This window comes from Bacteroides faecis MAJ27, from assembly GCF_900106755.1.
Lineage (GTDB): Bacteria > Bacteroidota > Bacteroidia > Bacteroidales > Bacteroidaceae > Bacteroides > Bacteroides faecis.
Map to the genome: position 1 here is coordinate 1 of NZ_FNNN01000022.1, position 57,671 is coordinate 57,671.

General features: G+C 41.3%; 35 protein-coding genes and 1 pseudogene (1 of these 36 running past the window's edge). 26 read left to right on the forward strand and 10 right to left on the reverse strand.

From position 1 onward, the window contains the following. Positions 1 to 239: 239 nt before the first annotated feature. From BLW31_RS17435 to BLW31_RS17465, 7 genes and pseudogenes are all read right to left on the reverse strand, one after another. A complete protein-coding gene (locus BLW31_RS17435; protein ID WP_010535745.1) occupies positions 240 to 1,442 on the reverse strand; it encodes a glycosyltransferase family 4 protein in 1,203 nt (400 codons plus the stop codon). Continuing rightward, positions 1,439 to 2,572, reverse strand: coding sequence for a glycosyltransferase (locus BLW31_RS17440; RefSeq protein ID WP_010535744.1), 1,134 nt, complete (start codon positions 2,570 to 2,572; stop codon positions 1,439 to 1,441). Before BLW31_RS17440 ends, BLW31_RS17435 begins: the two co-directional genes overlap by 4 nt. Next, entirely contained in the window at positions 2,569 to 3,741 is a 1,173-nt protein-coding gene (locus BLW31_RS17445) for a glycosyltransferase family 4 protein (protein ID WP_010535743.1), read from the reverse strand. Before BLW31_RS17445 ends, BLW31_RS17440 begins: the two co-directional genes overlap by 4 nt. Continuing rightward, a complete protein-coding gene (locus BLW31_RS17450; RefSeq protein WP_010535742.1) occupies positions 3,729 to 4,757 on the reverse strand; it encodes a hypothetical protein in 1,029 nt (342 codons plus the stop codon). The genes BLW31_RS17445 and BLW31_RS17450 overlap by 13 nt, the downstream gene beginning before the upstream one ends. Then, complete coding sequence (wzx, locus tag BLW31_RS17455) at positions 4,754 to 6,202, reverse strand: O-glycosylation flippase (protein WP_029425103.1); 1,449 nt, start codon at positions 6,200 to 6,202, stop codon at positions 4,754 to 4,756. Before wzx ends, BLW31_RS17450 begins: the two co-directional genes overlap by 4 nt. A 93-nt stretch (positions 6,203 to 6,295) precedes the next feature. Further along, entirely contained in the window at positions 6,296 to 8,335 is a 2,040-nt protein-coding gene (metG, locus tag BLW31_RS17460) for a methionine--tRNA ligase (protein WP_010535740.1), read from the reverse strand. Positions 8,336 to 8,477: 142 nt separating this feature from the next. After that, positions 8,478 to 8,741, reverse strand: a pseudogene (locus BLW31_RS17465) (S24 family peptidase); the annotation flags it as partial. On the opposite strand from BLW31_RS17465, the gene BLW31_RS17470 reads away from it, so the two are divergent. From BLW31_RS17470 to BLW31_RS17525, 12 genes are all read left to right on the forward strand, one after another. Beyond that, the gene (locus BLW31_RS17470) at positions 8,739 to 9,149 is read left to right on the forward strand and encodes a hypothetical protein (RefSeq protein WP_010535738.1); all 411 of its coding nucleotides are present in this window, start codon (positions 8,739 to 8,741) and stop codon (positions 9,147 to 9,149) included. The pseudogene BLW31_RS17465 and the gene BLW31_RS17470 sit on opposite strands and share 3 nt — an antisense overlap. Before the next feature lie 346 nt (positions 9,150 to 9,495). Beyond that, a complete protein-coding gene (locus tag BLW31_RS17475; protein WP_010535737.1) occupies positions 9,496 to 11,556 on the forward strand; it encodes an acetate--CoA ligase family protein in 2,061 nt (686 codons plus the stop codon). A gap of 98 nt (positions 11,557 to 11,654) precedes the next feature. Further along, positions 11,655 to 15,677: a hybrid sensor histidine kinase/response regulator transcription factor gene (locus tag BLW31_RS17480; protein WP_010535736.1), complete on the forward strand. Its 4,023-nt coding sequence runs from the start codon at positions 11,655 to 11,657 to the stop codon at positions 15,675 to 15,677. Between the two features lie 59 nt (positions 15,678 to 15,736). Beyond that, positions 15,737 to 17,029 carry a Gfo/Idh/MocA family protein gene (locus BLW31_RS17485; RefSeq protein ID WP_029425102.1) on the forward strand — a complete coding sequence of 431 codons (1,293 nt, stop codon included), beginning with the start codon at positions 15,737 to 15,739 and terminating at the stop codon, positions 17,027 to 17,029. Next, a complete protein-coding gene (locus BLW31_RS17490; RefSeq protein WP_010535734.1) occupies positions 17,026 to 17,274 on the forward strand; it encodes a hypothetical protein in 249 nt (82 codons plus the stop codon). The genes BLW31_RS17485 and BLW31_RS17490 overlap by 4 nt, the downstream gene beginning before the upstream one ends. A 46-nt stretch (positions 17,275 to 17,320) precedes the next feature. Next, complete coding sequence (locus tag BLW31_RS17495; protein WP_022300823.1) at positions 17,321 to 18,739, forward strand: Gfo/Idh/MocA family oxidoreductase; 1,419 nt, start codon at positions 17,321 to 17,323, stop codon at positions 18,737 to 18,739. A gap of 56 nt (positions 18,740 to 18,795) precedes the next feature. Continuing rightward, a complete protein-coding gene (locus tag BLW31_RS17500) occupies positions 18,796 to 20,145 on the forward strand; it encodes a 3-keto-disaccharide hydrolase (RefSeq protein WP_022300824.1) in 1,350 nt (449 codons plus the stop codon). A 92-nt stretch (positions 20,146 to 20,237) separates the two neighbouring features. Then, entirely contained in the window at positions 20,238 to 21,098 is an 861-nt protein-coding gene (locus BLW31_RS17505) for an FAD:protein FMN transferase (protein WP_022300825.1), read from the forward strand. Positions 21,099 to 21,244: 146 nt separating this feature from the next. Further along, positions 21,245 to 24,193, forward strand: coding sequence for a glycosyl hydrolase 115 family protein (locus BLW31_RS17510; RefSeq protein ID WP_010535730.1), 2,949 nt, complete (start codon positions 21,245 to 21,247; stop codon positions 24,191 to 24,193). Positions 24,194 to 24,339: 146 nt separating this feature from the next. After that, entirely contained in the window at positions 24,340 to 26,469 is a 2,130-nt protein-coding gene (locus BLW31_RS17515; RefSeq protein ID WP_010535729.1) for an alpha-N-acetylglucosaminidase, read from the forward strand. Between the two features lie 21 nt (positions 26,470 to 26,490). Beyond that, positions 26,491 to 28,299: a hypothetical protein gene (locus BLW31_RS17520; RefSeq protein WP_010535728.1), complete on the forward strand. Its 1,809-nt coding sequence runs from the start codon at positions 26,491 to 26,493 to the stop codon at positions 28,297 to 28,299. 45 nt (positions 28,300 to 28,344) lie between these two features. After that, positions 28,345 to 29,463, forward strand: coding sequence for a glycoside hydrolase family 88/105 protein (locus tag BLW31_RS17525; RefSeq protein ID WP_022300829.1), 1,119 nt, complete (start codon positions 28,345 to 28,347; stop codon positions 29,461 to 29,463). 86 nt (positions 29,464 to 29,549) lie between these two features. Here the strand turns inward: BLW31_RS17525 and BLW31_RS17530 are convergent, their stop codons facing one another. Together BLW31_RS17530 and BLW31_RS17535 are read right to left on the reverse strand one after the other, a co-directional pair. Continuing rightward, complete coding sequence (locus tag BLW31_RS17530) at positions 29,550 to 30,035, reverse strand: HU family DNA-binding protein (RefSeq protein WP_010535726.1); 486 nt, start codon at positions 30,033 to 30,035, stop codon at positions 29,550 to 29,552. Positions 30,036 to 30,233: 198 nt separating this feature from the next. Continuing rightward, entirely contained in the window at positions 30,234 to 30,833 is a 600-nt protein-coding gene (locus BLW31_RS17535) for an HU family DNA-binding protein (protein ID WP_029425101.1), read from the reverse strand. A 647-nt stretch (positions 30,834 to 31,480) separates the two neighbouring features. Between BLW31_RS17535 and BLW31_RS17540 the strand changes: the two genes are divergently transcribed. Then, the gene (locus BLW31_RS17540) at positions 31,481 to 32,509 is read left to right on the forward strand and encodes a hypothetical protein (RefSeq protein ID WP_010535724.1); all 1,029 of its coding nucleotides are present in this window, start codon (positions 31,481 to 31,483) and stop codon (positions 32,507 to 32,509) included. Positions 32,510 to 32,665: 156 nt separating this feature from the next. Here the strand turns inward: BLW31_RS17540 and BLW31_RS17545 are convergent, their stop codons facing one another. Beyond that, positions 32,666 to 35,389, reverse strand: coding sequence for an MGH1-like glycoside hydrolase domain-containing protein (locus BLW31_RS17545; protein WP_010535723.1), 2,724 nt, complete (start codon positions 35,387 to 35,389; stop codon positions 32,666 to 32,668). A gap of 439 nt (positions 35,390 to 35,828) precedes the next feature. On the opposite strand from BLW31_RS17545, the gene BLW31_RS17550 reads away from it, so the two are divergent. From BLW31_RS17550 to BLW31_RS17610, 13 genes are all read left to right on the forward strand, one after another. Beyond that, entirely contained in the window at positions 35,829 to 37,718 is a 1,890-nt protein-coding gene (locus BLW31_RS17550) for a family 43 glycosylhydrolase (RefSeq protein WP_029425100.1), read from the forward strand. A gap of 40 nt (positions 37,719 to 37,758) precedes the next feature. Beyond that, a complete protein-coding gene (locus BLW31_RS17555) occupies positions 37,759 to 39,156 on the forward strand; it encodes an IPT/TIG domain-containing protein (protein ID WP_010535721.1) in 1,398 nt (465 codons plus the stop codon). A gap of 20 nt (positions 39,157 to 39,176) precedes the next feature. Then, positions 39,177 to 42,320, forward strand: a complete 3,144-nt coding sequence (locus BLW31_RS17560) for a SusC/RagA family TonB-linked outer membrane protein (protein ID WP_074759633.1) — start codon at positions 39,177 to 39,179, stop codon at positions 42,318 to 42,320. Between the two features lie 14 nt (positions 42,321 to 42,334). Then, entirely contained in the window at positions 42,335 to 44,431 is a 2,097-nt protein-coding gene (locus BLW31_RS17565; protein WP_010535719.1) for a RagB/SusD family nutrient uptake outer membrane protein, read from the forward strand. A 21-nt stretch (positions 44,432 to 44,452) separates the two neighbouring features. Next, the gene (locus tag BLW31_RS17570) at positions 44,453 to 45,451 is read left to right on the forward strand and encodes a DUF4973 domain-containing protein (RefSeq protein ID WP_010535718.1); all 999 of its coding nucleotides are present in this window, start codon (positions 44,453 to 44,455) and stop codon (positions 45,449 to 45,451) included. A gap of 563 nt (positions 45,452 to 46,014) precedes the next feature. Beyond that, on the forward strand, positions 46,015 to 46,938 hold the full coding sequence (locus tag BLW31_RS17575) for a glycoside hydrolase family 43 protein (protein WP_048692907.1): 924 nt from the start codon (positions 46,015 to 46,017) through the stop codon (positions 46,936 to 46,938). A 20-nt stretch (positions 46,939 to 46,958) separates the two neighbouring features. After that, entirely contained in the window at positions 46,959 to 48,506 is a 1,548-nt protein-coding gene (locus BLW31_RS17580) for a glycoside hydrolase family 76 protein (protein ID WP_074759631.1), read from the forward strand. Positions 48,507 to 49,108: 602 nt separating this feature from the next. After that, positions 49,109 to 50,170 (forward strand): glycoside hydrolase family 88/105 protein, encoded by a 1,062-nt coding sequence (locus BLW31_RS17585; RefSeq protein WP_029425096.1) that lies wholly within the window; start codon positions 49,109 to 49,111, stop codon positions 50,168 to 50,170. 33 nt (positions 50,171 to 50,203) lie between these two features. After that, entirely contained in the window at positions 50,204 to 51,301 is a 1,098-nt protein-coding gene (locus BLW31_RS17590) for a glycoside hydrolase family 88/105 protein (RefSeq protein WP_022301661.1), read from the forward strand. A 142-nt stretch (positions 51,302 to 51,443) separates the two neighbouring features. Further along, positions 51,444 to 54,155 (forward strand): glycoside hydrolase family 2 protein, encoded by a 2,712-nt coding sequence (locus tag BLW31_RS17595; protein WP_029425094.1) that lies wholly within the window; start codon positions 51,444 to 51,446, stop codon positions 54,153 to 54,155. Between the two features lie 104 nt (positions 54,156 to 54,259). Next, entirely contained in the window at positions 54,260 to 55,651 is a 1,392-nt protein-coding gene (locus BLW31_RS17600; RefSeq protein WP_010535712.1) for an FAD-dependent oxidoreductase, read from the forward strand. A gap of 38 nt (positions 55,652 to 55,689) precedes the next feature. Continuing rightward, positions 55,690 to 56,838, forward strand: coding sequence for a beta-1,2-mannosidase (locus BLW31_RS17605; protein WP_010535711.1), 1,149 nt, complete (start codon positions 55,690 to 55,692; stop codon positions 56,836 to 56,838). A 48-nt stretch (positions 56,839 to 56,886) separates the two neighbouring features. Next, positions 56,887 to 57,671 carry the 5' portion of a glycoside hydrolase family 88/105 protein gene (locus tag BLW31_RS17610; RefSeq protein WP_022301658.1) on the forward strand. It continues 319 nt past the right edge of the window, so 785 of the gene's 1,104 nt are visible here — the first part of the coding sequence; the start codon lies at positions 56,887 to 56,889; its stop codon lies off the right edge, out of view.

The window sequence follows — 57,671 nt, forward strand, 5'->3', positions numbered from 1 at the left end:
TCAGTTTTGGTTATAATCCAAGTGGATCAGTTTCGGTTATAAAGGTGGGTCAGGTGACTTTTATAATAATGGGTCAAGTGACTTTATATTTTCCACCAGTCCTTTTTCGGTAAATATGTAAAGACGCATCTGGGAACCTCTCCGGCTCATTACCGGAATGCGAAAGAGGAATGAGGCAGCTCAATTGTACGGATGAAGCCCGATTGTACGGATACAGCCAAGACCGGGAAATGAGTCTGTTATTGGGAAATGATCTCCTGAAAAGCTTTCAGGTAGCGTTTGCTGACCGTTTCCATATTAATCTTTTCCCGGATGATCCGTTCCGATTCTTTTCCCATTTCTCTGCAACGTTCGGGAGATTCGAACATCTCTCTGATTCTTTCTGCCAGGCTGTCGGCATCTCCGTCCTTAAAGAAGTATCCGTTTCTGCCTTCCATGACCAGGTCGCGTTCCGTGCTGTCGCATACGGCACAAAGAACAGGCATCCCGTACGTCATGGCGTCATTGATCGAAAGTCCTCCCATACCCGCCAGCACATAGATACTCGATTCGTTCATATAAGCTCCCAGCATCTTCGGATCGTAGACGGCTCCGATAAAGCGGATACGGTCTGCCAATTGCAAGTCGCTTGCCTGTTGCTTGAGGCGGTCCAGCTCCGGTCCGTCGCCTACGATCACCAGTTCCGCTTCCGGATAGTCGGCGGCTACTTTCCGGAAAGCCTCTATCAGTAAATCCACCCGTTTCCATTTTACCAGCCGTCCGATGTGCAGCAGGCGGCGGTCGCACGGCGGAAGGATGGAGGGAGAAGCCAGTACGGATTCTTTTTCTTTGAGAAGCGCATCCGTATCGGTCGAATTGTAGGTGACGTGTATCTGTTCTTTCTTTACTCCGTAAGAAGGAAGGATATCGTAGGCGGCTGTCGAGTAGTTCAGCGTTCCGGCAGCCTTGGCGTAGCAGTACTTACGTATCTGGGTCGTTACCCATTGTCTCAGATAAAATCCGGTACCCTTGCTGAGCAGACGCATACCTTCGTCGTGCATCGGGTTGGCCTTGAAATATTCCCTGATCTTTCCGTAAGGCGGAGTCTGGAAGGGGATTTCGCGAATCACCAGTCTGGCGTTGCAAGACTTGATCGCTTTTCTCAGTGCAGGCTGGAAGAAAACTTGCAGGAAGTAGGGCCATCCTACCACTACTATATCCGGTTTTTCTTCCGCAATGATTTCGGGGAGTGCGGGAAAAGCGCTTTTTCCGTAGAACATCTTCTTTTCCGGCGTTGTCAGATGCTTGTAGGCGCCTCCTTCTACCATTTTCACCCCTTTGCCAATCGTTGTGTTTCCTTTTTGGGGGCTGACGACGGTTATTTCGATTCCTTTTGCCTGTAGTCTGTTGAGCATGGCATTCAGGTAGTGGGGGATTCCTCCGAATGTAAAAAGTACTTTCATTGTATATGCTTGCTGATTTGATTAAAACATGTGATTAGTTTCTCCACAGTGTGTTCGTGGGCGTATCGGTCGAAAGCGTGGAGGGGTGTCTTTGCTTCGGTACACAGCGAACGGATAGCTGCGCTGCATTCTCCGGCATTGTCTTCTCCGGTGGTCTGGCCTGTGCCGTACTGTTCCACTCTTTGTCCCATGCAGAAGCCACGGCTGACGATGACCGGTTTGCGGAAGGCGGCTGCTTTGGTCAGCAGGTTACTGCTGCCGGTGAACTGCTTGTATGCGGCAAAGATAAGATCGCTCTCCGCTATCAGGGCATTGAAGCAGCTTTCATCGGGAATCTTCTCTAAAGAAAACAGACAATTACTTCTTGACTTTTCAAAAGTCTGCAGATCGTTTTCCTGTTGTGCGGTGAGAGAAGATTTTCCGGCAATCAGGAAGAAGTAGTCTTCTTCGGGCAGTAAAGGGATGCTTTCCAGCAACAGTTTTATTCCCTTGCGGAAATTGATTGAACCGAGCAATGATACGACTTTCCTTCCTTGAGCCTTCTCTTTCAGTTCCTGTAGCAACGGGTAAGTGGTGGCGGGAGCCGAAAGATCGGCAAAGTCAGGAAACAGCAGAATGTTGCCCTGAAATGCTTTCAGGTCTTTTGCCGAGTATTCGTTCAGTATACCTGTCCCCACGCAATTCTTGCTGCGCAGGAAAGGCCGTGTATCGGGCATCCCCGGCTGGTAGGGCGGCAGGGCTGACTGAACAAGCAGCCCGCTCCACTGATAAGGCAACAGAAGATTGAACAGCCATAATGGAGCCAGGGTAGGCAACATATCGTCGAGGCAGGCGAAGAATACCAGATCGGGATGCTGCCGTTTAAGGCTCCGGCGCAGCCTGTATAAGTTTTGCAAACGAATCATTGCATTACGCAATACAACCAGCTTCTTCTGCAACGGTTTCCCGGCAGGAAGCGGCAGCAGCGGATGCGCCGAAATGGGCTGAAAGGTGACCGTAGCCTGTATATGTTTCCCGTCGGGAGCGATGAGCGACGTTTCGTTACCCATGCCGGCCCAAGTGTGGGCAAACTGTTTATAGTACGTCTCCCGATGGCCTGATACTGAACAATCAATGACGGTAACTTTCATGATTTCAATGCTTCTGAATAAACTTGCAGTAACTTCTGTCCCGCCAACTGAAAATCGAAACGGTTGACAATGGACTGACGGATTTTCTTTTTGTCGAACTGCTCATAGGTATCGTACAATGCTTTCATTTTCCCGGCGAGGGCCTCCACATCTCCCGGCTGAATGAGAAAGCCGCTTTCGGGAGTGATGATATTTTCCGGTCCTCCGCATTCGGTGCCGATAGCTGGCAGACCTGTTGCCATCGCTTCGATAAAGACAATGCCGAACGTCTCTGCATAGGAGGCCAGTACAAAAGCGTCGCAAGTGCCCAGCAGTTCGGACAGTTCTTCCCGTGACAGGCGACCGGTCAGCTTTACCTGCCCTTGCAACTGAAGAGACTGAATCTGCTCCGTGAGTGACTGCATTTCTTCTCCGTCTCCGGCAATAAGCAAAGAGACATGCGGCATATCCTTGAAGGTCCGGTGAAAGGCAATCAGCAAATCCCGGAATCCTTTCCGTTTATTCAGGTTTCCGGTACTGATGAAGGTGAAATGCTTCTCTTTCTCCGTCTGATGGAGGCTGAACTTGAAGGTGCTCGTATCTACAAAGTTAGGTATAACCGTCACTTTATCTAGGTCGTTGATATAAGGGTAGAGGCTTCGTTTCAGTTTTGTGCCGACGCAGATAATCTTTCGTGCTTCGCTGTATGACTTCTTTAAGATCACTTCCTGCGACGGAGTTGTCTGATTACCATTAATGGAAGATGCGTGCTCCGTGATGACGTAGGGAATCTTGTACCATTTGTAAATCAGCCGGGCGGTATACCCCGCCCACGTGGCAAAATGTGCGTGAATCAGGTCGGGACGCCCCTGTGTGCGGATGTACTTCCGTACTAGCAGGACGGTCAGTAATGACCAGATGATTCCTCCTGTACGGGTGCTTAGCTTCGGGTTCCAGGCATGCATGCGCATGGTGACGAAACTGCCGTTATCTTCCGCCGAAATCTGAAAATGGCTTTCTTTGCGGAACCGTTTCCATGTGAAGTTTTTCAGGGGTCTTTGCTCTGTAAAGGCAAGCCCTGTCTTGCAGCCCGATTTAACCAGTTGCATAGCCTGCTCGAAGAACATATATCCCCGGTGTGGAGAGGAATCCTTCTCAGGATAGTACATAGGAAGTATCAGTATATGCATTTGTCTTTTATTTTTAGAAGAAGAATGGTGTAGAAGTCACGGATACGTTTCCCCAGAGTAACGGTGGGCACGCCGGTGTAAGCGGAAGCTTTCTTGCGGAATGCCTCTTCATCGTCGAAAGCGGGGTGGTTCACAAAGTGTTTGTACAGCAGATACAATCCCCTTTTCTTCTCATAGGGAAGGTGCCACACTGCCAGTTGCTCGTCTCCTTTTTCTACCGTATTGTATTTGGGATAGGTCCAGAGACGTTTGACGTATTGATTGGCGATATTATTGTGGATGTGGAGCTTTGTCGCCACTACGCTCAGGAAGTGGGCTTCCTCGTTCAGCTTGGGTCGGTTGGCGGCAAAGCGTTCGAGGTTGTAATTCCACAGGGCGGGATATGCTTCATTGATTTGTGCCACTACATCTCCCCGCAGCGAGATAAATTCTCCCCCGTAGTAATGGACAAGTTCCTCTTTTATTTCTGGATTCTTCGCTTCTCCGTAACAGTCGTTATAGATGTCCGTCATTTCCTTTAGCGTGATTCCGTTTACGCTGAGGTCCGGTCGGTCGGATGCGTCGTACAGGGCGGAGCCATGTTTCCGGGTATCGCTGAAAAGCTGCTCCAGCGGACGCATGCAGAGACAGTCCGCGTCGCAGACGAGCAATGTATCGTCTGCCTGCATTCTTTTCTCCATATAGCGCAGGATGTCATACAGGTAGAACTGGTTTCTCCATGCTCCGTACCATCCCTCGGGCGGGATGCAGAGGTAGGGCAAACAGACGGTTTCAATCTGTAACTCCTTGAATAGCCGCTCCAGATAATCGGGAAACTGATCCAGATTGCTGAAGAAAAGCAGCTTGTCATTCGGATGATAATGCCTGAAGGTGGTGAAAAACGGTACTTGTATCTGCATATATATGGAATGGACGAGGGCGGAATCTCCCCGTTTGCCTGCCTGCGGATAGAAACTGGCATCTTCTTTGGATTCTTTGTAGAACCAAGTCGCTATGTAATTGGTAGGTGTCGTCATGATATCTTTTTCTTTTTAATGAACTGAATACATTCATTGAAAATGACTGATTGCATTTTCCACAAAACAAGTGCGTATAGAGAAGCCACGAAAACAACTTTGATGGCAAGTGACAGATACAGGCTGGTGATGCCCAGCGTAATGTAATGGGCGGCGATGGTCAGCGAAGCTGCCAGCAGAAAGTACGGAGCGATATCTTTCAGTATGCTCCACAGGGTCAGCGGAATTTCCCTTCGGGCAAAGAGGTACCAGACGAACATCCACAGGATATTGATAGCGACAAACAGATAAATCATGGTAGTGATGCCATAAGGATAGCTGATGCAGGCAGTGATCAGTTGCAGTACGCTTAGTGCGATACTGTTGAACATGAAGACGGAAGAACGTCCGCGGCTGACCAGTAATAAAGAGAACAGATTGTTGACCGGGATAAAAGCTCCCCATATACAGAGCAGCTGCATGATCCGGGCGGAAGCGAGCCATTTGTCCGTGATGGTAATCAGAATAAATTCTTTGGCAATAAGGCTGAGCCCGAACATGGCGGGGAAAGAGATAAAGGCTGTGAATCGCAGCATCTTATGGAATACAGCCGCCTGACGCTGCGGATCATTGGCTACACTTGCCAGTACAGGCTGGGTGACTCCGTTGATCATTCCGGTGATGAGGGCGTGCCCCTTATTGTTCCAGTTGTTGGCCTGGCTAAAGTCTCCGACCTCTTGTTTGGTATAGAACTTACCTAGCAGGACCGAGAACAGGTTTTGATTAATGATGATAAAAATTTGGGTAATCAGCATTTTGCTGCTGAATCCGAACATCTCTTTGATAGGCGAGAAGTCGATGCGGAAACTGGGTTTCCAGTGGGCAAAGTACCAGTTGAGCATAGTGCCTATGAGGACAAAAACCATCGTTTGTATCGCTATGCCCCAATAGGCGAATCCGTTCGCGGCAAGAATGATGGCGACCATTCCGGAGACGAACAGGCTTGAAAGGGAAATGATGGTATTTTCTTTCACTTTCAGGTTGCGGAAGAGGATAGCTCGCGGAGCAATTCCGAAACTGGCTATAAAAAAGCTGAGGAAAGAAAAACGGGCCAGTGACGTTAGCTCCGGGGTGTCGTAAAAGTCAGCAATCAGAGGAGCCGAGAAATAGAGCAGGACGTACAGGGTGGCGCCACAGGAGATACTGAACCAGAATACAGCATTGTAGTCTTTATCGCTGACCTTCTCGCGGTTGGCCAGCGCTGCCACAAGACCGCTTTCCTGTAGAGCGGAAGCGATGGCAGGAAAGATGGCCAGCATGCCGATCATACCATAATCGGAACGGTCCAGTAATCTTCCCAGTACTATTCCGAAAAGAAGTCCTAATAGTTGCTGTATGCTGCTGCTAAGTCCTCCCCAAAATAGCCCTTTGGCTGTCTTTTGTTTCAGTGACTGTTCTTCACTCATATTATTATAATCGGTGAAGGAGGGTGTGCCAAAAGTCAGTGACACATCCCATCCTTCCATTCCTCATTTGTTGATGGTGTATTAGCTTATCGCTTATTTTACTTCGCTACCCGGCTTCACCTCTTTCTGAGGCATGATCACTGCCAGGCTACCGTCGTTGTTTTCGGCACTCAGAATCATGCCTTCACTGACGATACCTTTCAGCTTGCGCGGTGCGAGGTTGGCGATAAAGCAAACCTGTTTGCCTACCAGTTCTTCTGGCTGGTAATGCTTTGCGATACCCGATACGATGGTACGTGTTTCCAGTCCGTCGTCAATCTTGAATTGCAGCAGCTTGTCGGCTTTCGGCACTTTCTGGCATTCGAGGATGGTACCTACGCGGATATCCAGTTTCATGAAGTCGTCAAATTCGATGTTCGGACGAATCGGATTTGCCTTGTAGTTGGCTTCTTCGTTGGCTTTCTTGGTATCGAGCAGTTTCTGTACCTGTGCTTCGATCACGCTATCTTCTATTTTTTCAAACAGGAGTTCCGCCTTGTTCAGTTGATGGCCTACCGGTAGCAGGTCGTTTCTGCCCAGTTCTGCCCATTCGAAAGTTTCCATGTTCAGCATCTTGCGGAGTTTCTCCGAGCTGAAAGGCAGGAACGGTTCGAAAGCGATGGCAAGGTTGGCAACCAGTTGCAGCGAGATGTTCAGGATGGTGCCTACACGTTCCATGTCGGTCTTAGCCAGTTTCCAAGGTTCGGTGTCGGCAAGGTACTTGTTGCCGATGCGTGCCAGATTCATCGCTTCTTTCTGCGCATCGCGGAATTTGAATACGTCGAGCAGTTTTTCTACTTCTGCTTTCACGTCGGCAAATTCTTTCAGCGTTTCTTTGTCGTACTCTGTCAAATTGCCTTGTGCGGGTACTTTGCTGTCGAAGTATTTCTGGGTCAGTACCATGGCACGGTTTACGAAGTTGCCGTATACGGCTACCAGTTCATTGTTGTTGCGTGCCTGGAAGTCTTTCCAGGTAAAGTCGTTGTCTTTCGTTTCCGGGGCATTGGCAGTCAGCACATAACGGAGCACGTCTTGCTTGCCGGGGAAGTCTTCCAGATATTCGTGCAACCATACTGCCCAGTTGCGGGAAGTCGAAATCTTGTCTCCTTCCAGATTCAGGAATTCGTTGCTCGGAACGTTGTCCGGCAGGATATAGCTGCCTTCTGCTTTCAGCATGGCAGGGAATACGATGCAGTGGAACACGATGTTGTCTTTTCCGATGAAATGGAGCAGGCGGGTTTCGGGATCTTTCCACCATGTTTCCCAACTGTCGGGAAGCAGTTCCTTTGTATTGGAGATATATCCGATAGGAGCATCGAACCATACATACAGCACCTTTCCTTCAGCGCCTTCAACGGGCACAGGAATACCCCAGTCGAGGTCGCGGCTTACGGCACGTGGCTGCAATCCCATATCGAGCCAGCTTTTGCACTGTCCGTATACGTTGGGACGCCATTCTTTGTGATCTTCCAGAATCCATTGGCGCAACCAGCCTTCGTGTTTGTCGAGAGGAAGATACCAGTGCTTGGTCTCCTTCATGACAGGCTTGCTGCCGCTGATGGCGCTTTTGGGGTTGATCAGGTCGGTGGGCGACAGGGAAGTTCCGCATTTCTCGCATTGGTCGCCATAAGCGCCTTCCGAATGGCAGTGAGGACATTCTCCGGTGATATAGCGGTCGGCAAGGAACGTTTTCGCTTCTTCGTCGTAATATTGTTCGGAAGTTTTTTCGATAAACTCTCCTTTGTTGTATAATGTCTTAAAGAAATCCGAAGCCAGCTGGTGGTGCGTCTTCGAAGTGGTGCGGCTGTATACGTCGAATGAAATGCCGAATTCTTCGAACGACTTCTTTATCAGATAGTGGTAACGGTCTACTACATCCTGCGGGGTGACTCCTTCTTTCTTTGCACGAATCGTGATGGGTACTCCGTGTTCGTCCGAACCTCCGATAAATAATACATCTTCTTTTTTCAGTCGCAGATAACGCACGTAGATATCTGCCGGTACATATACACCGGCCAGGTGACCGATATGTACAGGTCCGTTCGCATACGGCAGTGCCGATGTGACGGTGGTTCTCTTGAATTTCTTTTCCATTGATATAGAGTGATTTTATGATTTTACTGCTTGCAATGTGCAATGATACGGTTTGCAACGTGCAAAGATAATGCTTTCCGCAGATTTCAGGAAGAAATGTGACAGGAAATCTGCGGAAAAGGCCTGTTTATCCTGTTCCGTTTTACATCATCATATTTTTCCTTATCGAGAACTTGACTATGGCCATATCCTGAATGGTGTCTACCGGCAAGTCCATGGGCTCATGATGCGGATTGTAGCTTACGAGTTTGACATATCCTTCTTTCTCTGACCGGTTGACGTATTTCACCGTCAGATACTGGTCGCCGTCGAGGTGAAATGCTACAATATACATTTCTCCGTAAATCACATTGCTGAAGTTGTTGATCCCCTTGAATCCGATGATGTCTCCTGACTTAAGAATATGAAATTGTTTGTTGTTATATTGTTGGCTTTGATATGTTTAGATGTACTATTATGGTTCTTGATATTTTATACTAAAGAGCCTGTTGTTTTTGATGGTCTTACTAATCTTTTTATTGTAATATTTATATCTGTCATTAATGTTGCTATTGGATCTATATGTGTTAAAAAAGAGAATCGATTATTCATTGTGGTAGTTATTATGGATTTTTTATTTGATAAGTATTCCGAGGTTATAGATAAAATGTTATATCAAAAATGGGAGTTTAGTATAAAGGATGGAATTGGAAATTATGGAATTGTAACTACAAATAAGGATAGTATATTTTTCCATGGTGAAGATTCAAGTTTCTTTTTTATCCAGCATAATTACTTATATAATTATGCTAGTACTAAAATAATATTACCCTAATACCTGTTAGAAAAATGAATGAAAATTATAAGTCATTGTTGAGGATAAATATTTAGTAATGGATAAATATAATTGGTTGTTTCTTTGAAAAATATGATTGTAGTAGAGTAGTGTTTATTTCCCCTGATTATGTGTGGTTCAATAGCGCTTATCTTTCTCTGAGGAATCAAAATTATGGGGTAGAGAATGAACATGAACTGACCAAAAAGTTAGCTTATAGTTGAATAAACCAAGTGTTATTCTCTGTTTCCCAAAACTTCCACCTATAATTCTCTTCTTTTTCTTTCTTTTTTCTCACAGGAAAGAATATATTTGTATCCTAGTTAAATGTAAACCAGTGTATGATATGATAACAACCCAGTTGCTTCGTCCCGAAAGTATAGTTGTAGTAGGGGCTTCGAATAATGTACATAAGCCGGGTGGCGCTATATTGAAAAATCTGATAAACGGAGGTTATCAGGGAGAGCTTCGGGCAGTGAATCCGAAGGAGACAGAAGTGCAGGGAGTTCCTGCTTTTGCAGACGTAAAAGAACTGCCGGATACCGATTTGGCGGTGTTGGCTGTTCCTGCTGTTATGTGTCCGGATATTGTAGAGACACTGGCAAGTGAAAAGCAGACGCGGGCGTTTATCATACTCTCTGCTGGATTTGGTGAAGAGACTCACGAAGGGGCACTGCTGGAAGAACGTATATTGGAAACTGTCAATAAATACGGTGCTTCTCTGATTGGTCCGAACTGCATCGGACTGATGAATACATGGCACCACAGTGTTTTCAGTCAGCCTATTCCGAATTTAAACCCGAAAGGAGTCGACCTGATCTCCAGTTCCGGTGCTACGGCGGTCTTTATTCTTGAAAGTGCGGTGACAAAAGGCTTGCAGTTTAACTCAGTCTGGTCGGTGGGAAATGCCAAGCAGATTGGAGTGGAAGATGTACTGCAATTTATGGATGAGAATTTTGATCCGGAGAAAGACTCCCGTATCAAACTGCTTTATATTGAAAGTATACACAATCCGGACAGATTGCTTTTCCATGCTTCTTCATTGATCAGAAAAGGCTGTAAGATTGCAGCGATAAAAGCAGGTAGCTCAGAAAGCGGAAGCCGTGCTGCTTCTTCTCATACCGGGGCGATTGCCAGTTCCGATTCGGCTGTAGAAGCACTGTTCCGTAAGGCTGGGATTGTGCGTTGTTTCTCTCGTGAAGAATTGACTACCGTGGGCTGTGTATTCACCCTTCCCGAATTGAAAGGAAAGAACTTTGCCATTATCACACATGCCGGAGGTCCGGGAGTGATGCTGACGGATGCTCTGAGTAAGGGAGGCCTGAACGTACCTAAACTGGAAGGCGAACTGGCGGAAGAACTGAAAGCACAACTCTTTCCCGGAGCTTCCGTAGGAAACCCTATTGATATTTTAGCCACCGGCACACCGGATCATTTACGTATTTGCATTGACTATTGCGAAGAGAAATTAGAGAATGTAGATGCTATTATGGCCATTTTTGGTACTCCCGGACTGGTGACTATGTTTGAAATGTATGATGTCCTTCATGAAAAGATGCAGACCTGCTGCAAGCCTATATTCCCGGTTCTCCCTTCCATCAATACAGCCGGAGCGGAAGTGGCGGCATTTCTTGCCAAAGGACACGTGAACTTTTCCGATGAAGTGACTTTAGGAACAGCTCTTTCCCGTATTGTCAACGCTCCGAGACCGGCGGTTCCTGAGATTGAACTGTTTGGAGTCGATGTGCCGAGAATCCGTCGTATCATTGATTCTATCCCGGAAAATGGTTATATTGAACCTCATTATGTACAGGCTTTGCTGCATGCAGCCGGTATTCCATTGGTTGATGAATTTGTTTCCAATAAGAAAGAAGAGGTCGTGGATTTTGCCCGGCGATGCGGATTTCCGGTAGTAGCTAAGGTGGTGGGGCCGGTGCATAAATCAGATGTAGGTGGAGTGGTGCTGAATATTAAAGGTGAGCAGCATCTGGCTCTCGAATTTGACCGCATGATGCAGATTCCCGATGCGAAAGCGATTATGGTTCAGCCTATGCTTAAAGGAACAGAACTGTTTATTGGTGCAAAATATGAAGAGAAGTTCGGACACGTGGTGCTTTGCGGTTTGGGCGGTATCTTTGTGGAGGTATTGAAAGATGTATCTTCCGGTCTGGCACCTCTTTCTTATGAAGAGGCTTATTCAATGATCCATTCATTGCGTGCCTATAAAATTATTCAGGGAACACGCGGACAAAAGGGAGTGAATGAGGATAAATTTGCTGAAATTATTGTTCGTTTATCTACTTTACTCCGGTTTGCAACAGAAATAAAAGAAATGGATATAAACCCGCTTCTGGCCACTGAGAAGGCTGTTATAGCGGTCGATGCACGTATCCGAATAGAAAAATAAGACTATTCTTTTATTCATTGGGACATATTTTCTATCTTTAGGCAGTATTTTTGCCTACATTTGATAACTCAAAACAAAAGGTAGAAAACAAACATCGTATGAAGAAAGCTTTAGTACTCTTTATAGGTTTTATATGCTATCAAATCATCTGTCATGCACAAGTGATGGATGAGCATTACTATTTCAAAAACCTAAGTGTACAGAATGGATTATCCCAGAATACGGTCAATGCTATTTTGCAGGATAAACAAGGGTTTATGTGGTTTGGAACAAAAGATGGACTGAATCGGTATGACGGTTTATCATTCCGGAAATTTAAACACGATGGCCGTAGTCAGCAAAGCATTGGTAATAGTTTCATAACAGCGCTTTATGAGGATGCGGAAGGAAATATCTGGGTTGGTACGGATGTGGGGCTTTATATCTATTATCCGGAACATGATTCATTCCGGCATTTTGAAGAATTGAGTGTGGAAGACACAAAGATAGAGCATACTGTAACAGCGATTGTGGGAGATGACCAAGGATGTGTTTGGATTGCGGTAGAGTCTCAGGGACTCTTTTGTTATGATTTGGAGAAAGAGCAACTTCAAAATTATACCTTGAAGAACTTCCCTTTTATTTCTACTAATGTTCAGTCTTTTGTTTTTGATAATAGTGGAACTCTTTGGATAGGTTGCTATGGTGACGGGCTCTTTTATTCAAAAGACCGTTTGAAAACACTTCAACCTTATATCTCTCCTGTTGATAATAAGGAAACTTTCGAGAATGATGTTGTAACTACTCTTGTAAAAGGTGCCTATAACTGTCTGTACATCGGTTCTTTGAGAGGTGGTGCAAAAGAACTGAATTTAACTTCTAATAAATTACATGATCTGCTTTCCGTTGATGAAAATGAAGAGCCTGTTCTTTGCCGTAATTTGCTGGTTGCTTCTGATAATGAATTGTGGATTGGGGCAGAATCGGGGATTTATATCTATAATCTCCGGATGGGTAAATATGTCCATCTTCGTAGTTCAATCAATGATCCTTATTCTCTTTCAGATAATGCCATCTATTCATTGTGTAAAGATCGCGAAGGAGGAATTTGGATCGGTTCTTATTTCGGAGGAGTGAACTACTATCCTCGTTTCCATACTTATTTTGAAAAATATTATCCGAAAGGTACAAATAATGGATTGCATGGAAAAAGAGTACGTGAATTCTGTCAGGACAATCAGGGGATTTTATGGATCGGTACGGAAGATGGTGGGTTAAATCGCTTTGATCCGAAAACCAAAACCTTCTCTTTTTTCACTCCAAGCACTGCTTTTACCAATGTTCATGGATTGTGTCTGGTTGGTGATCATCTTTGGGTAGGGACTTTTGCAAAAGGAGTGAAGGTGATTGATACACGCACGGGAGCGATTGTGAAAACGTATCAGAAGACGGATTCACCCCGTTCATTGATGGATAACAGCGTCTTTTCTATTTGCCGGACAACAACAGGAGATATTTATCTGGGAACTTTATTCGGTTTATTACGCTACAATAAGCAGACCGATGATTTTGACCGGATACCGGAACTGAACGGTAAATTTGTGTATGACATCAAGGAAGACTCTGGCAGCAATCTATGGCTTGCAACTTATGCAAATGGAGCCTATTGCTATAATGTGAATGAAAAGAAGTGGACCAATTATCTTCATGATGAGAAAGATCCGAAAAGTCTTCCGTATGATAAGGTATTGAGCATTTTTGAGGATTCTCATCGGCAAATATGGTTAACTACACAAGGTGGAGGCTTCTGTCTGTTCCATCCTGAAACGGAAACCTTTACCAGCTATGATTCTCGTAACGGCTTGCCGAATGATGTTGTATATCAGATTGTGGAAGATAAAGACGGGCTTATGTGGCTGACAACTAATAATGGGCTGGTATCTTTTCAGCCTGCTACAGGAGCCATGAAAGTATATACTACGGCTAATGGATTGCTAGGTGACCAGTTTAACTATCGTTCCAGTTTTCAGACAGAGGACGGGACAATCTATTTGGGAAGTATTGATGGCTTTGTCGCTTTCAATCCGAAAAATTTCTCCGAGAACAAGTCCCTTCCATCTATTGTGATAACCGACTTTTTATTATTTGGAAAAGAAGTATATGCTGGTGACCCCTCGTCTCCGTTGAAAAAAAGCATAAACTTTCTGGATGAGCTGGTTCTTCAGCCCAATCAGAATTCTTTCTCGTTTCGTGTTGCTGCTTTAGATTTCCAGGCACCACGAATGAATCGGATCATGTGTAAATTGGATGGCTTTGATGAGGAGTGGTTGCCGGTCGGCGAGAGTCCTGTGGTAACTTATTCCAATTTGTGGTATGGTGATTATACTTTCCGGGTGAAAGCAGCTAATAGCGATGGAGTATGGAACGAGAAAGAAGTAGCTTTGATAGTTCGTATACTTCCTCCTTTTTATCTCACTATTTGGGCCTATTGCGTTTATGTTTTGCTGATTATAGGTTGTTCTCTGTATGCAATATGGTATTTCAAGCAACGTAGCAGTTATAGGCATCGCAGGCAGATGGAGAAGTTTGAGCAGGAAAAAGAACGAGAAATATATCATGCGAAGATTGATTTCTTCACGAATGTTGCTCATGAAATACGTACTCCGCTGACTTTAATTAAAGGTCCGTTGGAAAATATTATCCTTAAGAAAAAAGTAGATGCGGAGACGCGTGAAGACTTGAATGTCATGAAGCAAAATACGGAACGTCTGCTAAATCTGACGAATCAGTTACTGGACTTCCGTAAGACAGAAAGCCAGGGATTCCGTTTGAACTTTGCTAAGTGTAATATTACGGAGGTATTGAAAGAAACCCATCTACGGTTTACTTCTCTTGCTAAGCAGAAAGGATTGGAATTTACCTTGCAGTTGCCCGAAGCGGATTTTTATGCCCATGTCAATCAGGAAGCATTTACAAAGATCATCAGTAACTTGCTCAATAATGCCGTGAAATACTCAGAACACTATATACATGTATTTCTGGAGGTGACAGAAGGAGGGGAAAATAAGGTATTCTGTATCCGCACAGTGAATGACGGAGTGATAATACCTCGTGAAATGAGAGAGGAAATATTCCAGCCTTTTGTCCGTTTCAATGAAGGAGATGACGGAAAGGTGACTACCGGAACAGGTATTGGATTGGCTCTTTCTCGGTCACTGGCTGAACTACATCAAGGAACATTGGCTATGGGAAAAGAAGAAGATAGTAATACCTTCTGCCTGACGTTACCTATTGTCCAGGATATGACAATCACGTTGACTCCGGAAACAGAAATGGAACCGGAAACTGTAAATGAACCTACGGTGGAAGTGGAGCAAGGAGAAATAAAAGATAATCGCCCCACTGTACTGGTAGTGGAGGATAATCCGGATATGCTTGCCTTTGTGGTCCGTCAGTTGTCGAAAGAGTATGCGGTACTGTCGGCTGCCAATGGTGCGGAAGCGTTGAAAATGCTGGATGGCAATTATGTGAATCTGGTGGTGAGCGATGTTGTCATGCCTGTTATGGATGGTTTTGAGTTGTGTAAGACGATTAAATCAGACCTGAATTATAGTCATATTCCTGTTATTCTGCTAACTGCGAAAACGAATATTCAGTCAAAGATAGAAGGCATGGAACTAGGTGCGGATGCTTATATTGAAAAACCTTTCTCTGTGGAATATTTGCAGGCTTGTGCCTCCAATCTTATTCAGAACAGAGAAAAATTGCGTCGGACTTTTGCTCAATCTCCTTTTGTGGCAGCCAACACCATGGCATTGACTAAGGCCGATGAGGACTTTATAAAGAGACTGAATGAAGTAATTCTGACGAACCTTAATAATCCGGAGTTTAGCATGGATGATATTGCGGATAGTTTGAATATGAGCCGCTCTAACTTTTATCGGAAGATAAAAGGAGTATTAGATCTGAGTCCGAATGAATATCTCCGTCTGGAACGTTTGAAAAAGGCTGCCCAGCTGTTAAAACAAGGAGAAGGACGGGTAACTGAAATCTGTTATATGGTCGGTTTTAACTCTCCATCCTATTTTGCCAAATGTTTTCAGAAACAGTTTGGAGTGTTACCAAAAGATTTTGTGGATTGAGTAGGTAGTAACCGGATACGGGAACTAAAATAAAATACGAGAAATTAATTAACTAAATAATGAAAGATACACCTATTAGTAGACGGGATTTTCTGAGAAATATGGGAATAGCTGGGGCTGGAGCGCTCCTAGCGGCAAGTCCTTGGCTTTCTGCTTTTTCAGAAATCATGAATACATCAAATGAAAAATGCCGGTTGGCGGTTATCGGTCCCGGTTCGCGAGGACGTTTTTTGATGAGCTTCTTGGTAAAGAATCCGAAGGTTGAAATCGTAGCGCTATGCGATATTTATCAGCCCTCCATTGACGAAGCATTGAAACTTGCTCCTAAGGCAAAAGTATACGGTAACTATCAGGAGGTGCTGGAAGATAAAAATGTGGATGCTATCTTGGTGGCTACTCCCCTCAGTGCACACTACAAAATAGTGATGGACGCTTTTGACGCAGGGAAACATATATTCTGCGAAAAGTCAATCGGCTATACGATGGAAGAATGTTACCACATGTACCAGAAGCATCGCAGCACCGGAAGAATCTTCTTTACTGGACAACAACGCCTGTTTGACCCACGCTACATCAAGGCTATGGAAATGATTCATGCCGGTACATTCGGCGAAATAAACGGAATCCATACATTCTGGAACCGAAATGGAGATTGGAGACGTTCTGTTCCTTCGCCAAACCTGGAGCGTCTGATAAACTGGCGACTCTATAAAGAGTTCTCGAAAGGGTTAATGACAGAACTAGCCTGTCATCAGCTCCAGATAGGAAGTTGGGCATTGCGGAAACTTCCAGAGAAAGTAATGGGGCATGGAGCCATCACTTATTGGAAGGACGGACGTGAGGTATATGATAATGTGAGTTGCATATACGTATTTGATGATGGTGTGAAGATGACATTCGATTCCATCATTTCCAATAAATTTTATGGTCTTGAAGAACAGATTATGGGTAATCTCGGGACTGTGGAACCTGAAAAGGGAAGATACTACTTTGAAAGTGTTGCTCCTGCTCCGGCATTTTTGCAACTGGTTAATGACTGGGAAAACAAGATGTTTGACTCACTGCCTTTTGCGGGTACAAGCTGGGCACCGGAGACAGCCAATGAAAACAAGGGTGAATTTATTATAGGTGAACGTCCGAAAAGTGACGGTACATCCTTACTGCTGGAAGCATTCGTAGAAGCTGTAATAACACAAAAACAGCCGGAAAGAATTGCTGAAGAAGGTTACTATGCAAGTATGCTCTGTCTGTTAGGACATCAGGCCATGGAGGAAGAAAAAACACTTTATTTCCCCGATGAATACAAAATTGACTATCTGAACCATCAATCTAAAACACCCGAAACAACATGAAAGATACAGTTTTGACCGCACGGCGGAAGAAAATAGAGATAATCACCTTACTCGTATGTTTTGTACTTGCCAATCTGGTGAATCTTTATGCAATTATCGCATATAACAGATCTATGATGGAAATGATAACCTCTATTTTCTATATAATCATATTTGCTTTTGTTCTCTATGCTTGCTGGACGCTTCTGCGCCTCCTTTTTTATGGAGTGAAGGCGTTATTGACAAAGAAGAAAAACAGACTGTGAGACAGAGCTAAATAAAATGTACCTAATCAATATCAATGATAAATTTATGACAACACGAAGAGATTTTCTAAAGACAATGTCACTGGCTTCTGCAGGATTGGCACTGGGATCTGGTGAGTTACTGAATGCTCAAACTATTTCATCTAAAAAGGGAAGAAATGAAAAGGTAAAGATAGCCTATATTGGCATTGGAAACCGTGGAGAGCAAATTATACAGGATTTTGCACGTACCGGTATGGTAGAAGTTGTAGCCCTGTGTGATGTAGACATGGGAGCTAAACATACACGAAAAGTAATGGGTATGTATCCTAAGGCGAAGCAGTTCAGAGATTTTCGCCAAATGTTTGATAAAGCCGGTAATGAGTTCGATGCTGTAGCAATTGCTACTCCTGATCACTCTCACTTCCCTATCAGCATGCTGGCTCTGGCTTCCGGCAAACATGTATATGTGGAGAAACCGTTGGCCCGTACTTTTTATGAGGCAGAACTATTGATGCAGGCTGCCCTTAAACGTCCCAACCTGGCTACTCAGGTGGGGAATCAGGGACACTCGGAAGCAAATTACTTCCAGTTTAAAGCTTGGATGGATGCGGGGATCATTAAGGATGTGACAGCTGTTACTGCTCATATGAATAATCCGCGTCGCTGGCATAAGTGGGATACGAACATTTATAAACTACCTTCAGGTCAGCAACTCCCGAAGGATTTGGATTGGAATACCTGGCTGGGAGCTGTTCCCTACCATGAATATTGTAATAAATATGATCAGGGTGAATGGCGTTGCTGGTATGACTTCGGTATGGGAGCCTTGGGTGACTGGGGGGCACATATATTGGATACTGTTCACGAGTTCCTTGAATTGGGGTTGCCTTATGAAGTGACTCTGACACATCAGGAAGGACACAATGATTACTTCTTCCCTTATTCTTCTACTATTCTTTTCCGCTTCCCGCAGCGTAAAGGAATGCCACCGGTAGATATTACCTGGTATGACGGTCTGGATAATCTTCCTCCTATCCCGGCAGGTTATGGCGTTTCCGGACTAGACCCGAACATTCCTAAAACCAATCAGGGAGATGTTCCTCCTGCTAAACTGAATCCGGGAAAGATTATCTATTCAAAAGAACTGACTTTCAAAGGGGGTAGCCACGGAAGTACCTTGTCTATTATTCCGGAAGAAAAGGCAAAGGAAATGGCAGATAAGTTGCCGAAAGTTCCTAAAAGTCCATCCAATCACTTCGAGAACTTCTTGTTGGCATGCAATGGTATTGAAAAGACACGTTCACCGTTCGAGATTAATGGCGTTTTGAGCCAGGTATTCTCATTGGGAGTAATGGCACAGCGTCTTAACACTCAGTTGTTCTTCGATCCTCGCACGAAGCAGATTACAAATAATGAATTTGCGAATTCAATGTTGGCCGGACTCCCACCGCGTAAAGGCTGGGATGAATTCTATAAATTATAAAAGCTGGTAGGGAATATAAAAACAGAATAAAGTTTGATTATAATAACAACATGAGTATGAAGAAAAATGTCGTATTGACTTTACTTTTATTCTGTGCTGCTTCTTTATCGGCACAGAACTGGGAACCTCTTTTTAATGGTAAAAACCTGAAAGGCTGGAAAAAACTGAATGGCAAAGCTGAGTATAAAATCGTAGACGATGCTATTGTAGGAGTATCAAAAATGGGAACTCCCAATACTTTTTTGGCAACCACCAAAAATTATGGAGACTTTATCCTTGAATTTGACTTTAAGATTGATGATGGTTTAAACTCGGGAGTGCAGATTCGTAGTGAGAGTAAAAAAGAATATAATAAAGGTCGCGTACATGGCTATCAGTTCGAAATTGATCCTTCCAAACGTGCTTGGTCCGGTGGTATCTATGATGAGGCTCGCAGAAACTGGATTTATTCTTTGAACTGGAATCCTTCGGCACGTACAGCTTTCAAGAACAATGCTTGGAACAAGGCTCGGATTGAAGCGATAGGTAACTCTATCCGTACTTGGATTAACGGAGTGCCTTGCGCTAATATCTGGGACGACATGACTCCTGTCGGATTTATAGCTTTACAGGTACACGCTATTGGTAATGCTGCTGACGAAGGAAAAACTGTGAGCTGGAAGAATATCCGTATTTGTACAGCAGACGTAGAGCGTTATCAGACACCGGAGTCTCAGGCTGCACCGGAAAGAAATCTGATTCCTAACACACTGTCTCCGCGTGAGAAGAAAGATGGCTGGGCTTTGTTGTGGGATGGCAAGACTAATGAAGGCTGGAGAGGAGCGAAACTGTCTACTTTCCCTGCAAAAGGCTGGAAGATGGAAGACGGCATTCTTAAGGTGATGAAGAGTGGTGGCGCTGAATCTGCCAATGGCGGTGATATTGTAACTACCCGCACATATAAGGACTTTATTCTGACCGTAGATTTCAAGATAACTGAAGGTGCAAATAGTGGAATCAAGTACTTCGTTAATCCGGAAATGAATAAGGGTGCTGGTTCTGCTATCGGTTGCGAGTTCCAGATTCTGGATGATGATAAACATCCTGATGCTAAACTTGGTGTAAAAGGTAACAGACAGTTAGGCTCATTGTATGATCTGATTCCGGCTCCTAAGAATAAACCTTTCCATAAGAAAGAGTTCAATACAGCTACTGTTATTGTTAAGGGCAATCATGTAGAACACTGGCTGAATGGAGAAAAGCTGATTGAGTACGACCGTAATAATGCGATGTGGAATGCATTAGTTGCTTATAGTAAGTATAAGAACTGGCCTAACTTCGGAAATATTATTGAAGGCAATATCCTTTTACAAGACCACGGAGATGAAGTTTGGTTCAAGAATGTGAAGATTAAGGAATTGAAATAAGAATATCCTGTATAAAAAAGAAGGAGTTGTGTCGAAAATCTTATTCTGCGAATGAATTTAGTTTCAGGCATAACTCCTTTTACTTTTGATAGATGAAAATAGCTATTCAACATTTGTACAGACCATCCCATGAGGGGGACGGATTACTTTACGCTTGGTTCTCTTCTATGCATACGCGTGTAGATATTCTTTTGTACAGTCAGAAGCCAGAAGAAGAATTGATGTCTGTGGTTGAACGCATACATGCAGCATTGAGTTATCTGGAAAAAATAGCTAATTATTATGACCCTGCCAGCGAGCTGGCTGTTATTAACCGGACCGCTTCTATATGTCCAGTGATTCTGAGCAGGCAACTTTATACAATGATTGATTTGTGCATGGAATATCATGGGAAAACGTCAGGATGCTTCGATGTCACAGTTCATTCAGAGAATTATAATCCGGACACCATTCATTCGGTGTATTTGTCAGCGGAAGAACGCAGTATCTTTTTCCAGCAACCGGGAATTACCATCAACCTTTCGGGATTCTTGAAAGGATATGCCCTGGAAACTGTCAGAGCTATATTGAACACCTGCTGTATAGAGAATGCCTTGATTAATATGGGCAACAGCTCTGTACTTGCCTTAGGTGATCATCCAGCCGGGACAGGGTGGAAAGTTAATTTTGGAAACCGCCTGGAAACAGATAAGATAGGTATGAAGCAGAGTGTTCTTCTTTGTAATGAATGCCTTACTACTTCCGGAAATGAATCGGATGGACGCAAACATATCATTTCTCCCCACGATGCCTCTTTTGTAGAGGGCATTAAACAGATAGCTGTTGTAACAAAGAACGGAGCTGTCGGAGAAATACTGTCTACCGCTCTGTTTGCCGCCAGTCCGGAACAACGCGAGGCTTTGCTTGTAAATCTTCGTCCTTTACTTATCGACTACTTCCTTATTGGTTATTAGACGACTGGATTTTTCCTTTTTGGGATGATAAAACGGACTTAGAGTAGCCTTTTGACCATATTATTCCATTTATCGGTCTATTTCTTTTATTACTTCTGTTGATTTTTGGTTTTCTTTGTACCATCGATTATCAATCTAACTTTTATATGAAAAATAAGATTTTATTAGCAGGGCTTTTTTGCTGTAGCCTTATTTCAACAGAAGCACAAGTATTACTGGATAAGAACGCTGGTAAAAACAGTTTCCCTATTGTTTCTCCGTCTGCCAATGTAGTGGTTTGTTTTGATGGAAAGGATGAGACTGTGGTTCGTAAAAGTGTGTCTTTATTTACAGATGATGTCCGTCGCGTGACAGGGCAGGATCTGAAAGCACAAGCAAGTAATCCGGGTGAGGTCTCGGCTCGTTATGCTATTATTGTAGGGACAGCCGGAAAAAGTGCTTGGATCGATGCGTTGACAGCTAAAAAGAAAATAGATATAACTCCTATCGCCGGTGGATGGGAACGGTATATGATAGAAACGGTTGATAATCCTGCACCGGGAATTAAAAAAGCCATTGTTGTAGCTGGTAGTGACAGACGTGGTACTGCTTACGGACTTCTTTCCATATCGAAAGCAATAGGAGTCTCTCCTTGGTATTGGTGGGCCGACGCTCCGATAAAACAGCAGAAAAAGCTGGCTGTCAATGTTCATAAATTCGTTTCAAAAGAACCTACTGTTAAATTCAGAGGTATTTTTATCAATGACGAAGATTGGGGACTTTACCGCTGGTCAAAGAACAATTATGAGAAGGAACGTGGAAACTTTGGACCGAAAACGTATGCACAAGTTTGTGAGTTATTGCTTCGCCTTCAGGCTAATTATCTCTGCCCGGCTATGCACGATGCGTCTATGGCATTCCACCGTATCCCTGAAAATAGATTGGTTGCAGATAGTTTTGCTATCGTTATGGGTTCCTCTCATTGTGAACCGCTGTTGTTCAATACGGCAAGCGAATGGAAACGTGATAAGATGGGGGAATGGGATTACATCAATAATAGGGCAGGGGTGGACAGTGTTCTGAGAGCTCGTGCAAACGAATGTGCTCCTTTTGAAAATGTATACACTCTGGCACTGCGTGGGTTGCACGATAGAGCGATGAACGCAAGCAATAACATGTCGGATAGAAAACAGATGCTTCAGGATGCGTTGATGGCACAACGAAAAATGTTGATCGATGCAACAGGTAAACGTGGAGAAGATATTCCGCAAGCTTTTACTCCATATAAGGAGGTATTGGATGTATATGATGAAGGTTTGGAACTGCCGGATGATGTAACGATTATATGGCCGGATGATAATTATGGATATATGAAGCGTTTGAGTAGCCCGAAAGAACAGAAACGTTCCGGACGTTCGGGGGTTTATTATCACTCTTCTTATCTGGGTAAGCCTCACGACCATCTTTGGATGAATACTACTTCGCCCACATTGATGTATGAAGAGCTCCGCAAGGCCTACGATATGACAGCAGATCGGATCTGGTTACTCAATGCCGGTGATATCAAGGCGTGTGAGTTCGCTGTCGATTTTTTCCTGTCGATGGCATATGATATCGATTCTTTCAATTTTGACAGAGCGGCTGCTTATCGGACAGAATGGTTATGTGGTATGCTGGGCGACGAATACCGTAATGAATATCAAGATGTGCTCAATTCATTCTATAAACTGGCCTTCGCCCGCAGACCGGAATTTATGGGATGGGGCTATCAGTGGGCTACCGACAAGCATGGAAGAGAGCGGAATACAGATACTGATTTCTCCTTGACGAATTATAGAGAAGTAGATTCTCGCCTGAGTGAATATCGTCGAATCGGAAGTATTACAGAGGAAATTTTAAATAAATTACCGGAAGAGAAAAAGGCATGTTTTTATCAGTCAATGTATTATCCGGTGAAAGGATGTGAACTGTTGAACAGAATGATACTGGACGGACAGAGAAATCGTTGGTATTCCATTCAGCAAAGAGCAGCTACCGGAGAATTGGAAAAAACGGTGAAAGCCTGCTATGACAGTTTGCAAGTGATAACAAAAGGGTATAATTCGCTGCTTGGTGGTAAATGGAATCATGTAATGACTATGAAACAAGGATTCGCTGCTGCTTATTTTGAACTTCCGGCATTGAGAAAAGCTTCATTGGCACCTACTGCTGTGTTGGGAGTAATGGCAGAGGGAGAAGATGTGCTGAAGGGACTGAAGAGTTTCCATTCATTGCCTTGCTTCAATACTTATCTGCGTCAGTCTTATTATGTAGATGTTTTCAATAAAGGAGCAAGTCCGTTGAAATGGAAAGCATCTGTAACGGATAGCTGGATACTGTTGAGTAAGAAAGCGGGTGAGACTTCCACAGAGGAACGGATTGAAGTATCGATTGACTGGGAAAAGGTTCCGACCGGCGAAAAAGTATTTGGGGTACTGGAGATTACTTCCGCCCAAGGTGAGAAGGAAAATGTTTATGTTTCTGTATTTAATCCTTCCTCTCCTTCATTGGCCGAAATGGATACTTTATTTGTAGAACATAACGGATATGTTTCTATCGATGCGGCAAGCTTCCATCGGAAAGTGGAAAATAAAGCAATCAAAATGCGATCAATACCTAATCTGGGTATCGAAAATACGGCTATTCAGTTAGGTGATCCGACAGCTGCGCCGCAACGAACTGCAGGGCGTAGCACGCCACGTCTGGAATACGATTTCTATACTTTTGAGCAAGGTTCAGTTGATGTTTATACCTATGTGCTGCCTACATTTGTGACAAGTAAGGATAGAGGATATGCCGGACACGAAGCTACGAACATTGAAACTAAATATGGAGTGTGTATTGATGAGGGCCCTGTACTGAATCCGTCTACTTCTTCTTTTGAGTATGCGCAAATTTGGTATGAGAGTGTATTGAAAAACTGTAGAATCAATAAGACAACTTTGCATATTGACAAACCGGGTAAGCATACAGTGAAAATTATTTGTGGAGATGCCGGAACAGTACTGCAAAAGATTGTATTAGACTTTGGAGGAATGAAACGTTCCTATTTTGGGCCACAACCGACAAGGAAATAGAGTTGTTTGATTAATAGGTAGTTAAGGATTGCCATAGTTGTTATGATTATGGGTGATAGGGTTTGTATTCAATCTTTATTTACCAAGTTATGCGAATCAGTATTCAGTTGCTGATTCGCATATATCCTTTGCCAAATAATACCAAGATGAAAAAACACTTTTTACTTATACTCTTTTTGCTTTTGGCCACAGTTGTTGAGGCTAATCCGGTAAAGCAAATGTTGGAACGTTTCCAGAAAGGTCTTTCCAACCGATTTAAAATTGAAATCCGTTCTTCTTCTGATCAGGGCGATTACTTTGAGCTGTATGGTGGTGGGCGAAAAGTCACAGTCCGTGCTAATAATTATGTGAGTGCTGCTTTTGGCATTAATTGGTATCTGAAGTATTATTGCCATGCTCATGTGTCTTTTTGTGAGGACAGATTACCGGATTTACCTGTGGATCTGCCTCAGGTGAAAGAACGCCATGAAACGGTATTATCCGACAATTTCTATATGAATTATTGTACTTTTAGCTATACTACAGCTTTTTGGGACTGGAAACGTTGGGAACGCGAGATAGACCTGATGGCTCTAAGCGGCATTAACATGCCGATGGCCATGGTTGGGGCAGAAGTTGTGTGGCGGAATACATTGTTGAAGTTTGGATATACACTTCCTGAGGTGAAAGAGTTTTTGTGTGGTCCGGCTTATTTCGGTTGGTTGTTGATGGGGAATTTGGAGAATATCGGCGGTCCTCTGCCTGATGAATGGTTTAAGGAACAGACCGTTTTGCAGAAGAAAATACTTGCCCGTATGCGTGAGTATGGGATGAAACCCGTTTTTCAGGGATTCTTTGGAATGGTTCCGTCCTCATTGAAAGAAAAATATCCGGAAGCACATTTGGTAGAGCAAGGACTGTGGAATTCACTTCAACGCCCACCGGTACTCGATCCTGCTGATCCATTGTTTGAGCAGATGGCAAAGGTATGGTATACTGAATATGAGAAGCTTTATGGTAAAGCTGATTTGTTTGGCGGTGACCTTTTTCATGAAGGTGGGAAAACCGGGGGGATTGATGTTACGGATGCAGCCCGTCGGGTACAAACAGCTATGAAGCAATATAACCCGGATGCGACTTGGGTGATTCAGGCATGGTTGGGAAATCCGAAAAAAGAATTGTTGGCAGGGCTTGATAGAAAGCATACACTGATAGTTGATCTTGCTGCTGAGTTTTGGGATAACTGGCGGAAACGCAAGGGATTTGACGGGTTCCCTTGGTTATGGTCGCATATTTCCAATTATGGAGCTAATATTGGGCTACATGGACGTTTGGATGCTATAGCTACTGGTCCAATAGATGGTCGGAAAGACCCAGAGGCATCACCAAGTATGAAAGGAACCAGTTCTACACCGGAAGGAATAGAAGTGAATCCGGTGGTTTTTGATTTGTTGAATGAAATGCGCTGGCGTTCGGAATATTTGGATATTGATACTTGGCTGAAAGAGTATTCCGTACGTCGTTATGGGGCGGAAGATGAGAATTTGAAAAAGGCGTGGATCATTTTTCACCGTACAGCTTATGGAACTTATTCCGGTCATCGCCGTCCATCAGAGTCTGTATTTTGTGCACCTCCTAGTTTAAAAAGGGATAAAATTACGGCTTCTGCCTGGAGCCAATGCCGAATCTTTTATGATCCGGATCTTTTCGCCCAGGGAGTAGGACTATTCTTGCAGAGTGCAGATCATCTGAAGCAGACGTCAACTTATCAGTATGATGCAGTCGATTTCGTCCGTCAGTATCTTGCGGATTTAGGACGGGAAGCATATTACAATCTGGTGGATGCTTATCGGGCGAAAGATACGAAACAGTTTGATTACTGGTCGGAGAGGTTTCTGCAGCTGATTAAGGATCAAAATGAGTTACTGTCCACTCACAAATGCTTCTTCGTGGGACGCTGGCTGGATATGGCCCGTTCGAAGTCAAAGCAGCCTGAATTGCAGGATTTGTATGAGCACAATGCCCGTATGCTGATCGGGACATGGACGGAGACGCTTAGTCCGGTGCGCGACTATGCCCACAAGGAATGGGGCGGACTGTTGAAGGATTATTATCTGCCTCGCTGGACTAATTACATCGCTTATCTTAAAGGTACATTGGAAGGACGTTCACTTACTGTTCCGAACTCGTTTCAAGTGGAGAAGGCGTGGGTAAATGCACATAATAAGTATGTGCTTGAGACCGGTGTTGATCCAGTGGAGACAGCCAAGAGAATGTATCGTAAATATCATATTTAATCATTACTCAAAAATAGTATTATGAAAGGATTGTTGAAAACAGCTGTATTATTGGCTACATTCTGCGCTACAGCCATGGCTTGTGGAGGTGGTGGAGAGGATGCATTGGATCAAAAGGGAGGTGATGGTGGCGGAACTGGCAATAAGGGTGATAAAGAAGAATCGGAACAACCATTTGTTGCTCATATTACTCCTATAGACAAACTCAATCAAGGTGTCTCGGTGATTAATTCGCACGCTGATGTCACTTCGCATTCGTCCTTGAAGATGAACTTTCGGACGTATTCACAATTGGGAGAGAGTGTACTAAAATCTGCCAAACCTAATTATGTACGGGTTAAGAAATTGGCTAATGATGGTTATATCATGTTCTATCACAACAATCAGATTGGTGCCAGTTGTTCTTATGCGACCAGTACGGACTTTAAAACATGGAGTTATAAAGGCAAGTTGTTTGCCAATTACAGTATTATCGACAGTAAAGGTGAAAAGAATGACCGGCGTTATTCAAATTGTGATGGGCTAGTACTTTCCAACGGAGATATTTTGGCCGTAGCCTCCTATAGGGCTAATAATGGGTATAGAGACTTGCCTAAAGATGCAGGTATTGAAATGAGGCGTAGTACCGATAATGGCGTTACATGGAGTGAACCGGTCTCAGTGTATCAGGGTGTCAACTGGGAGCCGTATTTGCTGGAATTGTCTTCGGGAGAAATCCATTGCTATTTCACGGACAGTAGCCGTACGGGTATTGAAGGCAAAGACACCGGAACTGCAATGGTCATATCCAGAGATGGCGGTCAAACGTGGACGCCTTCATTTGGTAGTATCCCTTACTATGTGATACGGATGAAGTGGGAGCAAGACGGAAAAACATACTTCAATCATCAGATGCCGTCTGTTATTCAACTTAAAGGTAGCAATGAACTGGCGGCTGCTGTAGAAACTAATAACCGTGGAACATATTATATATCACTGGCTTATTCCGGTGAAGATGGTGAATGGGATCATCTTGATGCGGATCAGGAAGGACCGGCTGATAGCGACAATCTGTCTTTTTTAGGTAGCGCTCCATATTTATCTCAGTTTCCATCGGGTGAGACTGTGCTTTCGTATAACAAATCTTCTACTTTCTATATGAAAATGGGGGATGCCAAAGCGCGTAATTTTGGAAGTGCTTATTCACCATTTTCGGGTAAGGGATATTGGGGAACGCTGAATCTGGAAAATTCGCATCAATTGGTGGGAGCGATGCCTGATACTTCTAATGGAACAATCATGTTATCACAATTTATTCTTAATCATCGTATTGATGCAATATGCCGCAGTGTAAAGGTAGATGGCAACAATCAGGAATGGGCGAATACGGACCATGCGCTTTTTGTCGGAGAAAAATCGCAAGTGCAGGGAACTCTCCGCTGTTCGTGTGATGACAAGAATGTATATTTCCTGGTGGAAGTACTTGACCGGAGCTTACTGAGAGGTGATTATGCTACTGTTTATCTCTCTCCGGATGATAGTAAAAGTTTGGCGAACGGTGCTAAACGGATACAAGTATCAATGGATGGATTGAAAAGTACCGAAACTTATGCCGGTAAATGGAATAGCGCGGAAATGGGGGTAGAAGTAAAAACCTATGTGTGCAATGATACCAATGAAGATCGTATTGACAACTATGGTTACATTGCCGAAATATCTATTCCGCGTTCCAGTTTGACAATTTCTTCGGGACAGGTGCTGGTCAATTTCTCTATTACTGATAATAAAGAAGAGGAAGCGGTTAGTGATGTATCTTCCATAAGTCGCTGGATACCAGTGGCAGGACTATAATCTAATTATAACGTGAGTATTAACTATATGTAAACAATTAAAATGATGAAAAAGAATTATTACTTAATTTGTGTATTGTTGCTGGCTGCATTCTGTACGACCAATGTAGCTACTGCTCAAAATTATTTTGGAGATTTTCCTGTAAAGGCAGATCCTAAGACTGTTGGCAATAAATTAAGCAGACGCTTGATGGAAACCAAACATCAGCTATATTTTGATAAGGGAATACATTATGCTGAGGTATGTACATGGTATGGAGCTCTTCGTTTTGCAGAATTGACGAATAACAAAGAGCTGATCAAACTGTTGAGAAATCGTTTCGAGCTATTGTTCCACTTGGAAAAAGAACTCTTGCCTCCACCCATACACGTAGACCAGAATATGTTTGGTTGCTTGCCTCTTAGATTTTATAATATAACGAAGGACCAGCGTTATCTGGATCTGGGGTTGCCGTATGCTGATACTCAGTGGCAGCTGCCTGCCAATGCAAACGAAGAAGAACGCAAATGGGATAAAAAAGGGTATTCTTGGCAAACTCGTCTTTGGATCGATGACATGTATATGATTACTATTGTACAGTCTGAGGCTTATAAAGCCACAGGAGATCCTAAGTACATCAATAGAGCTGCCAAAGAAATGGTTCTATATCTGGATGAATTACAACATCCTAACGGGCTTTTCTATCATGCACCGGATGTTCCTTATTATTGGGGACGTGGAGATGGCTGGATGGCTGTAGGAATGACAGAGCTTCTGTTCAATCTGCCAAAAAATGATCCGAACAGAGACCGGATTATGAAAGGCTATCTTTTGATGATGAACAATCTGAAGAAATACGTGAATAAAGATGGACTGTGGAACCAATTGATTGACCAGCCTGATTTTTGGACTGAAACATCCGGATCGGCAATGTTTACTTATGCCATGATTTTAGGTGTTCAGAACGGCTGGTTGGATAAAGAAGAATTTGCTCCTATTGCACGCAGAGCTTGGTTGGGCCTATGCAATTACATAGACGATAAGAATGATCTTACCGAAGTTTGTATTGGAACGGGAAAGAAAAACAGTAAGCAATATTATATGGACCGTCCTCGTATTGCAGGGGATTACCATGGACAAGCACCGATGATATGGTGTGCCTACGCTTTGCTTAACAATAAATAAAATAGCGGAAAACTTTCGATAAATAAGAAAGAAAGGATGTCTCTTCGGGACATCCTTTCTTTTAATATAACATAATGAATAATTCTTTATACAGTTGGATCCGGTGCTTCATCACCGCCGTCATTACCGCCTTCATTTCCTCCACCTTCTTCTCCACCACCTGAAGGAGCAGAGCTGCTGGTTCTGTCAGCACCTAGTTTCTGAATACTGACAGATTTTATCATATTTTTTAGTAGATTCCCTGGAGTAAAGATAATTTTACGGTTTTTCAGTGTTTCTGCAGTGACTTCCTCTGCGTTTTCCTGGCTTTTGCATCCGAAGGAAGGACGAAAAGTTCCAAATTCTCCCAAATTGACGGATGCTCCGATTTCCATATACGTTATCAGAGAATCAATGAGTCCGTCGAGGACGGCTTTTACTGTACCGCGTGGAACAAATCCCACTTTGGTTACCTGATCGCACAGCATCTTAAAATCAACGTTGACTACATTGAACGGACGCGCTACATATTTTTCTGCTTTGGTATCGTCGAAACCAAAGGTCGTTTTTTTGACTACATATTTCAGTGCCATAATTTTAGTTTTTTAAATAGTTTATAAATCGAGTTTCTGTTTTGTGATCACGATGCAAAGATATGGCAACTGAAATTACTGTGCAAGTTATTTTTCGAAAGTGCGTTAAACAAATAATTAATAATCCGTATATTGCTGATAATGAACGTCGTTTTTCACTATGAGCTTGCTTGTAGTGTGATACTACTATTAGAAAAACTACTCCTTTAGATATACGACAGTTTTTCCTCCTCCATACTTCCGGATTATCTCTTCTTTCAAAAACTTATTGAGTAGTTCAATTGCTTTGTTGCGGCTGATTTCTGCCAATCTCATGAAATCGGTACGGGTGATACAGCCATGTTTGTCCAGATGTTGTATCAGGAGGGTACGGCATCTTTCTTCGTTGGAATCGTTATTAGTACGATAGGGTGACTCTATGCGTTCCAGTTGCAATGGTTCCAGACTCTCACGAAACTTTTTGTTAATGCGCAGGTTCACCTTATTTAAATGGATAGACGGAGAACGAATTTCTTTCTTCTCCATCACCGGACGGTTACATGTCAGTGATAGGGAGAAATGTCCGATTTCCCCGACTTCTACGGTCCAGCCTTGCGCGAGCCAGTGTTGTAGCTCATCACTGACGGCTTGCAGGCAACCTTCTATCGTGGCTGGACTGAAGCCGTTGGATTTGGATACTAGTTCAACGAACTTATCGGCATTAATGGTGCCTGACGGAATAACACGTGCATAAAGTGCCTGTTGCTCCTCCTTTTTCTGTGGATTACCACTCGTGTATAAATCGTAATAAACGCTCATAGTTACTTTATATTCTTCTTGTTCTACAGATAATTTCTTTCTCTTCATAAATTAATTCGTCCGCCTATAGCCGGACGCAAGTTTGCCTATAGGCGACGTTGCGTTTGCCTATAGCCGGACGAAAGAATGCCTATAGCCGGACGAATTAATTTATGCACTCAAAGGTATTACTTTTTTCGGAGAAGGGGCTTAGTTTTTTCAGTTGAAGACTTAAAGTTTGATAGATTACTTGGATACTTTAGGTTAGTCGTTTAGAAAGTGAAATATGCAGATGCTTATGTATCATTATTGTTATTGATAGGCAATGGTAGTATAATTATTTTTAATAGAAATAAAGAAGAATTCCGCGTCCACCTGTTGAAAGTATTAAATCTGTTTTAAATCATCTAGAGAGTGGCGTTTTTTATTTCCCAATGACATCTTATTTTGATGCAATTGGTTTATCCCGTTTCCAAAGTAATATGAAATTTTTACGAGAGTTTTATCCTTATAACTTCTTGGAAATGCTGTTGTAACGTACTTTCGTATTCTTATTTTTTTATTTAACTGATTTGGAGCTTTTTATGTTTATGAAAATTCTTCAAAACTTGTATAAATAGATATTTGTCCTTATATTTATAAATTGTTTAACTTTAAAACTAATTGTTATGAGACAGAATCTATTTCTAGGATGGGGCCTTCTTTGGGTGATGTTGTTTACGTTTTATTCATGTAGTAATGAAATGGATAGCGATTCTGAAAGTGATGAAGAGGCTGTGAATTTGAAATTGAGTGCGGACAGTGTATTAACAAGAGGTAATCTATGGGGTGAGGAGACTCCCATTGAGTGGGCGGAGACGGTAGAGGGAACAGGCCGTTTTGTACCAGGAGAAATCTTTTATTTTTATTTCGATAAAAAGCCTGAGTCTAAAAATGATGAGGATGCTGGTTACTATGCTTTTTTTGATTGGGGAGCAGGATTTGGTGCGGATGGTATTGGAGATGAGGTGGCACAAGAATATTATATGCAAATTCAATGGAGTCATACAGAATATTCACCTGAGTGGCATTATATCAATATGGCGGATAATAAGTATGGACTTGTTAAAATACTTCGTAGCGAACTACTTGATGATCTTCCTGCATATGCTTTTCCGTATAAGGTAAATGGAGAAACTATTTACTTGAGAATGCGTACAATTCATAAAGACTTTATAACATCCAGTCCAGTCCCAGAGGTTGAAAGTCAGTATCGGTATGATCGTAGTTTATATTCAAGTTGGAGTTATCCAAGTTATGCTGGTGAATATTGTAATTATTGGGGATATGGTAGACCACAGCCAGATCCGGATCTAGAGGAAGGTGATGATAATGAAGAGGAAATTCAAAATGGTACTATTGTTGTGAGAGTTTATTTACCTTATGAAATAGGTTATCCTAAGAAATATGCATATACATATGAGATAATGAATATGACTGGAGGCTATGTGCAGTATCTTACTGGTACACCTAATGCAGTAGGAGTCAGTAAATCTATAGCCGATGTGGTAGGGGAGAAAGGAGGAAGTATGGAAGTTTTTGCTACAAGGAGAGATAATTCGACAAATGAGAATGCTTATTCTAGTCAAATGATTAATTATGGTACAGGTGAAAGAGAAATTGAAGTTTCTTTTACGGAGTCTGATTTTGAACGTTGATGGATTCTTGTGCATTCAACTGAATAGAATAGCAGGTAGCCATTCAGCTACCTGCTATAATTACTTATATTTTTTTTATTCTATTAAGATTGATGATGTAGTATATGAGAATTTCTAGTACTTATTGTTATGTCTTTTGAGGTATGAAATAATTCATCAGATTGGTTTTATTATTAACTTGTTTGATTTGTTTGTACTAGGCAATGTAATTTCTAATAATCCTTGATGGTATATTCTACTTTCTACCACTTTCCCATTGAAAGTTACCTGGTAATCTTTTTCCGGATTCATGCAAACAAGAATTGTTCGCTGATGAGGAACTGTTGAATCATCAAAAGCTATTTCTGCCTGATACTGTGTATAATCATCATTGAAATGACTGTTGGAAATCCACACTTCGAAGCCGGTTGAAACTTTCCCTATCCGATAGTATGCAGCAAACCAGTTGAGTATGGGAGATGATAGACCGGAAAATTGATGCCATCCGGCTCCACGTTGTGAGGAGATTATAAAGTGTTCGAAGGTGTAATAACTCTCCTTACATTCTTTCTCCCATGTATTTAATGCTGTAGTTGCTACTTGATAGGCTTTTTCTCCTTCCCCAAGGTCCAGCAAGGCTTTCCACATCATCCATTGATGAGGAAACCAAACAGCTCCATTCCAATAACCGTCTGTACGATAATATGGAGCAGACTGGTCCACTGTAGAAATTCCTACTTCTGTCCACATCTCATCAGGAGAAAATACATGGTTTATCATCCTGCTTGTTTGCTCTTTGGAGGAGATGTTTGCAATAAGTGGGCTTACTCCGTCTAGTCCCTTATTAAAGTTAGAACCATCTTTATATCGATAGATGCCTTTAGGTTTGCCATCTTTGTCATGCATTACATATCCGAAATAACCGGTTTCCTCATCCCATGAATAGGTTTGTAATGCATTTGACAGTTGTTTGATGGTTTGCTCATACTCTTTTACATCTTTTTTAAGCCCTAGTTCTTTTGCTGCTAAACGTAAAATTTTAGCAGCTCTGATATAATAAGCCGAAGATACCACTGGAGTAACAGAAGCCTTGTCACGTAAAGCATGTTGAGGCGGATAATCATCCCATCCTCCTGAATTATAGAAATAATCCCATGTTCGTAGCAGACCAGAACCTTTCATTCGGGTTGTGGAGTAGGGATTCTTACCTGTCATAAAATCAAAGAACTGCTTCAGTCGCGGGTATAGAAATTGCAATGCTTCTTTTGACTGTGTATTATTCCATAAATCGTAATAGGCATACATCTGTATGGGCAATGGAGTGCCATGATGAATAAATGCAGATTCACTGCCTACAGGAGTTGTATAAGCTCTGATACACTCAAAAGCCTTAGTAATATCCACATCTATTAATCCCAGAGCTATGAAACCGGAATCCCATGTATAAAGGCTATTCCAATTTTTGCCGGGCGTAAAATGCCGGATATATTGCCCTTGGGTATGGACGGGATAAACAATGTTGGATAATAATGCTGATTGCAGCAAGCGATGTCCGAATTCATACTTCTTGCCATCTGCTAATATTCTGTCTTCAGAGTTATTCGAATCCTTTTGTATTAATGAAGTCAGAGTTTCCGGTGTGGAATGGAACTTCTGAATCTGTTCATTGACTTGTTGGGATGTTCCGGTACAGACTAAGGCGTATATTGTCTGTTCGGAGTGAGGTGCCAAGACAATCGGACGTAGAAAAGCATTAGAATAATGCCACTCTCTGTTTCCTATTAGTCTCGATGATACATGGTCGTGAGTCTTTTTGCGGAAGAAAGATTCTAGATTGTCATCCAGAACTTCCCGAATCTGAGATTCTTGGTAATTCCATGCTATTCCGTAATAGTTATCACATTCCGGATATTTTAAGATAAAATCTTGTTTCGTTTTTCCCGATTTAATTTCGGGAATAAAAGAAAGCTTCCTAGGTAGTATCTTGATTTGCTTTATATCTTCTTCGCTACCGATAAAGAAACCATCTAAATTAGTACTGTAAGTACCCTCTGATATTAATTCTAGCGTGTATTTTCCTGGTTCTTTGCAGGTATATGGGATTGAGGCTATGCTATATTCTCCAGTACCTTGTAATTCTAGGCGGTTTTCAGTTATTCCTTTTACTTGAAAAGTACTTGTTTTTCCTTTAGGAGTATTGTATCTGAATCCTATCATTCCTTTTTCTTTTTCAGGAAGAATATTTATTTCATAGCTCACTTTATCCCCTTTATTTTTCCCAAATCCTTTTCCTAGAACAAAACCACTGAGTGATTGAGAAGTTCGCATTTCGTTCCTTTTCCATCCATCGTATACTAAATTATACTGTGGAGATTTGTATATAGGTTCATTTGATATATAATCGGTTGCATTATGCCACTGTATATTTGCATCTTCAGGGATTTTGAACTGAGGTTGTTCTCCTTCATAATCGATATATGCCATCAAATTAAGAACGAGATTTTGATTAACAGCGGTATTATTGACACAATTCATGCCTACCAATATTCGTTGCTCATCTAATATATAATAGGTGACGTCAGTAAATACACGATCTTTCCACTCCATTTCATAGCGGTATGTGATACGGTTCATAGAGGGGTTGATGTCCCATGGATAATAAGATGATTCAAAAAGAACATGAGGAACTAGTTGACGATTGCGGTAATAGCTAGGCATTACGGAAAAGTCAAAGCGTATTCCAGCTTGCATATCGGGGATGTGAGAGATTCCGGCATAGCGTTTTGAATAAGGTCCCCAAGCTTGTAGCGAAGTGATGTCGTGACTATTGCTGAAACACGATGGAGAAATTATTGGCTGTCCTAATGTAGATGTTGTTCCCAAAACAACTATCAGGAACATTAATAAAGATTGCTTAGCTTTCATATTAGAATGTAAAATGGTTCATTATAACAAAGATATGACTTTTGATTTTCGTAAAAAGAAAAAAAGTGTTCAATAAAAAACATAAATTATTCATAATGCAAATAATTGGTCATTATAGTTTGCGAAACCCTTTCTTGTTAGTTGTTAAAAATGGTTTGGGACTAATTTTCCATTAATTGACCTGTTTTTATTACTATAAATACAATAGGTTTTCTACTTTTGTGTCGATAATAAGAACTACTATATTCGTTTTTATGTGAGCACATAATAAAAGAAAATAAATAAGGTAAAGAAAATGATGATTGGTTTTTTATATGGTTGAGAAGACTGCTTGAAGGATAACACATTTTATTTAAAATTTTTAAACTGTATGTAACACAAGGACTTGTATTGAGTCCAACTTAAATCTTATGTAATGAATAACAAACTGATTGAAAAAAGAAGTATCACTATGAGTGCACACCGCTTTATATATATGTTGGCGGGAATACTCTTACTCCTATCGTGCGGATCGGATAATAATGCTCCGATTGATGATCCTGGCAATACAACGAATCATTATCTACAATTACAACCAAATGGATTGAATGCAATCAAGGTTTCTTGTACAGAAGAAAACTTTGTATTTCCTTTCCAAATCAAGGCTGTAGGGAATGGAAGTAATCAAGGAGGAGAGGCCCAAATAAATTCATGGAGTGAGGATGAATTGAAAGCATATAATAATAAGGAGAAAACATCATATGTTCTTTTGCCATCATCATTGTACTCTCTTACTTCTACAGAAGTATCTTTTAAAGAAGGAATTTCCACTATGGATGTAGAGGTTAAGTTTAATCCATCTAAAGTGTTTGCAGAGTTTAGGGAAAAAACTGTTGAGTATGTCATTGCTTTGAAGCTGAGTAGCGATAAAATCCAAGTCAGAGATAGTCAGAGTAGAATACTACTTAGTATTTCTTTTGATTATCCAACAGTTGGTCTTGCTGCTTCTGCTGCAGAAGTTAGTGTGAATAAAGATTTGATTCCTGTATCTATTGGTGCAACACTTGATTATACGGTAGATGGAGTGTCTACGACCAATCCATGGGATTTCGTCTGTAGTTTCGCTGTACCATCTAATGCAGAAGAATTGGTTGCAGAATATAATAAAGTTTATAAGACTTCTTATCAACTTTTACCTGTTAGCAATTATGATTTAGGTGAAGGTGTGACTTTTAAGGCTGGTGAAAATCAAGCTAATGGAGAAATTACGATTAAACGTGAAGGAATGGCTGTTGTAAATTATTTGCTTCCTTTACAGTTAGGCCACTGCTCGAATGAAAGCATAATTTGTCGTGATGAGGTTTGTTATCTTCGGGTTGGAAGAACATACACAAATCCAATTATTTCGGATAAGAGTGTGCCTGATCCAAGTGTGATTCGTGCTAATGATGGATATTTTTATTTGTATGCTACACAAACTAAGACTTATTGGATGCCTGTTTATCGTTCAAAAGATTTAGTAAATTGGGAATATCAAGGTACAGCTTTTAATAAAGCGACCGAACCAGATTTGCCGGGAGGAGGGGCATTTTGGGCCCCGGAAATTCGTTTCCTTAATGGCAAATATGTACTTTATTACTCATGGGCTAAAATGAATGGTGCTGATATTAGTTACACGGCTGTAGCTGTAGGAGATACTCCTATGGGTCCTTTTCTAGATAGTAAAGAATTGATAGGGAATAAAGAATTTGGTTCTAATTGTATAGATCAGTTTTATTATGAAGAAGATGGAAAGAAATATATGTTCTTTGGAAGTTTTAAAGGTATTTATGTTACTGAATTGGAAGATGATGGGTTGACTGTTAAATTAGGACATGATGGAAAACCGACTTTGAAGAAACAAGTTTGTGGAGATGCTTTTGAGGGTACTAATATATATAAAAAAGGTAAATATTATTATTTGTTTGCTTCTATTGGTAGTTGTTGCAATGGCGTGAATGCTTCTTATCAAGTGGTAGTTGGGCGTTCGGAAAACCTTCTTGGTCCTTATGTTGATAAAGACGGGAAGGATATGCTTAAAAACAACTGGGAACTTGTGTTGGAAGGAGATGGGCAAAAATGGATAGGACCTGGACATAATTCTATCATTATTCAAGATGATGAAGGTACAGACTGGATGATCTATCATAGTTACCTGAAAAAGGATGGTGGAGTCGGGGGGCGTTTAGGAATGCTCGATCGCGTATTATGGACTGATGACGGGTGGCCTTATATCAGGAATTGTATCCCTTCTAATTCAGAATTAATTCCTGTATTTTATAATTAAAATTGAAAGTATATTTATTAACATTTAAAATCAATGTATTATGAGAATGAAAACAAAAAATCATGATTGGTTTCTCTTATGGGGATTGCTGATGTTGGTTAGTTTTTGCTTCATTGGTTGTAAGGATGATGATGGAGGTGAGAAAGGGACACCTTTTGATCCAAGCAAGCCAGTGGTAATTTCTGATTTTATTCCCAAGGAGGGAGGTTGGGGATCTCGTTTATTATTATATGGAAATAATTTTGGCGATGATCCAACTAAAGTGAAAGTAACTATCGGAGGGAAAGAAGCGAAGGTGATTACTGTGACGAATGATAATTTGTATTGTTTTGTGCCACGTGGTGCTGATGCAGGTAATATTGAAGTCACTGTTCTTGATGGGCGAGGAGAAGAACTTGCTTATGGAGAGATAGATGAAAAATTTGTTTATAAGAAGAAAATGCTGGTATCTACTTTGGTAGGAGAGACTGATCCTGAAATATTGGATGAGGATAAGAACTTTGAGATCATAGATGGGCCGTGGGGAAATTGTGGAGGATTAGAGAAAATGGAGTGGTTGGTCTTTGATCCGAACAACAAAGACCGTTTGTACGTCTGTGGAGGTGCCAAGACACATAGAATTGTTGATTTTGCCGAGGAGACACTGAGTTCAATTAAATTCACGGGTGAGGCATCTGCTGCAACTAATATTTTGAGTTTTACAAATGATGGACAGTTGATAGTTGTCTGTAATATAACGCAAGATAATAAAAACGGACTTTTCTTTTTTTCACCGGAGTCTAATTTTCAAACGCAGGTAAAAGCACTACCAGCTCGTGGTTGTAGAGCAGCGATTCCCCATCCTATAAATGGAGAAATTTATACTTCCAGATATGATAAAGGGTGGATTGGACGATATGATCCTGTAACGGGAGATTATAAAATGGACGAAATTCAAATGCCTTATGGCTCTTTAGATCTCTTTGTTGCTATTCATCCTAAAGGCTATTACATGTATATCATGGTGAGAAATAAACATGTAATTTATCGTGCGGATTATGATTTTGATGAAAAAACATTTACCACTCCTTATTTGGTGTGTGGAAAATATGATGATAAGGGCATTACAGATGGTGTTGGAGGCAATGTTCGCATGAATGAACCGCAACAAGGATGCTTTGTGAAAAACGAAGAGTATGCAGGACAGAAAGACGAATATGATTTTTATTTTGTAGATAAACAAAATCATTGCGTTCGTACTCTGACTCCTACAGGTCGTGTGAAGATATATGCTGGAAGACCTAATGGTGATGGAACAAAAGGGTTTAATGATGGAGATTTACGTAAAGAGGCTCGCTTTAATTATCCTGCTAGTATAGTGTGGGATGAAAAGAGAGAGTGCCTTTTGGTAGGAGACTCAAATAATCATCGTATCCGAAAAATTGCTATGGAAGACTAATAATGATAAACGCACTTATGATGAGAAATTTTTTATTAATATGTATGATGTTACTTGGATTCTCAATTCATGCTTCTGCGCAGAAAGAGATTGTAGTGACAGGTATCGTAACTGATACAAACAAAGAACCGTTGATAGGTGTCAATGTATCTATTGCGAATATGCCCGGTTTGGGTGCAATAACCGATATAAATGGTAAGTATTTGCTTAAAATGCCTCCTTACAATAAATTAGTTTTTACTTACATAGGATATGAACCAGTAGAAGTCTTGGTAAAAGAACAGCGGACGGTAAATGTAGCTATGGAGGAAGCTAAAGCTACTCTTATTGATGAGGTAGTGGTTACTGGAACTGGTGTGCAGAAGAAAATAGCTGTGACTGGTGCTGTAACCAATGTAGATATTGCAGAGTTGAAAACGACCCCTAGTACTTCTATGGCTGATGCATTAGCGGGTGTTGTTCCGGGAATTCAGGCTATGCAATCCAATGGTCGTCCGGGGGCAGTTTCTGAGTTCTGGGTACGAAGTATTTCTACTTTTGGTGCAAGTAATGCAGCATTGGTTTTAGTTGATGGATTTGAACGTGATTTAAATGAGATTAATGTGGAAGATGTTGAATCTTTTACAGTATTAAAGGATGCTTCTGCTACAGCAATTTATGGTAGTAAAGGTGCTAATGGTGTTATTTTGATTAATACTCGTCGTGGTAAAGAAGGTAAAATTAACATAAATGCTAAGGTTGAATCTTTTTATAGTATGTTTACTCAACTTCCTGAATTTGTAGACGGATATACTTATGCTTCTATGGCAAATGAGGCGAAAACTACTCGTAATCAAGAACCCTTATATCAGCCAGAAGAATTGGAATTGTTCCGTTTAGGACTTGATACGGACTTATATCCAGATGTGGATTGGATGGATTTGATGTTGCGTGATGGTGCATGGAGTACCCGTGCTTCATTGAATATGACTGGTGGTGGTAAAACAGCTCGCTATTATGTAGGTGGTAGTTACCAGGATCAGCAAGGTATGTATAAAACGGATAAGTCACTGAAGAATTATAATACTAATGCTAATTTTCGCAAATGGACATATCGTATGAATGTGGATATTGATATAACTAAAACAACCTTGTTGAAAGTTGGTGTTTCCGGTTCATTACGTAAACAGAATGATCCAGGTGTAGGAACTGATGCAATTTGGACAACATTAATGGGGTATAACTCTATAATGATGCCAGTGACATATTCAGATGGTAAAATAGCATCTTGGACTGGAAAGGAGGACAATATCAATCCATGGGTACAGGCTACTATGACTGGGTATAATGAGAGTTGGCAGAATAATATTCAAACAAATGTGACATTAGAACAGGAGTTGGACTTTATTACAAAAGGACTTAAATTTATCGGTCGTTTCGGATATGATACGGAGAACTCCAATTGGATAAAGCGAGTGAAGTGGCCAGAATTATATAAAGCAGAGCCTTATCGTGATGTAAATGGTGATTTGATTTTTACTCGACTTTCAGAAGAGAAGAAAATGACGCAAACTTCTGGTTCCAATGGAAAACGCAATGAGTTTTTCGAATGGGAATTGCATTATAATCGTGGATTTAAAGATCATCATGTAGGAGCAGTATTAAAGTATACACAATCTGCTAAGGTGGCTACTCAAGGGATTGGCTCAGATCTCAAAAATGGTATTTCACGGCGTAACCAAGGATTAGCAGGGCGTGCTAATTATAATTGGAAATATCGTTATTTTGTTGATTTTAACTTTGGATATACGGGATCGGAAAATTTCCATAAAGATAATCGTTTTGGTTTCTTTCCTGCTATTTCTGGTGCATGGAATGTAGCAGAAGAGTCTATTGTTAAAGATAATTTGAAATGGGTGGATATGTTTAAAATACGTTATTCGTATGGTAAAACCGGTAATGACAATTTAGGAGATACTCGTTTCCCATATTTATATAATCTTGAAACTCTGTGGGAAAGAGATAACTCAGGAAATGTGGTAAGTGGCAATAAGCCTGTTGGGGGCTATCAATTTGCAGATTTTGGCTATGATAGATATTATGGTGGTATGCGTTATACTTCAGTTGCTTCAACCAATGTGTCATGGGAAGTAGCTACAAAACAAGACTTAGGTATAGACTTTTCTTTTTTTAATGATAAATTGTCAGGATCTATTGATTATTTCCACGAACGTAGAGAAGGTATTTATATGGAACGTAAGTATTTGCCTTGGGTTGCCTCATTAGGCACGTGGACGGAATATAAAGATAATAAGGTTAATGAGAAGGATATTCATCCTTATGCAAATGTCGGAATTGTAGAAGCACGTGGATTTGATGGCAACTTTTCATTCCGCCATAAAATAGATAAGGTTGATTTAACTATACGTGGAAATATGACCTATAGTAAAAATGAGATTTTAGAGCGTGATGAAGAAAATACTATATACTGGTATAAGATGCAGGAAGGTCATCGGGTTAATCAAGCTATGGGGTTGGTTGCATTAGGTTTATTTAAAGATTATGAAGAAATTCGTAACTGGCCGAAACAATTTGGTGATGTTATGCCTGGTGATATTAAGTATAAAGATATTAATGGAGATGGTGTAATTGATGATAATGATAAAGTAGCAATCGGTGCAACGAAAAAACCGAACTTTACATATGGTTTCGGTGTATCTGCTAAATGGAAAGGCTTGGATGTAAATGTACATTTCCAAGGTGTGGGTAAATCTACTTATTTTATAGATGGTTCTACTGTTTATATGTTCTCCGGTGGTGACGGTTGGGGAAATGTACTGAAAGAGATGGCGGAAAGTAACCGTTGGATTTTGGGTGTAAATGAAGATCCGAATGCAGAATATCCTCGTTTGACTTATGGGAAGAATGATAATAATAACCGCGCTTCTACATATTGGCTTAGGAATGGAGCTTATCTTCGTTTGAAGACATTAGACGTTGGTTATACGCTTCCTAAAAGTATAGTTCGTAAAGCCCATATGAATACAGTTCGTATCTTCTTTACGGGTACCAACTTGCTGACTTTCTCTAAATTTAAACTTTGGGATCCAGAAATGGGAAGTTCAACAGGAAAAGCATATCCGCTTAATAAGACACTTTCTTTAGGGGTATCTGTTAATTTGTAAAAATAAAAAAACATATGAAAAAGATAATAACAATTTTGTCCTTCGCTGTGGGATTAACCTCTTTGGTAGGATGTTCAGATTACTTAGATTCTGATTATCTATTTGATGAGAGAATGACTATTGAAGATGTTTTCAGTAACCGGGATTACACAAATAGGTGGTTAGCAAGAGGATACTCTTATTTAAGTAATGGTTATCTACAAGATGTTTGTAGTAAGAGAGATTATCCTTTTAACTTTGCTGATGACATGTATTATGGAGATGGTGGCTACGATAAGTGGAAGAGTGGGCATTATAGTGAAAGCGGAGTTAATAACTCTAGCAGTGGTATTTGGAAGAATGCTTATTTAGGTATTCGTCAGGTAGCTATTTTTTTAAATAATATAGATAAGAACAAAGAGTTCACAGAGGAAGAGATCATAGATTTTAAGGGGCAGGCGCATTTTTTGCGAGCTTACTACTATTGGTTGATGCTCCGTGCATTTGGTCCAATACCTATTATACCAGATGAAGGAGTGGATTATACGAAAGAATATGATGAATTAGCTTACCCCAGAAATTCATATGACGAATGTGTGGAGTACATAACTGGTGAGCTCTTGAAAGCTGCAGGACAATTGCCATTACAACGTTCTGTACAGGAAGTTCTTCGCCCGACGAGAGGAGCTGCTTTGGCTTTGCGAGCTAAAATTCTTTTGTATGCGGCTAGTCCATTATTTAATGGGAAAGCTCCAGAAGTAGTATCTTCAGCCTTGGTAAATAAAGATGGAAAACGGTTGCTTCCAGAAACCTACGATGAGTCTAAGTGGGCAAAAGCAGCAGCTGCTGCTAAGGATGTGATGGATTTGAATATTTATGGCATACATGTGGCTTATTTCAATAGCAATGCTGGTGATATAGCATATCCGGCAACAATTGTTCCGCCACATGATGATGAATTTTCTGATCAGTCTTGGCCAAATGGTTGGAAAAATATTGATCCTTTTCAATCATATCGTGAAATGTTTGATGGCAGTATTATAGTAAGTCAGAATGAAGAGCTAATCTTTACTCGAGGCAAGAATCAAAGTCGTGAAAGTGTAGATATTATGGTTGTTCATCAACTTCCACGTAATGGCGCTGGTGGATATGGTTCGCAAGGTATGACCCAGAAGCAATGTGATGCTTATTACATGAACGATGGTACAAATTGTCCTGGTATGAATGACATGTATAAGGAGTTTGATGGATATAAAGGCCGTTATGATTCTCGCCCGAGGGCAGAGGGATATGTGAAAGCTGAGGAGTTGGCCAATTATCCAGAGTTGGGACCACTGGGAACAGGGGTTTCTAAACAATATGTACAACGTGAACCTCGATTTTATGCATCAGTAGGTTATAATGGAAGTACATGGCATTTGTTAAATGCGTTAAATGATAACAATCATGCCGAGGAGAAAAATATACAAGTATTTTATTATCGTGGTGGAAATAATGGATATGCTAATTCTTCTTATTGGCTTCGTACAGGTATCGGTATAAAGAAATATGTACATCCTAATGATATTAGTTATACGCAGAAAAATTCGTATGACGTTGAACGTATTGAACATAAAGCAGATCCGGCTATTCGTTACGCTGAAATATTATTGATTTATGCAGAGGCGTTAAATGAGTTGACTGGTTCATATGAAATTCCATCTTGGGATGGTAGTAAAGTCCATTCTGTAAAACGTGATGTAACTGAGATGAAGAAAGGAATTCGTCCGATCCGTATTCGTGCGGGATTACCGGATTATGACAATGTTCAAGGGCATGAAACAGCCTATGATGATCCGAACGAATTCCGGATGATGTTAAAACGGGAACGTCAGATTGAATTTTTTGCTGAAGGACATCGTTACTGGGATTTACGTCGTTGGCTAGATGCACCTGTAGAAGAAACCACTCCTATATATGGCTGTAATATGCTGGCTACTAAAGATATGGCGGAGCAGTTCCATACACCAATAATGTGTACTTCGCTGCCTACTATTTTTGCAGAAAAGATGTGGCTCTGTCCTATTGACCATACTGAATTGAAGCATAATATTAATTTGGTCCAGAATCCAGGTTGGACAAATCCGGAATAACCTTTTTAAATATTAAATAAAATGAGGAATATATATAATATAATTTGGGGTATTGTGCTAATTGTTTGTAGCACAGCCTGTAATAAAGAATGGGAAGATGAACAATATTTACATATGGCTTCTTTCAAAGCGAATGTTAATGATCAGGGAGTGACCACGACGTATGTTCGATTTAAGCCAGGTGGAGTGGTAAAATATGACCTTCCGGTTATTATGAGTGGATCTACTATGACTAGTCAATCTCATACAATTCATTTTGCTTTGGATCCTGATACTTTGGAACGGTTAAATATAGAACAATATGGACATCGTGAAGAACTTTATTTTCAACAGTTGCCAAGTAAGTATTATAGTATGCCGGAGTCTGTTGAAATGCCGGCTGGTGAATGTCTGACAACATTGCCGATTGAATTTAAATTGGATGAAACGCTTGATCAGGCAGATAAGTGGGTGTTACCCATACAGATATTGGGTGACCAATCTTATGATTATCAGATAAACCCGCGTAAATATTATCGTAGAGCTATGCTGCGTTTACTTCCGTTCAATGATTATTCAGGCACGTATGATGCGGCTCAATATCGAATATTTCTTAAGCCTGATGTGAAAAATCCTTTCACTATATCCTCGCAAAGAGCTTTTGTGGTAGATGATAGGACAATTTTTATCTATGCAGGTACAAGAGATATAGATTATCTTGATCGCAAACAGTACAAAGTGTTTATTCGTTTTCCGGAAAAAGGTACAGATTCTAAATTGTTAGAAGTGTGGTCTGATAATCCAGAGATTGAATTAGAACTTGATGAAAAAAAGGCGTGTACCTTTACAATGAATGAAGAGATGGATGAGTTAAAGCCTTATCTGAAGAAGATTTATATTACTCTTTATTTATATTACTCTTTTAAGGATTATACAACTGTCCCTGGTACAAAGCTTGAATACGTGGTAGAAGGTTCTTTGGCAATGCAGCGTAATTTGAATACTTTGATTCCTGACGAAGATCAGCAGATTCAGTGGTAAACTGAAGTTTGTTTAGTTCTTATAAATATTGGGGGGGATTCTATCTATGTGATAGGAAGGTTCTCCCCCTTTTTCTATTCTAATAAAACTTATAGGGAGAAGGTTGACATCTGTTTAAGTCTTCTCCTTTTTTAACCTAATTATTTACTTCTTTTAAAAGGAAAGGTATGAGAAAAAGAATACTCTTCAATATTTTGTTTATTATAGGGATGACATGCTTGGTGTCATGTAATGATGATAATGAAAAAGCATTGGATGAAGGAAAAAACACGGAAAGCGGAGATGTTCAGGAGGATAGCATGGATCCGATCACTGAGTTTACTGCTGTTGCCACATTAAAAGCTAACGAATTGCAACTGAAATGGAAAAATCCTTCAGATGCAGTATTAGTAGAGATTTCTTATGCTTTAGAAGTAGGTGGCGGAGGAACTCCATTGACTACTAATGTGCGTGTATATGGTGAGAAAAATAGCAAATATACACTCCAATTACCAGAATTTGGAACCTACCAAATTGCTGCTGTAGCCGTTGATAATTATGGTAAGCGTTCCGAGAAAGTGACGATTTCAGCTACTCCAGCCGAAAAAGACGCGATTGACCCGGATATAATAGCAGAGTATAAATTGCCGATTGCCGATCCTTTTGTGTTATACCATGAAGGTAAATACTATGCATATGGAACTCGTGTTAACGGATTCGAAGTGTATATCTCTGAAGATTTGAAGCAATGGAAGCGAAATGATATAAAGGCTTTGTCACCGGAAAATTCCTGGGGAACTAAATGGTATTGGGCTCCGGAAGTATATTATGTGAAATCAAAGAATTTGTTTTATATGTTCTATTCGGTGGAAGAACATATTTGTGTAGCTACTTCTACTAGCCCGGAAGGCCCCTTTATACAGAGGGAAAAGAAGCCTATTGTAGCAGATGAAAAAGGAATTGATACTTCGTTTTTTATAGATGATGATGGTACTCCTTATCTCTATTATGTACGATTTACCGGGGGAAACGTGATTTGGGTAGCAGAAATGAATGACGACTTGACCAGTATAAAAAAAGAAACATTGACTAAGTGTATAAGTGCTACTGAACCTTGGGAGAAGAAACAAGGGACGATTGCCGAAGGTCCTTCGTTGTTGAAGAAAGGGAATACTTATTACCTGATATATTCAGCAAACCACTATGAAAGTAAAGACTATGCTGTAGGATATGCAACGGCTAGTTCTCCTAAAGGACCTTGGACCAAGTATAGCGGAAATCCGATTCTCCGGAGAGACAAAGAGGCTGCTAAGTCTGTAGGGCTAGTCGGTACAGGACATGGAGCACCGTTTGTCTGTGCCAATGGAAGTTATAAATATATCTTTCATGCTCATGCAAGTGAGACAAGTGTAGGCCCCCGTACTTCCTATATCAGTAACTTTAATATCTCCGATAAAGGAGTAATTAGTATCACAGGAGAAACGATTGAACCAGTGAGAATAAAGTAACCCTATAAACTAGGAATATCATGAAAAATATCCGATTTAATATGCTGTTAGGAATCTGTTTCTTTCTCTTATTTGCATTATTAGGTGCATGCGGTGGGGGCGACTCGCCTATCACGGATGAAATAGATGATGGAAAGCAGGATGGACAGGGCCCAAAAACAGTACCTCCGGTTACCAATCTTGTGGCAGAGAAAACGGAGAGAGCGAATGAATTGCAAGTAAGCTGGACTAATCCTGTCGGAGCTATTTCTGTAGAGATCTCTTATTTGTTAGAGGGAGATAAACCTGAGAACACAGCAAAGAAAAACATACGTATTGCTACAGAAAAGGTTGGTTCACTGTTAATAGTTGTCTCTGAACCGGGAACATATATTGTGACTGCCGTCGCTGTCGATAATTATGGGAAACGCTCGGAGGAATTGACGGTCACTGCTACGCCGCTTCGTGAAGAAGAGGTAGTGAGAACCCGTTTCCTGGAAAGAGCTGACATCCTGATGACTTCGTTAATGAATCTTTGTTTCGGAAAGTCTGCACGTGACTGTTGGAATACAAGATATCCGCTTGCTACCGGACCTTATTGGGATGGAGATGCCGTAGTCTGGGATCAAGGAGCAGGGCTTTCTGGCTATGTAGCTTTGCGTGGAGCTTCAATCGGGGTATCTGCTTATGAAAAAAAGTATGCAGATTTGACTGACCGTATGTTTAACAGTATCAATCGTTTTATCACAACTGATAACAAGCGCAGCGCTTACGCAGTTTATCCGCAAAACGGAAATGAAAGGTATTATGACGATAATGTCTGGATAGGACTGGATATGGCGGAACTGTATGAACAGACAAAGGAAAATCGTTTCTTGGAGAAGGCGAAAATGGTTTGGGATTATTTGATGGTGGGAAACACCAGTTCATGTGGTGGCGGTATTCTTTGGAGGGAAATACCGGCATACAGTAATAAACATACATGTTCTACCGCACCGGCTGCAGTATTGGGATGTAAATTATATCAGATAACCAAAGAGCAGAAGTATCTGGATAAAGCTAAAGAATTTTATGCATGGTTGATACAATACATGCAAGATCCGAGTGATCACCTTTTCTATGATAATATTACTCCTTCGATGACTATAGGTAAAAGTAAGTACAGTTACAATTCCGGTCAGCCAATGCAGGCTGCTTGTTTATTGTACAATATAACAGGAGAACAACAATATCTGAATGAAGCGCAGCAGATTGCCCGTTCAGCCTACAGTAAGTGGTTTACCTTGTATGACTCAAAAGAACTGGGAGAAAAGTTCTATCGTATAAATGGAGATCATGTCTGGTTTTATTCTGTATTGTTTCGTGGTTTCCTTGAACTGTATAAGATTGATGGAAGAAGGGATTATGTCACTGCGTTCGAGAAGAGCATGTTGCAGGCTTGGATGTCAGAATGCCGGAATCAAACAACTAATCTGCTGAGTAATAATTATTTTATCGGTAAAACGAATTCTTCTTGGCAAGTCCTGCACGAAGGAGCTTTTGTCGAGATGCTGGCTCGTTTAGCTGTACTGGAACTAGAAGGAAAATAATGAAGAATAAGATGTATAAAATGAAAAATGATGGTTGGATACATGATATAGCGAAGGCACTGTGTTGCATATTCCTGATAATGACATCGGGTGGTATGCTTTATAGCTGTTCCAGTGAAAATGAAGACCCTGTGCCACCGGTTCAGGAAGGTACGGAAAATGACGAAAAGGAAAAATACACCTATGTGTATCAGTTGAAGGCAGATAATTATAATATGCCGACAGAGGGTACTATCTCTCCTGAGTATGATGACTCTCCTGAGGGAAAAGATATTAGTAGTTTGGTTGATGGAGACTGGACAACTTCTTTCTATACTCCTAATAATTCTGTCTCTATCATCTGGAAGGGAAAAGAACCGGTTGTAGCGCGTTATTATTCGGTTATGGCAACCGGAGATAAAGAAGGAAATGCACCTGGTGCGTGGTCTCTTTACGGATCGAATGACAATGTGAAGTGGGCCGAACTAGATAATAGAATTCGGCAGGAGTTTGAAAAAAGGGAGAAAAAGTTTTTGGAGTTGAGACATAAGGAGGCGTATCAGTATTATAAACTGACCATTCATCGGAATCAAGGCGGAAAAGGAATCGAAATTCAGGAATGGATGTTACAGACCAAGCGGACAATTGATACTCCCTTACTGACTGATTTTCCGGAAGGGAGTACTCCTAAGGAGATAGGGAAACGGTTGGGAAAACTTTTTGCAAAGGGGAAACATAATGGGAAAACTCTCAGTTATCCGGAAACTTTTACTTGGAACGGAGCATTGAAATATGCGGAAGTAGCGAAAGACAATGAACTGATCCGGTCCTTGAAAGATGGGTTTGAGTCTTTTTTTACTACTGATAGGCACTTTTTGCCTGGGATGGACCATGTTGACCGGAATATGTTCGGTAGTCTTCCTCTCACATTGTATCTGATCACTAAAGATGAACGATATCGGGAAATGGGTATACCTTACGCAGATACCCAATGGGAAGTACCGGAAAATGCAAGTGCAAGTGCGAAGTCATGGGCAGCGAAGGGATATAGCTGGCAAACTCGCTTGTGGATTGATGACATGTATATGATTCCTGTCATTCAAACGCATGCTTATAAAGTGACCGGTGAGTTGAAATACGTTGAGCGCGCTGCTAAAGAAATGGCGATGTATCTGGATGAGTTGCAACGTACGAATGGACTTTTCTATCATGCATCGGATGTACCCTATTTTTGGGGAAGAGGAAACGGATGGGTGGCGGCAGGGATGGCAGAAGTGCTTCGCTATCTGCCGGAATCGAGCCCATATCATTTGCCTATTGTAAGAGGTTTCCAAACTATGATGGCAAGTCTGAAAAATTATCAAACAGAAGAGGGTATGTGGAGACAGTTGATTGATAAACCGGACTGCTGGGTAGAAACATCGGGCTCGGCTATGTTTACTTACGCATTTATTATGGGAGTGAAATATGGATGGTTACCGGTAAAAGAGTATGGTGAAGCTGCTCGAAGAGCATGGTTGGCTATGCTTACTTATATAAACTCGAATGATAAAGTAAGAGAAGTGTGTGTCGGTACTAACAAAAAGAATGATATGCAGTATTATTATGATCGTCCCCGTAATACGGGGGATTATCATGGGCATGCACCTTATCTTTGGTGTACGGTTGCTCTTCTAGAAGAATAAACTTTTTATTATCTAATGACTAAAAATATCGTTATGTATAAAAGAATACTTTTTTTATTATGCATTTTGCCTTTTCAGCTATTAATGGCACAGAGCAAGTTGACGGATTTTCCTCAAGGGTATACTCCGGAAGAAGTCGGTAATCGCCTGGCATATCGTTTTATGGAGAAATATAGAATAAGCGATAGAAAAGGAATTGGTTATGCTGATACATTTAATTGGAGTGGTGCCCTTAAGTATGCAGCAATCGCCAAAGACGAAAGGCTGGTTAAGCTGTTGCAAAATAAGTTTGATTCGTTGTTTACGACAAAAAAGAATATTTTGCCTAAAAAGACGCATGTAGATTGGAATATGTTCGGCAGTCTATGTTTGGAACTGTACAAAATAACTAAAGATAAACGTTATTTGGACTTAGGAATCTCTTATGCTGATACGCAATGGGAACTTCCCGGGAATGCAAAAGCCAAAGAAAAGGAATGGGATGCGAAAGGATATTCTTGGCAAACTCGTCTATGGATTGACGATATGTATATGATTACCATTGTACAAACTCAGGCTTACAAAGTGACCGGAGACCGGAAATATATTGATCGTGCAGCCAAAGAAATGGTGCTTTATTTAGATGAGTTGCAACGCCCGAATGGGCTTTTCTACCATGCACCGGACGTTCCTTTTTATTGGGGACGTGGTAATGGATGGATGGCGGCAGGGATGGCAGAATTACTTCAATGTTTGCCTGAGGATAGTAAATATCGTCCGCGTATTTTGAAAGGTTATCGCAAAATGATGAAGAGTCTGAAAAAATATCAGACGTCCGATGGCTTGTGGAATCAGTTAATAGACCAGCCTGATTGTTGGGCTGAGACTTCGGGATCTGCTATGTTTACTTTTGCATTTATTACCGGAGTCAAGCAAGGATGGCTCAAGGCAAAAGAATATGGTCCGGCAGCCCGCAAAGCATGGATGGCTTTAGTACCGTATATTAATGAGAAGAATGATGTAAGAGAAGTGTGTGTGGGAACGAATAAAAAGAATAGTAAGCAGTATTATTATGATCGCCCTCGTCATACCGGTGATTATCACGGTCAGGCTCCTTATCTTTGGTGTACGGTTGCTCTTCTGGAAAAATAACGGTGAATACGGGCAATTATGTCCTTTATTAAAATAATTTGGGACTAAAATCTCATTTATTGACCTGTTTTTGGCAGGTTGAATAAAAGGAAACCTCTACTTTTGTTCCATGCCAAAAACCATTTAAAACTATAACATAAATATGCATAACTTTGTTAAGACCCTTTTTTCTGTTTTGCTACTATTTTTCAGTTCAGTATTGACTGCACAAAATAGGATGAATGACGCCAGAGATCCAAATCGTATTTGGCTTGATTCGGAAGTCACTCATCATGGAGATTATCAGTGGAAAATGATGAAAGCAGGCGATACCACAGATCCGGGTGAGAAGATATCTTCATCAGATTATCCGACTGAAAAATGGTTGCCAGCCATTGTTCCCGGTACAGTCTTAAATTCTTTAGTGTATAACCAAAAATACCCTGAACCTTATTATGGAGTTAATAATAAGATTGAATCGAAGCTGATTCCTGATATTTCTCAGGTCGGACGAGATTTTTATACTTATTGGTTCCGTACCGAGTTTGCAGTTCCTCAATCTTTTAAGGGGAAGAATGTTTGGTTACAGCTGGATGGAATCAATTATCGGGCAGAAGTATGGGTGAATGGGAATTTGCTTAGTACCATCAATGGTATGTTTATACAGGACTATATTAATGTGACCGATTTTGTAAAGATAGGGAAGAATAATGCACTGGCTGTAAAAGTGTATCCGGTTGATGTTCCCGGAAGTACTAAGCCGAAGTCTTGGGGGGCTGCGGGAGAATTCCATAATGGTGGTAACGGCAATATCGGATTGAATACTACGATGTTGATGACTGTAGGCTGGGACTTTACCTTTATGGATGGCATCCGTGACCGCAATACAGGTATCTGGAAAAACATTTCTATCTATGCTACCGGAAAGGTAGCTCTACGTCATCCGTTTATTAAGTCTGAATTGCGTAAACCGGATTATGACCAGGCACGTGAGACCGTATCTGTAGAAGTGATTAATTCGTCAACTAGCAATAGTGGAATTAATTGCAAAGTAAAGGGTGAGATTGTAGGTGAGAATATATCTTTTGAGAAATCATTCCGAGTGATTCGGGGAGAACAAAAACTGGTTACTTTTTCTCCGGAAGAGTTTCCGCAACTTGTGATGAATTCTCCTCGCTTGTGGTGGCCGGTCAACAAAGGACCGCAAAACTTATATGATTTGAAGTTGACAGTATCAGTTGATGGAGTGATCTGCGATTCTGTAAAGACAAGGTTTGGTATTCGTGAAATCACTTCCGATACTAAAACTCCTGACAAATCACGTGTCTTTTATGTGAATGGTAAACGGTTGTTTATCCGTGGTACGAACTGGATACCGGAAGCTATGTTGAGACACTCTGACGAACGTACTTATGCTGAATTGCGCTATACCCGCCAGTCGGGCGTCAACCTTCTGCGTATGTGGGGAGGTGGCATTGCCGAATCTGACTATTTCTTTCAGCTCTGTGATGAACTGGGTTTGCTGGTATGGCAGGAATTCTGGATGACAGGAGATACTCGTCATCCGCATGACAAGGCTCTCTATATGAGTAACGTGGAATCTACAGTGAAGCGTATTCGTAATCATCCGTCTCTGGCTTATTATGTTGCTTCCAATGAAAGCACAGAAATGACCGGTACTCCCGAACTGCTGAATCAGTTGGATGGTACACGCGGATATCAGATGCAGTCGGAGTGTGCTGGAGTACATGATGGCAGCCCTTATAAACAGGTGAATCCGATGCAGCATTATGAAAATACAGCTTCTCCCAGAGGGAGCCGTGTAGATGGCTTTAATCCTGAATATGGTGCACCGACTCTTCCTACAGTAGAAATACTCCGGGAAATGATGGATGAGAAAGACTTGTGGCCCATCAACAAAGAAGTGTGGGATTACCTGGATGGAAATGGTTTTCATCTGATGACTACGATGTATACGGACTTGGTGAATCATTATGGAAAGTCATCTTCGATTGATGAATTTGCTCAGAAGGGACAATTGCTGGGTGCAATAAACTCCAAAAGCATTTGGGAAGTATGGAACTATAATAAGCTGGATTACGGTGACCGTTTTTGTTCAGGTCTTTTGTTCTGGTATCATAACTGCTCGATGAGGCAGGTAGCTTCCCGTATGTGGGACTGGTCTCTTGAACCGACAGCTTCGCTTTATCATACGGCCAATTCTTTGGAACCTTTGCATGCTCAGTTCGATTATCTTAAGAATACGGTTTCTGTGGTGAATGATTTCTATCGTTCTTTCGATAACTATAAGGTTACGGCACAGGTGTATGATATAAATAGTCGGAAAGTGTTTGAAGAATCGGCTGCTGTTAATTTACCGGCAGATGGAGTAGCGAATGATGCATTGACCATTCGTTTTCCCGATGGCATCTCTCAGGTTCACTTTATCAAATTAATACTGAAAGATGAGAAGGGAAAAGAAATTTCTTCTAATTTCTACTGGCGTTCCAACGATAAGTACGAAGGAAAGACGACCTTGACCGGTCCGGCAGCCTCTGGATTTGAGGATTTGAGTAAACTTCGGGCTTCTAAAGTGAAACTGGCTTATAAAGTGAGGGAAGAAGGTGATAACTATTTTGTTGATATCACAATGAGAAATACATCCAATCAGATAGCTTTCTTCAATCAACTGCAATTTCTTAATGCAAAGATGAGTCCGATACGCCCATCATTCTATACGGATAATTTCTTCTCCCTGACTCCGGGTGAAAAGAAAACAGTAACGATTGAGACGGCAAAGGAAAAACTGAGCGAAGGAGCAATGCTGGTATTGAAAGGATGGAATATCGATAGCCAGAAATATAAACTTAAGTAAGATGAAACTTAAATTTATAGCTTCATTGATAGGCGGATTGTTTAATTGAGTTTTAGCGAATCGGACAAAGGAACTGATGTTCACCAAATGATAAAGAGAATACTATGACTTCTAGAAGAGAATTCTTAAAAAAGGCAGGGCTGTTGACCGCAGCTTTCACTGTACCTAGCCTCAATACGCAGGGAGGAACAACGCAATCCAGACTGAGTCTGAAGAATACAAAGATTGCCGTAGATGATCGGTGGGATGTTATTGTAGTTGGCGGAGGACCTGGTGGTTGTGCTGCCGCTATCTCGGCAGCACGCGAAGGGGCCAAGACTCTATTGATTGAAGCAATGGGCCAACTTGGCGGGATGGGGACAGCCGGTATGGTTCCGGCATGGTGTCCGTTTTCTGATGGTGAGAAAATCATTTATAGAGGTTTGGCAGAGAAAATCTTTGAAGCTTCGAGAAAAGGAGTACCGCATGAGAGAAAACAGAAAATGAATTGGGTGAGTATAAATCCCGAATATTTGATGACAGTTTATGATCAGATGGTTGCTGAATCGGGAGCCCGAGTACTCTTCTTTTCAAGAGTTGCCGCTGTAGAAAAAGTAGCCGATGAAACGGTAGATGCTATTATTGTTGCAAATAAATCCGGGCTTGTTGCTTTCAAGGCAAAAGTTTTTATTGATGCGACAGGTGATGGGGATTTGGCGGCATGGGCAGGCGCATCATTCAAAAGAGGAGATGATAGTGGGGTGGTACAGAGCTCATCTTTATGTTTCTCGTTTGCCAATGTCGATAGCTATAACTACAATCTGACGGGGCCTTCATTGCATACTAGCAATAAGAACAGCCCTGTTTATAAAGCGATTGAGTCTGGGAAATATCCATTGATAGATAAGCATTTTAATAGTAATTTTATTGGTCCGGATGTGGTACAGTTCAATGCCGGACATCTTGATAATGTCGATTCAACGGATCCTTGGGCTACTACGCAGGCAATGATGGTAGGTCGGCAAATTGCCGGACAATATTTGGAAGCAATGAAGGACGTTCAACCCAAAACTTTTGGTAGTGCTTTTTTGGTGAAGACTGCTTCTTTGCTTGGAGTCAGAGATAGCCGTCGGATTGAAGGTGATTATACTTTTACGGTAGAGGACTGGAAAGAACGTAGAACTTTTGAGGATGAAATCGGACGTAATTGCTATTATATAGATGTTCATAAACCAGGTCATAAAGAGACGCGTTATAAAAAAGGGGAGTCTCATGGAATACCTTATCGCTGCCTGACACCAAAAGGACTGAAAAATGTATTGACCGCAGGGCGCTGTATATCTACTGATGAAGAAGCATTCGGGAGTTTAAGGGTAATGCCTCCTTGTCTGGTGACTGGCGAAGCTGCCGGAATGGCTGCAGTACATGCTATAAAACAGGCAAGGAATGATGTCCACAAAATCGATACTGATTATCTGCGTAAAAGATTGAAAGAGGAGGGACAATATCTGTTGTAAAGGTAAATGATTTATTATGAATAAAGCAGGAAAATAAGATGAAACTAAAACTCGTAATTAGTCTGACCGGTATATTGATGTTATGTGGATTTACCATGAAACCTTCTACGGATACGACTACAGGTAAAGAGGATAACAGAAATTGGGTACTCGGTCCCTTCGTACGTCCTGAAGGTGCTAATCCCGTAATTTCACCTCAACCTACTTCTTTTTATTGTCCGATGCAGAAGCAGCAGGTGAAGTGGGAAGAGAGTGATACATTCAATCCGGCGGCTACCGTGAAAGACGGGAAAATAGTCGTACTTTACCGGGCGGAAGATAATTCAGCACAGGGCATCGGTAAAAGGACTTCACGTATCGGATATGCTGAGAGCACGGATGGAGTCACGATGACAAAGCTGGATACTCCAGTATTATTTCCAGCGGAAGATAACTTTAAAGGTATAGAATGGCCCGGTGGCTGTGAGGACCCGCGTGTAGCAATGACGGAAGACGGACTGTATGTGATGCTTTATACGGCATGGAACCGGAAGACACCGCGTATCGCTGTAGCCACTTCCCGGGATCTGAAAAACTGGACAAAACATGGACCCGCTTTTGAAAAGGCCTATGACGGACGTTTCACTAAAATAGCCAGTAAATCCGCTTCCATACTGACTAAAGTAAAGAAAGAAAAGCTTGTTATTGATAAAGTAGATGGCAAGTATTTCATGTACTGGGGAGAGTATGCTGTTCATGCAGCTACTTCTGACAATCTTGTGGACTGGTATCCAGTGCTGGACGAGAAGAATGAACTAAAGAAGTTGGCGAGACCGCGTAAAGGTCATTTTGACTGTCAGATGACAGAATGCGGACCTCCGGCAATACGGACTAAAAAGGGGATCGTACTTCTATATAATGGAAAAAATGCAGGAAAAGAGAGGGACACCGATTATCCGGTAGGAGCCTATTGTGCAGGACAACTCTTGTTTGATAATAATGATCCTTATAAAGTTTTGGATCGGTTAGATAAACCTTTCTTTGTACCTGAGGCCTCTTTTGAGAAAAGTGGGCAATACAAAGATGGAACGGTGTTTATTGAGGGATTGGCGTATTATAAGAAGAAATTATATCTCTATTATGGTTGCGCAGACTCGAGAATAGCAGTGGCTGTATGCGATAATGTAAGGAATCTGAAAGTTAGATGATTAGTTGTATATATTCTATAATTGTATAATAAATAAAAATAAGTCGTTATGTGTAAAAAACTACTTTTATTATTGCTTTTGCTACCTTTTCAACTATTATGTGCTCAGACTAAGTTGTTGACGGACTTTCCGGAGGGTTATACCCCTGAAGAGGTCGGCAAGCGTTTGGCATATCGCTTTATAGGTGAGAAGCACGCGCTTCATGCCGGTAAATGGATTGGGTATCCAGAGACGTTTTATTGGAATGGTGCACTAAAATATGCTGCGGTAACAAAAGATAAAGAGCTGATTAAACTTTTGCAGAATAAGTTTGAACCTCTGTTTACATCAGAGAAAGCATTGCAACCGATTATGAATCATGTTGATTTGAATATGTTTGGCAGCTTGCCACTGGAAATGTACCACGTGACAAAAGATAAGAAATACTGGTATCTGGGATTGCCTTATGCTGATTCTCAATGGGAAGTTCCTGCAAATGCCAAACCAAAAGAAAAAGAATGGGCTGAAAAAGGATATTCTTGGCAAACACGTTTGTGGATTGATGACATGTATATGATTACGATTGTGCAGACCCACGCATACAAAGTGACAAAAGACCGTAAATATATTGACCGGGCAGCGAAAGAAATGGTTATGTACTTGGACGAGCTGCAACGTCCGAATGGACTTTTCTATCATGCTCCGGATGTTCCTTACTATTGGGGACGTGGAAATGGATGGATGGCAGCGGGTATGTCGGAGTTGCTCCGGTGTTTGCCCAAAAAACATAAAGACCGTGCCCGTATCTTAGAAGGTTATCAGAAGATGATGAAAAGTTTGAAAGAATATCAGAA

What these genes read in the sequence shown, in the direction of transcription:
- BLW31_RS17435 (WP_010535745.1), bottom strand. Translation starts at nt 1,442, where the DNA reads ATGAAAGTACTTTTTACATTCGGAGGAATCCCCCACTACCTGAATGCC.
- BLW31_RS17440 (WP_010535744.1), bottom strand. Translation starts at nt 2,572, where the DNA reads ATGAAAGTTACCGTCATTGATTGTTCAGTATCAGGCCATCGGGAGACG.
- BLW31_RS17445 (WP_010535743.1), bottom strand. Translation starts at nt 3,741, where the DNA reads ATGCATATACTGATACTTCCTATGTACTATCCTGAGAAGGATTCCTCT.
- BLW31_RS17450 (WP_010535742.1), bottom strand. Translation starts at nt 4,757, where the DNA reads ATGACGACACCTACCAATTACATAGCGACTTGGTTCTACAAAGAATCC.
- wzx (WP_029425103.1), bottom strand. Translation starts at nt 6,202, where the DNA reads ATGAGTGAAGAACAGTCACTGAAACAAAAGACAGCCAAAGGGCTATTT.
- metG (WP_010535740.1), bottom strand. Translation starts at nt 8,335, where the DNA reads ATGGAAAAGAAATTCAAGAGAACCACCGTCACATCGGCACTGCCGTAT.
- BLW31_RS17470 (WP_010535738.1), top strand. Translation starts at nt 8,739, where the DNA reads ATGAAATTGTTTGTTGTTATATTGTTGGCTTTGATATGTTTAGATGTA.
- BLW31_RS17475 (WP_010535737.1), top strand. Translation starts at nt 9,496, where the DNA reads ATGATAACAACCCAGTTGCTTCGTCCCGAAAGTATAGTTGTAGTAGGG.
- BLW31_RS17480 (WP_010535736.1), top strand. Translation starts at nt 11,655, where the DNA reads ATGAAGAAAGCTTTAGTACTCTTTATAGGTTTTATATGCTATCAAATC.
- BLW31_RS17485 (WP_029425102.1), top strand. Translation starts at nt 15,737, where the DNA reads ATGAAAGATACACCTATTAGTAGACGGGATTTTCTGAGAAATATGGGA.
- BLW31_RS17490 (WP_010535734.1), top strand. Translation starts at nt 17,026, where the DNA reads ATGAAAGATACAGTTTTGACCGCACGGCGGAAGAAAATAGAGATAATC.
- BLW31_RS17495 (WP_022300823.1), top strand. Translation starts at nt 17,321, where the DNA reads ATGACAACACGAAGAGATTTTCTAAAGACAATGTCACTGGCTTCTGCA.
- BLW31_RS17500 (WP_022300824.1), top strand. Translation starts at nt 18,796, where the DNA reads ATGAAGAAAAATGTCGTATTGACTTTACTTTTATTCTGTGCTGCTTCT.
- BLW31_RS17505 (WP_022300825.1), top strand. Translation starts at nt 20,238, where the DNA reads ATGAAAATAGCTATTCAACATTTGTACAGACCATCCCATGAGGGGGAC.
- BLW31_RS17510 (WP_010535730.1), top strand. Translation starts at nt 21,245, where the DNA reads ATGAAAAATAAGATTTTATTAGCAGGGCTTTTTTGCTGTAGCCTTATT.
- BLW31_RS17515 (WP_010535729.1), top strand. Translation starts at nt 24,340, where the DNA reads ATGAAAAAACACTTTTTACTTATACTCTTTTTGCTTTTGGCCACAGTT.
- BLW31_RS17520 (WP_010535728.1), top strand. Translation starts at nt 26,491, where the DNA reads ATGAAAGGATTGTTGAAAACAGCTGTATTATTGGCTACATTCTGCGCT.
- BLW31_RS17525 (WP_022300829.1), top strand. Translation starts at nt 28,345, where the DNA reads ATGAAAAAGAATTATTACTTAATTTGTGTATTGTTGCTGGCTGCATTC.
- BLW31_RS17530 (WP_010535726.1), bottom strand. Translation starts at nt 30,035, where the DNA reads ATGGCACTGAAATATGTAGTCAAAAAAACGACCTTTGGTTTCGACGAT.
- BLW31_RS17535 (WP_029425101.1), bottom strand. Translation starts at nt 30,833, where the DNA reads ATGAGCGTTTATTACGATTTATACACGAGTGGTAATCCACAGAAAAAG.
- BLW31_RS17540 (WP_010535724.1), top strand. Translation starts at nt 31,481, where the DNA reads ATGAGACAGAATCTATTTCTAGGATGGGGCCTTCTTTGGGTGATGTTG.
- BLW31_RS17545 (WP_010535723.1), bottom strand. Translation starts at nt 35,389, where the DNA reads ATGTTCCTGATAGTTGTTTTGGGAACAACATCTACATTAGGACAGCCA.
- BLW31_RS17550 (WP_029425100.1), top strand. Translation starts at nt 35,829, where the DNA reads ATGAATAACAAACTGATTGAAAAAAGAAGTATCACTATGAGTGCACAC.
- BLW31_RS17555 (WP_010535721.1), top strand. Translation starts at nt 37,759, where the DNA reads ATGAGAATGAAAACAAAAAATCATGATTGGTTTCTCTTATGGGGATTG.
- BLW31_RS17560 (WP_074759633.1), top strand. Translation starts at nt 39,177, where the DNA reads ATGAGAAATTTTTTATTAATATGTATGATGTTACTTGGATTCTCAATT.
- BLW31_RS17565 (WP_010535719.1), top strand. Translation starts at nt 42,335, where the DNA reads ATGAAAAAGATAATAACAATTTTGTCCTTCGCTGTGGGATTAACCTCT.
- BLW31_RS17570 (WP_010535718.1), top strand. Translation starts at nt 44,453, where the DNA reads ATGAGGAATATATATAATATAATTTGGGGTATTGTGCTAATTGTTTGT.
- BLW31_RS17580 (WP_074759631.1), top strand. Translation starts at nt 46,959, where the DNA reads ATGAAAAATATCCGATTTAATATGCTGTTAGGAATCTGTTTCTTTCTC.
- BLW31_RS17585 (WP_029425096.1), top strand. Translation starts at nt 49,109, where the DNA reads ATGTTACAGACCAAGCGGACAATTGATACTCCCTTACTGACTGATTTT.
- BLW31_RS17590 (WP_022301661.1), top strand. Translation starts at nt 50,204, where the DNA reads ATGTATAAAAGAATACTTTTTTTATTATGCATTTTGCCTTTTCAGCTA.
- BLW31_RS17595 (WP_029425094.1), top strand. Translation starts at nt 51,444, where the DNA reads ATGCATAACTTTGTTAAGACCCTTTTTTCTGTTTTGCTACTATTTTTC.
- BLW31_RS17600 (WP_010535712.1), top strand. Translation starts at nt 54,260, where the DNA reads ATGACTTCTAGAAGAGAATTCTTAAAAAAGGCAGGGCTGTTGACCGCA.
- BLW31_RS17605 (WP_010535711.1), top strand. Translation starts at nt 55,690, where the DNA reads ATGAAACTAAAACTCGTAATTAGTCTGACCGGTATATTGATGTTATGT.